We start from the raw sequence: 44,699 nt of genomic DNA, 5'->3' as shown, positions 1-44,699 counted from the left end.
GCTGAAAATGGGTAAAATCAGCCTGCTTTTCAAGCTTTTAACAAACTACGTCACGGATTCAGGATACCATAAAGAAAATGTATTTATCCAAAATTACCTAAGTAAATATGCCGAAGACGGGCGGATTCAGTGTGAAACTGGATGCTGGAATTTTTTATATTTGGAATTGGATAATAGTTCTTCCTTCTAAATATTACCATTCATTTGAGCCGCCATTGCCTTTTTTCGGAGCCTTTGATGATAAGATAATGAGCCTGCTATGATAAAGATGAGTCAATCACTTGAAAATAACACCGTCATAACTACAGCGTTGGATACTTGCTCTTGATCGCGGTACCACTTCTTAGTGATTGCTGAAAAGGGTCGGGGGGCATACCACCAAACTTACAATTGATTTCCGTGGTAATGTGTTTTTTCCCTTCCACCATCAACCAAGTGCGCGAACAAGATCAAGGGTGGTGGAAGTGTTGATCAAATAACTGGATCATTCTTTGGCGATGCTAGCTCAAAATTATGTCACAAGTAGTATTGTCTGATGTCTTTATTTACCCGTCCCAGTTTGAAGGAGCTACAAACTTCCAATTATTCAATTACTGCAGTTATTTGATCTCACGTAAGCTTTGAACCACTTTTGTGAAAGCTCTTTGATAAAGGTAGCCTTCCTAAATCTTTAGAACATGAAAGGTCTGGTATGATAGACGAATACTCCTTTCGACTAAACGATTTCCATACGAGTTAGTTGAGTGGATTAGCGGTTCACGGGGGTAGGACAATTGTCCATCTTAAAAAGTTCAATACGCAAATAACTTGATCAGTTAGGTCTAGCTCATAGTCTTAATGAATTCGTAGGAATCTGGTTAAATCAATATTTGACTCCCTTTATGTAATTTCCATGCAGGCCCTTTGGGTTGTAAAAACGCCAAATGTACATCGGAGACCAATCCATGGTATGGATAATGGTCTTATATTCCAAGCTAAAATCTATAAATTGCAGCATGCCAATCTCAAAACGGGCGGCTTTCCGGATCACTGGGACGAGTCTTGGCTTATCCTAGGAAGTGGGTATCGTTTTGCTTATGAACTAAGCCCGTGGCTGGCTGGATTAGTATAAACGGCTTTAGCCGGCCTGTCCATTTCAGTTTGCGTATGTATTCGATCTGTTTTCCTTACCCAATCCGTATAAGACTTCCCCGGCAAAGACTTTGTCAAAGCGAGTACCTGCGACCCTAAACTGTTGGATCAACACTACCAACGACAGTTAACAGAAGTGGAAAAGCCGATTGCAGGAATCCATCCAGCCAATGATCAAAACAGACAATGATTTTTCGAACGGAAACTCTGAAATTCCCTTCTAGATGGAATCAAAACAACGCAATGTGCCTTCGATCTGTTATAGGAACTTAAGAGATGGAAGCAATCTCGTAATAGTGATGAAATTTTTTAAATGAACCTAAACTTTAAATATAATAGGTTTGTAGTAAGCTTACCTTAAAGGTGCTCCTTTTTGGGATTGTAGTTCTCACAAACTCAGTTATAGCAAAGGCTGGAGACCTTTTATATTTAGGTACTAGATTTTGCTTTCCTAATTCCATGCGTATAAAAAACTTTTAAGTAATTTTTAGACTTCGAACAAATTTGGATATATTAAAGGAAGGAGAGTCATCTCTTTGAAAGGTATCATATTAGCTGGAGGTAGCGGAACACGATTATATCCACTAACAATGGTAACAAGTAAACAATTACTACCAGTATACGATAAACCTATGATTTATTACCCGTTATCTACTTTAATGCTTTCTGGAATTAGAGATATATTGATTATTTCAACCCCGGAAGATATTTCTCGGTTTGAATGTTTACTAGGGGATGGTATGCAATTTGGAATGAATTTCCATTATAAAATTCAACCGAGTCCTGACGGTTTAGCTCAGGCTTTTTTAATTGGTGAGGAATTCATCGGTGATGATTCTGTTGCAATGATACTAGGTGACAACATTTATTATGGGAGCGGCATGAGAAAGATTTTACAAAGGGCAGCTAGAAAAGAAGCAGGAGCAACTGTATTTGGATATCATGTACAGGATCCCCAGCGATTCGGTGTTGTGGAGTTTGATAAAAATGGTAAAGTTATCAGTGTTGAAGAGAAACCACAAATACCAAAATCTAATTATGCTATTACCGGGTTATATTTTTATGATAATCGTGTTGTTGAAATTGCTAAAAAAGTAAAGCCATCAACGCGAGGTGAACTTGAAATTACTTCTATAAATGATGCCTATTTACAATTAGGAGAATTGGATGTTGAACTATTAGGGCGGGGGTTTACTTGGTTAGATACTGGAACACACCAAAGTCTAGTAGAAGCAACTAACTTTGTAAAGACAGTAGAAGAGCATCAAGGAATTAAGATTGCAGCTCCTGAAGAAATTGCGTATATAAATGGATGGATCAATAAAGAAACATTATTAGAATGTAGTGATAAATTAGGGAAAACAGGATATGGCCAATATTTACGGAAAGTAGCCAATGGAGAAATACAATATTGAGCACTGAAAGAAGTGGACTAGATGAAAATTACTAAAACAAACTTAGAAGGAGTATTGATTATTGAACCAGCAATGTTTGGTGATCATCGTGGCTGGTTTATGGAAACATATAATGAAGGAAAGTTTATACAGGCAGGCTTAGATTTAAAATTTGTTCAAGATAACCACTCGTTTTCTGCTGTTAAGGGAACTCTAAGGGGCTTACATTATCAACTAAGCCCTAAAGCGCAAACAAAACTAGTACGATGTACAAGAGGAGCTATATTTGATGTAGCCGTTGATATTCGCAAAAACAGCCCAACTTTTGGTAAATGGTTAGGACTAGAATTAACTGCAGAAAACAAAAAGCAATTATTAATTCCTAAGGGATTTGCACACGGATTTATTACATTAACTGAGAATGTGGAAGTACAATACAAGGTTGATGAGCTGTATGCACCGGAATGTGACCGAGGGATTATATGGAATGATCCTACCATTGAGATTAATTGGCCTATTGATATTTCACCTATCTTATCAGAGAAAGATAAAAAAGCTCCGTTATTAAATGATGCCGATAATAACTTTGTTTATGGAGAATAAATCTATGAAAATCTTAGTTACAGGATACACCGGGCAACTTGGTTATGATGTTGTTAAGCATGGTTTAGAGTCGGGGTTTAATATGGTCGGTCTCGGTTCAAAAGATTTAGATATCACACAAGAAAGTGATGTTATTTCTTTTATAAGAAAACAAAGTCCGGATGCAATTATTCACTGTGCCGCTTATACAGCGGTAGATAACGCAGAAGATGATAAGCAGACATGCTGGGATATTAATGTTAAAGGTACAATTAATTTGGCAAGTGCTGGCAAAGAGGTAAATGCGAAGTTTATGTATATTAGTAGCGACTATGTATTTGATGGTAGTGGTGAAGTGCCATTTAAGGAATCGGATTCTACTAGACCAATTGGTTATTATGGACAAACAAAGCTTGAAGGTGAGACTGCAATCAAGCAATTATTAGATAAATTGTTCATTGTTCGAATTTCTTGGGTCTTTGGAATAAATGGGAAAAATTTTGTTAAAACCATGTTAGAATTATCTAATAGTCGAGATGAACTAAATGTGGTCGGAGATCAAGTCGGCTCTCCCACCTATACTTTTGATTTGGCCCGTCTATTAATAGAGATGATACAGACTGATAAATATGGAGTTTATCACGCTTCTAATGAAGGTTTCTGCAGCTGGGCGGAATTTGCAGAGGAGATATTTCGACAAGCAAATAAACAAGTTAAAGTTAATCCGATAACAACTGAGGAATATCCTACACGTGCCCCGCGACCCAAAAATTCAAGAATGTCCAAGCAAAAGTTAGTAGATAATGGGTTTCCTTTGTTACCTAGCTGGCAAGATGCTGTAAAACGTTACTTAAATGAACTGGCTAATGAGGTGAAATAATTGAGAAAGAAAATATTGGTCACTGGTGGAGCAGGCTTCATTGGCGGAAATTTTGTACACTATATGGTCAATAAATATCCACAATACGATATATATAATTTAGATTTGTTAACCTATGCGGGGGATTTGACAAAACATTGTGGTATTGAGTCAAAGCAAAACTACCAGTTTATAAAAGCTGATATTGCAGATAGAAAGGCGATCATTCCTCTTTTTGAGGAAGAAGATTTTGATTATGTAATTCATTTCGCTGCAGAAAGCCATGTTGATCGATCTATTACTGATCCGGAAATTTTTGTTCGCACAAACATACTGGGAACGCAAGTCTTGTTAGATGCTGCAAAACAAATTGGCGTCACTAAATTTATTCATGTATCAACTGATGAGGTATATGGCGAACTTGATTTTGATCCCAACACTTTTTTTACAGAGGATACTCCTTTACAGCCAAACAGCCCTTATAGTGCAAGTAAAGCATCTTCAGATTTGTTAGTACGTTCTTATCACGAAACGTTTGGGTTACCGGTAAATATAACCCGTTGTTCAAACAATTATGGACCGTACCATTTTCCCGAAAAATTGATTCCCCTTACCATATCCCGTGCATTAAACGATCAAAAGATACCTGTCTATGGTGATGGAAAGAATATACGTGATTGGCTGCATGTCATTGATCATTGCGCCGCAATTGATCTTGTAATGCATGAAGGTGGAAATGGTGAGGTATATAATGTAGGTGGTCATAATGAACGAACAAATTTGGAGGTTGTTAAAGCAATAATTAATACCTTAGGAAAATCTGAAGAGTTAATAGAATTTGTAGAGGATCGTTTGGGGCATGATAAACGTTATGCCATAGATCCCACCAAGTTGGAAAAACTCGGATGGAAGCCAACCTATAATTTTGAATCTGGAATAGCTCAAACCATCCAATGGTATTTGGAAAATAAAGAGTGGTGGGAACAAATTATCACTGGAGAATACCAACATTACTTTGAAAAGCAATATAGTCTATAAAGATTAATTCTAAATTTTATTTAAATGATTAATTCTCTTGACTCAGATTGAAGGAGTATCATATAAATGAAAATAACAGTAGCAGGGACCGGCTATGTAGGATTATCCAATGCTATACTATTGGCACAGCAAAATGAAGTTATAGCACTCGATATTCTTCAAGAAAAGGTAGATATGATCAATAATAGAAGGTCTCCAATTATCGATAATGAAATTGAAGAGTTTTTAGCAACAAAGGAGCTTAACATAACAGCTACGACTGATAATTATTTAGCATTTAAAGATGCCGAATATGTCATTATCTCTACACCAACCAATTATGATCCGGATAAAAATTATTTTAATACTAGAACAGTGGAAGCTGTTATTGCCAATGTATTGTCTATTAATCCTGATGCGGTGATGGTAATCAAATCTACTGTCCCAGTAGGATTTACAAAGCAAATAAGAGAGAAGTTTGAAACGGATAATATTATTTTCTCACCCGAGTTTCTAAGAGAAGGAAAAGCTTTGTATGATAATTTATATCCTTCCAGGGTCATTGTTGGGGAACAATCCGAAAGAGCAAAGGTATTTGCAGACCTTTTAGTGCAGGGAGCCATTAAGAAAGACATTCCTGTTTTATTTACAAATTCAACGGAAGCTGAAGCCATTAAGTTATTTGCCAACACATACTTGGCTATGAGAGTGGCCTTTTTTAATGAGCTAGATTCGTATGCGGAGATTAGAGGGCTGGATACAAAGCAAATTATTGAAGGTGTCGGGCTGGATCCCAGGATAGGCAACCATTATAATAACCCTTCTTTTGGATATGGCGGTTACTGTTTGCCGAAAGATACAAAACAGCTGTTGGCTAATTATGAAGATGTTCCGAACAATATTATGTCAGCCATTGTTGAAGCCAACAGAACACGCAAAGATCATATTGCGGATATGATCATTAAACGCCAGCCTAAAATTGTTGGCATTTACCGGCTGACCATGAAAACCGATTCCGATAACTTTAGACAGTCAGCGATCCAAGGGGTCATGAAGCGGATTAAGGGTAAGGGTATTGAAGTTGTCGTGTACGAGCCTGCACTTACCGAAGATCAATTTTATAACTCCAGGGTTATCAATGACTTTGAAGAATTTAAGAGGGTTTCTAATGTGATTGTTGCAAATCGCTTGTCCGATGACCTGAGAGATGTTAGGGAAAAGGTATATACGAGGGATTTGTTTAGCAGGGATTAATATTACAAATTAAAGTAAGATTATTTATTGAATTAAGGGGCGTGACCTCCATTGTGTTAAAGCGCTAAAGCGATTTCTCCGATTCCATGCAGACCGGCTGGGGATGTCCTGTCTTTGAAAGGTATTTGGGTAAGGGCGGAATGTTGGAGAAAATTGTCTAAGACTTCTATTTTTGTCATTCAAGGTGTCCTTTTTCACAAACCCCCTCTATATAAGAGATGAGATCAGCGGCCGATGCAAGGTTCAAGGTTGGCATGGTCAGCTGTTTAATATTTCAATAAGGGGGATATGACATGAGCAAGTTGTTGATTCAGGAGCATCCTTTGTTGATCATTCCGACGCTGGCCGTGAAGCTCGGATTGAATGAAGCGGTGGTGCTACAGCAAATGCATTATTGGCTGATGAAGAGCAGGCATACCCGGAACAAGCGCAAGTGGGTCTACAACACGTACAGGGAGTGGCAGGAGCAGCTTCCATTCTGGTCGGAGAGCACAGTAAAACGCACAATTAAGTCGCTGGAGAAGAAAGGTTTGGTCGTATCCGGCACGTTCAATCGGTCCAAGATGGATCAGACGAAATGGTACACGCTAGATTATGAAAAATTGGCAGAAATGGTTGCGGAAAATCAGATTGGGCTGACGCCTGTTCCAGATGATATGACGGACGGATCTTCCTGCCCGGAAGGAGAGGTCAGATTGACCAAACCAATACCAGAGACTACATCAAAGACTACAACAGAGAATATATATATTCCCCTTTTCAAGGTCGTTGATTATTTGAATGAGCAAACAGGTTCTTCCTATTATTGATTATCCACACGTATAGGAATGCCTAAATGTTTTCCTTGGGAAACATTCTCACTTGTAGTGATTAGAAATAGGGTGTATGGGGATAACGTAAGCATTTAGACTCTTTTATAAAGGAAAAGAATAACATATGACTCAACAACCTACAACCTTATATATTATTGGTAACGGTTTTGACTTGCTCCATGGAGTTAAGTCAAGCTATTTTTTGTTTAGGGAATATATCAGGAAGCGAGATAAAGCACTAAGCTTCGAAATGGATACTTATTTCGAATGTGAGAATTTCTGGGGTGATTTTGAAAATAACCTGGCTTTTCTTTCTCGTGAAATGGTCATGGAATCAGTGGATACAATGCTTGATACCTATATGGACACATTTGATGAAGATGATGATGACTTCTCTTATGCTGATTATTTTGCGGCTATTGAAATGGGGACTCAAGTCATTCCTGAGCTGCTCGATAATTTGCCTATGCGGTTTAAACAATGGATTAAAACATTATACCCTCAAGCTGGGATGAAAGAAGCCCTCGATATGCTATTTAACCATGATGCTTTGTATCTAAATTTTAATTATACGGAGTTTCTTGAAACGCTTTATGGAGTACCTAAAAATAATATCCTGTACATTCACGGTGATAGGAGAGATCAGAAAAAGAAATTGATTATAGGTCATGGCCGCGATCCAAGTAAGGATTTTGCTGACTGGTATGAAAGAAATAAAGGAGAGCGGCGATTCAACAGTTATCGCAGGGGTAGAAAAGGTAGGAGATACGGAAACGATAGTTTGACCTATCTTACTTATTTCAATAAGGACGAAGGTAAAGGTAATTGGAGAAATCCAATTCGCTACTATGCTGCAGACAATGCAGCAGGAACAATTGAAAGTTATTTTGAGAATTCTGCTAAGAATACGAAAGAAATAATAACTGACAACTTGGCATTCTTTCATTCGCTCAAAGGTATGAAAGAGATTGTCGTGATTGGGCATTCTTTATCGCCGGTTGATCACCCTTACTTTAGGAAAATTATCGAAGAAAATATAATGCCCGATAAGCTACATTGGAAAATCAGCTGGTACAGCGATGCTGATAAAGATAGGATTAGAAAATTTTCATCGATAATGGGAATAAATGAGCAGAATATCGAGATGTTTAATCTCAGGTAGGTCCGTTGTCATTCTTTTAAAATTTGTAGAGTTTTGTAGGATGATAGGCTACTTGAAAGTCATTGTTTAAATTACCCGCTAGGCTATAGGATTTGGCAGTTTAGCTCGAAGGCATTTGGTACTATATTGTTCTCACTGAGGAGCGGTTAAAGGTGCAGGATAGATTGAAGGAACATTTGCAATCTTAAGTGGTAGGCTCTTCATTGAAAGGTAGAGCGGTGAACAACTTTGCAAGAAGGGTGCTTTTGCAAAAACACCCTTCTCACATTGAGTAATATCCACCCTTTCCTTAATGCACAAACTCCTGCAAAAACGGATATTTCTCAACGAACTCTTTGAATGTCCCTTTGTCATGGATTAACTCATAGCTCCCTGTATAACAGGATGCATGGGTAATGGTATTGATAAAGTCTAACAATACAACGTCTGTCTCTTGAAAAACTTCTCTGCATTTTGGACAATGGATTTTTAACATTTAGATTCTCCTTACTTTACTGGAATTTAAAAAAGAGCAGTTCATTATAATATTCAATTTACAACTAATCAGTTCCTCTTTTAATATGAAGGATATCGCTTTCGATTTCTTTCATGAATTCGGATGGATCTAGTTCGAAAGCGGCTGCTAAAGAACTGATGGTACTAAGAAGCGGCTCTTGCTTGTTGGTTTCCAGTTTGTTTATCGTTTTTCTGTCAAAGTTTACTATACCATGCTAGATCTTCCTGGGAGAACTGGTTGCTCATTCCAGTCTCTTTAATGTGGGGCCGATATACATGAGTTTCCATTGATCTATGTGAATTCTCCTTTTTAAAGCCATTAGATACCAAGGAGAAAACTTGCAACACGGTGTGCAATGCCCAAAACTTTCCTAAGAGAAACTTTTATCTTTAGGGATTGAATAATGAAAGAAGGCATATAAAAGGAGTATTGGCGTTACTCAGTTAAGACGGAGTTTTTAAAGATGACATATCTCCTTGTTTTGTCGGCAATAGCGACATCAATGGAGTAAGAGCCTAACTGGAGGTGGAGTATTGACAACGTACGGTTTTGATTATTCAAAGGCCCTTTCGTTCTTTGATGAAGATAAAATGATCACCATGCAGCATGAAATTGAGAAAATACATCATTTACTGCACGACCCGATAGCAATGGAAAGCCAATACCTTGGCTGGGTAGGTCTACCGCAAAGAGAGCAGACGGAATTCCGGCAGATTCAAGAAGCTGCCGCCAGAATTAAAAATAATAGTGATGTTTTATTGGTGATTGGTGTTGGCGGGTCTTACCTAGGGGCTAGAGCAGCGATTGAAATGATTAATCATAGCTTCTATCATTCATTCGAGAACAGCTACCCCCATGTTATATTTGTCGGAAATAATTTCAGTTCGACATACATATCAGATGTGATGGACTTGCTTGAAGGAAAAGATTTTTCCATTAACGTGATTTCCAAGTCAGGTACGACGACAGAGCCGGCGATCGCCTTTCGGATATTCCGTAAGTTGCTTGAGGAACGCTACGGGAAGGAAGAAGCAAGAGTAAGAATATATGCAACAACTGACCGGGAAAAGGGAGCCTTGAAGGCTCTTGCAGATGAAGAAGGATATGAGACTTTTGTTGTCCCGGATGATATCGGAGGAAGATATTCGGTACTGACAGCTGTCGGCTTGCTGCCGATGGCAGTGAGCGGGATTGATATTGGGAGAGTCCTGGATGGAGCGAAACAAGCTTTCGAAGATATGAGTTCGCCTAATCTTAAGGACAATGCAGCGTATCAATATGCTGCGATCCGCAACATCCTGTACAACAAAGGAAAAACGATTGAAATGCTCGTCAACTATGAGCCGCGCATGAAATATTTTGCCGAGTGGTGGAAGCAACTGTTTGGGGAAAGTGAAGGAAAAGAAGGAAAAGGCATCTTCCCGGCTTCAGTCAAATTTTCCACAGACCTTCATTCCATGGGCCAATATATCCAGGATGGCAGAAGAGATTTATTTGAAACTGTTATCAAGGTGAAGGCGCCACGGCGAGACCTTGTCCTAGAGGCTGAAGAAAATGATTTGGATGGACTTAATTATCTGGCCGGCCAAACGCTTGATTATGTCAATACAAAAGCCTTTGAAGGTGCATTGATGGCCCATACGGATGGGGGCGTTCCGAATTTGGTGATTGAGGTCCCTTCAATGGATGCTCATGCTTTCGGGTATCTTGTGTACTTTTTCCAGAAAGCCTGTGCGATGAGCGGCTATTTATTGGGTGTGAACCCATTTGACCAGCCGGGCGTTGAGATGTATAAGAAAAACATGTTTGCTTTGCTTGGAAAGCCGGGGTATGAAGAGAGAAAAGCAGAGTTGGAACAGCGGCTCCATAAAGGTTTTAAGCAGACGGTGACGGAATAGGAGCTTGCTTTTTAAAACTCAAGTGAATGACTTGCGGCGTGTGATATGATGTAAATAGGAATATTGATAGTAGGGGTTTAGTTATTCAGCTCTTGTTTTTCAAGACTGGTGTTGGGAAAAATCTCTTCATTTAAAAATATGATCCAAAGTAGTTAAAATATGGTTGGAGGCTGTGAGGGTATGAGCCGAATCTAAGCGGATATGATCTGAGATTGCGCGATATGATCCGAAATAGCAGAAATATGATCCAGACTAGCGAAGATATGATCCATGGAAGATTATGATCCGAGACAAATGGCAAAGGAAAAATTGTAGGAGGGCTGAATAAAATGAAATGGCAAGAAGCCAGGGAACTATTTCCAAATCAATTTCTATTGGTTTCTATTCTTGATTATCACGAAGAAGGAGATAAGAAAATAGTCACCGAGGTAGCCCCGATACGAACCGTTTCTGATAAGAATGCAAACAAAGAGTTTTTTCAGGCCAAAGAAGGAACAATGGTTTATCATACATCTAACAAGGATTTTGTGATTCATATTCGAAGAGATCCATTAATAAAGGTGAGACGGCTTCAATGAAACTTTTATATGATGGACAACTTATTACGACAGCGCTTTTTGTTTCATTTCGCGGGAAATCTTTAAAAATTGAGGATGTAATAGTGGATACTGGTTCCTCCCATACCGTCATAAGCCCAGACGTTTTAGAATACATTGGAGTCTGTTATGAAAATGGCGATACGATCTATGAAGCTTATGGGATTGGAGGTACTGTTCCATTTTATACAAAAACAATGGATGAAGTACGAATTGATACATTTACAATAAAAGATTTTGAATTAGATGTACAATCATAATGGATTGTTAGGATTAGATATATTAAAAGGATATGGTTTTAAGATCGACCTGGAAAGGCTTGAATTATTTCCGCCAACAAAGTAAGGGCAGGATGGAACTGCAAAAGCCAAATCGTTCATACTTCAAACACTCAAGTGAAAATGACTTGGGTTTTATTTTTTATCGAAAGGATTTTATATATGGCATGGAGATCGAAATTGGATCATTGGTTAAAGACTTTGCCGGAAGGTGAACAACTAAGGGAAGAATTACATTCTCGTAAAGCCGATGAACAGTTTTTGGAAGACTGTTTTTACAAAGAGTTGGAATTCGGGACTGGTGGCATGCGCGGCGAGCTTGGACCCGGTACGAATCGAATGAATATTTTTACTGTAAGGAAGGCTGCTGCGGGGCTTGCGCGGTTTATCGTTGAGCAGGGCGAAGAAGCAATGAAGCGAGGCGTCGCCATTGCCTATGACTGCAGGCATATGTCCCCTGAATTCGCTTTGGAAGTGGCCAAGACGGTTGGACATTATGGGGTAAAGGCTTATTTATTTGATGAGCTGCGCCCAACACCGGTATTGTCATTTGCCGTCCGCTATTTGAGAGCTTATGCCGGAGTGGTCATCACTGCCAGTCACAATCCTCCTGAATATAACGGATTCAAGGTGTATGGGGAAGATGGGGGGCAGCTGCCACCTGAAGCTTCGGATGCATTGATAAAATATGTGCATGAGATAGAGGATGAACTGGCCATTGAGGTGGGGGATGAGCACCAACTGCTGAAGGAAGGCCTGCTCACATATATCGGTGACAAAGTGGACAGGGCTTATTTGGATGCTTTGATGTCCATCCAGCTGAATCGCGATGTGGTGGAGAAAACTGCGGATGATTTTTCAGTCGTATTCACCCCCTTGCATGGTACGGCCAACAAGCCGGTCAGAGCGGGTCTTGCCGCGTTTGGATTTAGCAATGTAACAGTTGTGGAGGAGCAGGAGCTCCCTGATGGCGATTTTTCAACTGTTTCTTCACCAAATCCGGAGGAGCATGCTGCCTTTGAGATAGCTATGCGGTATGGCAGGAAGCATGATGCGAATATTTTGCTGGCGACCGATCCGGACGCCGACCGGCTTGGTGTAGCGGTGAAAAATGATGCAGGCGAGTATGTTGTACTGACAGGCAACCAGACGGGAGCGTTGATGCTTCATTATTTGCTTGAGCAGAAAGCCGGAGACCTGCCGGAAAACGGAGTGGTCATCAAAACGATTGTAACGTCGGAATTTGGACGGGCGATTGCTTCTGCATTTGGAATGAAGACACTGGATACCCTGACTGGATTTAAATTCATTGGTGAAAAAATCAAGGAATTTGAACAAACAGGAGAACATACCTTCTTATTCGGATATGAAGAGAGCTATGGGTATCTGGTGGGTGACTTTGTCCGCGATAAGGATGCTGTGCAATCGGCAGTTTTTGCGGCGGAAGTGGCAGCATTTTATAAGAGCCGGGGCAAGTCTCTTTATGACGGGTTAATGGAACTTTATGAGCGATATGGATACTACCAGGAATCATTGCAGTCTTTGACATTGAAAGGGAAAGATGGGGCAGAGCAGATTGGCCGGATTTTAGAGGATTTCCGTGAAAACCCGCCTTCTAAGGTAAACGGTGTGATGGTTGTCGAAGCGGAGGACTATGCCAAAGGTGAGAGTTTGCATATTGATACTGGGATGAAAGCCCCTATCCATCTTCCAAAGTCCAATGTGCTAAAGTATAAGCTCGCTGATGGGTCCTGGTTCTGTGTAAGACCATCGGGCACTGAGCCGAAGTGTAAGTTTTACTTTGGGGTGAAAGGCGAGTCGATGGCTGACGCGCGAGAGAGGCTGAAGGCATTGGAAAATGCTGTGATGGGGCGAGTGAATGATTTTTTATCAGAAAAGTAAATGAGCAGACATTGGGGTGTCAAATCTTAAATCAAGAAGGAAAATGAATATGGGCAGAACAAAGAAAAAAAGAACTTGGTTAAAGGTTCTTCTTTTATTAATTCTAATTGGTATCGTCGGCACAGGGGCATACGGCTACTCCATCTATCATAACCTGCAAAAGACGGCGAAGGGTGTGCATACACCCCTTGACCGTGATCCGGTCGTCAAAAGGCCGTCTAAGCTTGATATGAAGAAAAAGGAACCTTTTTCCGTATTGATGCTTGGAGTTGACGAGAGGGAAGGAGACAAAGGCCGTTCGGACACGATGATCGTCATCACGGTTAATCCTGAGAAGAAATCAATGGACATGCTGAGCATACCCCGTGATACTCGTGTAGAGATTGTTGGAAAAGGGATTGACGATAAAATAAATCATGCCTATGCATTCGGCGGGATAGAAATGTCTATGAATACAGTTGAGAAATATCTTGATATTCCTATAGACTATTATATAAAAGTGAATATGGAAGGTTTTAAGGAAATTGTCGATGCTGTTGGCGGAATCACGGTCAATAATGATTTGGACTTTTCAGTGAGCGCCACGCATTTTCCGGAAGGAGAAATCTCCTTGAACGGTGAGGAAGCATTAAAGTACAGCCGTATGCGTAAAGAGGACCCTCGCGGTGACTTTGGCCGCCAAATGCGGCAGCGCCAAGTCATTCAAGGTGTCATCAAAAAAGGGGCAAACGTTTCTACCTTATGGAAATACGACGATATGCTTAAAGCTGTCGGCAACAATGTAGAGACAAACATTTCCTTTGATGAAATGAAGAGCATCCAGAAGAACTATGGTGAAGCCCGCAAGCATGTGGAACAGATACAAATTGATGGAAGCGGAACAAAGATTGACGGCATTTGGTATTATATCGTTCCTGAGGAAGAGCGTGCAAACATCCAAAACCGTTTGAAGGAGCATTTGGGGTTGGAATAGTAAGTTATCAAACTAAGCCAGGAATTTCCTTTGGGGAGGTCCTGGCTTAGTTCTTTATAATGGTTCATGTGAAAATATTCACATGGGTCATTTTAGATTAGCAGATACCTGACACCGCCTCGGATTTTGTCAAGAGGCCTTGTGTGAATTCATAGGAACAGGTGTTCCTTTCTGTGCTATAATATAAAAAGTACAGGATAGGGAGGGAGAGTTATCATGGATCGAACGACCATTTTCATTAGTTCTGTTGCTCAAGATTCTCTTACGTCTATAAGACAGGCTGTATTTGAGGAAATTAAGAGAATTGGACATGAACCTATACGATTTGAAGATACTATGAGATATATACATGAAGATTCTATCCAAACCTGTTTAGAATATGTTTCAAGGTGCGACATTTTTCTTTTATTTATTGCTGATAAAGCAGGTACAATGGTGGCTGATGAAGGTAAAACGGTGACGCATCTTGAATTCCTGCGAGCTTATTCTGAAAAAAAGCGATTAATTGTCTATGTGTTTGATCATATACTCGATATGTATTTTCGGGAAATTCGACCTAAAATCAGAAAAGCTTTGGATAAGCATATAGAGGAATATGAAAAAGAACCTGAGTCTATGGTCAACTTTATAAATGAATGCATTGATGTACAATCTATAGCAGTAGACCCTTATATTTGGTACTTCTTATATGATGCGGACCAAAAGGGGATATACTTTGAAAGATGCTCTATCGGGGCAGACATTACATCAAATATAACTTCCTACCTTTCTTCCTTATTTAAAGAAAGTTTACAGTATTTGAATATTCGTTCCGAAATAGAACAGAGTCTTGAATATGTGAATGTTTATGGGGATTATTATGAGAAATCTCTTGAAATTATCAGTTTGTTTCATAAAGGCAAAATTGAAAATTGGAGAAGCTTTCTCGCCATCCTGCGTTCGCAAATGAGCGGTTTTAATATCCTTTCTTTGCGGACTAAGTACCAACAAGAATCAGTAGGTGCAATTATGGAATCTAATGCAGTCACCGTATATGAAAAAATCGGCGACCAAATGATCTGTAAAGAATATGATGGGATAGCAACACCTGATAATTTTCCCTTTGATGATTTAACTTCTTATGTTGTCCAGACTTATCGTGACAATGAGAATAATGAAAAACTGTATTATTCTTTGGAAAAAAAGACATGTTATTTTTTGTTTAAGGCAGGTTCATATGTTTTTTGTTTTCATCTCCCATTATTAGGGGTATGGGATCATTATAAACTTCAGACTTATCAAGAGCATATATTTAATGCTATACTTGAATCAAAGGGCTACACATATTGTTACCTTGTGAAAACATTATTTGGAGGTCTGGTAAATGAGTAATAAAGAAAATGTTATTTTAATTGCCTCCGCCCCAAAGGGATATGGAAAGAAAGTCGTCACCAATCGAATGAATCAAATGAAGCAGGACCGCGCCAATTTAAAAAATAAACTTGCGCATATTAAAAGTTTATCACGAAATATTAAATAAACATCCCAAAAAATTGCCCCCTTTACTTTCCTGTAAAGTGGGTTTTTGCATGCTGAGGAGATTTCCGAAAGGTTATCCATACGACGATATGCTTGATGCCATTGGCAACAATGTAGAGACCAACATTTCCTTTGATGAAATGAAGAGCATCCAGAAGAACTACGCAGAGGCCTGCCATCATGTCGAACAGATACAAATAGATGGAAGCGGAACAAAGATTGATGGCATTTGGTATTATATCGTTCCTGAAGAGGAGCGTGCAAACATCCGAAACCGTTTGAAGAAGCATTTGGGGTTGGACTAGTAAGTTTTCAAACTAAGCCAGGAACTTCCTTTGGGAAGGTCCTGGCTTAGTTCTTTATATCGGTTCATGTGAAAAATTTCACATGAGTTATTTTAGATTAGTTGATGCCTGACACCTAAAGATATAAGCCGAAGAATCGGATATATGGTCCAAAGTTCTAGAAAAACTGAACCTTCTAGAATATATGCGATTCGTTCATGTAACTTTCATATTCTTGACAGTATATCCACCTATGGGTCCATGCTCTTTTTAAAAACATCGCTCTTGGTATACCTTAACCTCGAATAATCGGAAATCCCCCTGTGACCTACTCCTGGCATCCGTTAAGAAGCGCTTGGCAAGCCAATGAGTGTGCTTTCACGCAATATCATAGTGATTTGTATCCAATATGATCAAAAAGCACTTGATTATGTCATTAATAATCAAGTGCTTTTTATGTACCATTATTGTTATTATTATGCTCTTCTTTTATAAACTTCCAATAACGGTTCAACCGATTAACATTAAAATTAGGTTGTTGTCCGATCTCCTCTAAAAAAGATGACTTCTTCATTTCTTTAACCGCGAGCCATTCCGATTCTGTTAATGTTACATCTTCTGAAAAAGAATAATAAACCGGATGATTCGGCGTATTGATGATGCCAAGTAAATAGTCAACGGACACTTGGTAAAATTGGGCAATTTTATAAAGAGTCTCTAATGAAGGTTCATTCCGACCTTGTTCATAATAACCATAAGCACTAGTTGTTACATTAAGCTTTTTTGCAATCTCTTCTTGCTTGTATCCGTGTTCAATACGTAAATCTTTTAAACGCTCTTTAAAAATGTCCATGGCAATCCCCCTAGCTACAAGAAAATTATACAGCCAGGATAGAATTATGTGCCTAAATACAACTAAATGTCTAAATAATGTTTACAAACAACAATTTGTTGTATATACTGAATGAAACATGCAAATTTTTCTTAGTGGTTCCCAGAATTTTATTGGGATTTCACTTTCGGTAGGTGAATAGATTATCACTTGGGATAATAGATAATATCTCTTACTACTAGCTGTTTATCAATACTATCAGTGAGGTGAAAAAGGCTTTTAAACAAATGAAAGCGGATACGTAGAGATTAATATTTGTCGCCATTATGCAATGGATTTTTGTTTGGAGAGTTTTTTAATCAATGTGAAGTCTGTGTGGCATCATCTAGAATTCTTATCATGAATCAATATATCAGGAAGTTGTAGATTGCCTAAAAGAAAAAGCAAAACATATTAAGGTAGGAGGCCTTTGTCGAGTATAAACATCTTAATACTGTCAATTGATTGTCATCTTCAAATAGTTATTTAATAAAAATTCAGAAAAATTAATCTAAATATACGTTACCAATAAGTCGCAAAATATTAAAAATATAATTATTAGAAAAACAATACATTGAATGGCAGTATTCCAGGAGGTGAAATAAGAACATGCGAAAAAGGGATCCCCCTGAAATAAAAAAGAATGGTCCATAATTAGCTTTAATATTTTTATTATTACACTTAGGAGGCTTAGTTTTATGAGCAGAAAAATAGAAATAGAATTCCCTGATACAGAGATAAAAGTCCTGGCTACTTTATTGGATAATGATGAACCGGAATTATGTGATATGTTTTGGGATAGGTTGGAAACACCACAAAAAATGGCATGCGGGAATACATGGTCTACGGGTGATCTTTATGTTGCCGCTGCACGTCCTCCAAAGGAGCCTGTAAGTATCGGTTCGCAGGCTAACCCAATTGGAAGAAATCAGATTCCTCTTTGTGACCTAGAACCTGGAACTTTGGTTTACACAGGCCTAGAGGTTTGGGTTGCATATGGCAACAGTATAACGGAACCATTGGTACCTTCCGGTGCCGCAGTGGCTAAAGTTGATGAAGAATATTTAGATGATTTCTATAAAGCTGGAAGAAGTGTGTGGGAATCTAACTCAACACACCGTTTGGTTACTATGACAGTCAAAAGGAAGGTGGAGCAATATGTCTAAACATTGGAAGGAAGTAAAAGCAGAAATTGAACGTGAAATTGACCATATTTTTTGGGAGGAACCGGAAGAAGTAAAGATGAGCCGGTTAGGCATATTCCCTAGTGGAGCAGGCACGGATGGACAAGTTTTGGGGAATTTATTTTTCCTCGTCTGTGATACTCAGGCAATGGGCTGGTGGACTGTTGAGCCAGCAATACACTCAGCAATTGAAGATAAGGATTTTTCATTAGAACATTGTAAAAAAATGTGGAAGTATATGACGGTCCATATGGCTGCTCTGATGGGGGAAGTAATGGAACCGAATTGTCCAGCCCCATGGCTTAACTTACCAAAGTTATGGAAGTTTTGCCAAGACATTGTGGACTCGTTCGATACAGTAACAACTAAGGAAGAGTTTAAAAGTATAATTTGGAGTTGGGGAAACTATGTGAATTGCTTAAATCGGTGGTTTATGCTTATTTTCCCTATGGAACTTGGAAAAGCTTTTCCACGGGTAGAGCAGGATACAATTAAGGAGATGGCTCAATTATCCAATTTATTTACTAATGTGGCGGAAACTAGTATTTAAAAATTCATATTCTGTGGCAACCTCATCTAAATAAAAAAGTGGGGAAGCCACAGTCCTATTAAAGAAAAGGTAGTTTTAGAAAGCAGGACCTCCGCATGGTTACATTAATAGGATTAAAAATAAGGCTTTGGAAAAAGGGGTACTAATTCAACCAAATTGTTAAACACTGTTAATTTCTAAATTTGATTTATTTTAACTGAACATTGGTAATATTTGTGAAAATCAGTAAATATGCAGAAGAAGAGTCGAGTTTATTTGGGACCCAAATAGTTGTTATTTCCACTGTCACATCAATTTTTGAAGGGGAGGTATTTATTATGGAAACGGAAATACGTAAGCCTACTTTTTTGCAATCAATAATAGTGCTAGTAATTGTTCTCCTTATTGTTCTAGTCAGTGTAGTAGTGTTTAAAACTGATCCTCATATTCCGCTTTTTTTTGCATGTGCCGTTTGTGTGATTTTTGCGAAAACACTTAAGTTCAAATGGCAAGAGATTGAAAATACTCTTTTTGAGGGACTCAGGATTGGCCTTCTCCCTATATTAATCATGCTTCTCATCGGAATGACAATAGGGGCATGGATTGCTAGTGGTACTGTACCATATATAATTTATTTAGGCCTAAATTTTATTTCAGCAGAATGGTTTTTACCTGCTACACTGTTAAGTTGTATCTTAATGTCTGTATGTACAGGGAGTTCTTGGACAACTTTGGGGACAATTGGAATAGCTTCTATGGGAATAGGATTAGGATTAGGAATTGATCCAGGTTTAACAGCTGGCGCGGTAATTAGTGGTGCATACTTTGGTGATAAAATATCTCCTATGTCTGATGCTACAAATTTTGCTGCCACAGTTGCAGGGACAACACTATTTGAACATATTAACTCTACAATCTTTACTATTCTACCTGCTACTATAATTTCACTAATTTTATTTACTGTGTTTGGATTAAAGGATAATAGCGGCACTTTTGATCAAGGCACTATCACTCAAATGTCAAGTACACTAGAAGGCATGTTTTATTTTAATCCGGTATTGTTACTACCTCCACTTTTTTTGGTAGTAGTGGTTTTAAAAAAAATACCGGCTTTAGTAGGAATGAGCATTTCTGTATTTGCTGGCGGAGTATTTGCGATTGTTTTTCAAGGAGCTAATATCCCAGATATCATTAATTATTTGCACTATGGATATGTAGGTAATTCGGGTGTTGAGGTTATTGATGAACTAGTATCTAAAGGCGGCATGGAGTCCATGCTATGGACAATATCGCTAATATTAATAGCTTTGCCTTTAGGTGGACTATTGAATAAGATCGGGGTTCTTGAGGTAATTTTGTCAAAAATAACCGAGCTTAAATCTAGATTTAGCCTTATTATGGCCACTTTACTTACAAACGCTTCTCTTAATTTCGTGGTAGGAGATTCCTTCTTTGCCGCGTTATTAACAGCAAAAACATACACATCTGCTTATGATAAGAATAATATAGACCGAAAGGTATTGTCTAGAAGTATAGAAGACGGTGGGATGTTTGCATGGCCAACTGTTCCATGGGGTGTAAACGCGATTTTTATAGTATCTACATTAGGGGTAAGCGTATCAGCATATCTACCTTATTATTTCTTGGGGATGTTTACTCCAATTATATCAATGATATTAGCAATTACAGGAATTGGTGTGTTTTATACAGACAGAAATAATCAAAAGACAGATGAAGCTTTTACAGATCGGACAGGATAAATAATTTTCGCAACTGAATACTAGAGCTTCATAAATTGTACCTAGAAAAGGGATAAAAAAGAAAAGCATCATGGTAACTTATTACGGCCAGTCGCACAACATTCCTCCGGTTGAGGCTCTAAGCAATTTGAAATGTTACATTAGGGAATTCATGAGGTGAAATTGAGCGGATGATTAAAGATAACCCGCAACTCTGGTTAACGTGATAAGCAATTTTGTGTACTAATGCTTATTTATCCCATATTCGGCACCCGAAAGGCAGGCTGCTGCTCTTTTTCATGGTGCCTGTTTTTAAATTCGAGCCTATATTCCTTTTTTATATTCAAACGACTTATTATCTCTTTAATCAATCTTTTTCAACAGGCTTTGATCGCTCCAGTATCCTGCGAAAGTTAAAGTACCGTTTTTGCTGCTTTTTTCGTCACATAGATGGACGTATCCTATCCTTCCAGTTCAAGGATCCGTTTCGTTTGTTCCCCCAATAATTTCAGGTAGAAAGCGAATGAACTTCCCTGATTTTGCATATATTGTGCAACTAGCGAATGCCTATTACAGTTCTTCATAATAGGGACCCTATATGTCCAAGGGTCACCTACAAATACTCTTGGGATGGAAAATTATGGAAAACCAAACAATTTAGCTCCATTATTTGCCATCCTTCAATCATAGACAGGCTTGTTGACAGTCGTGCCCAAATAAAAACAATCAGGTGCTGCTTGTAAATTATTTAAGGCTTGCCGTCTTAGTTAATGTTGTAATCGATATATCTTGCTTTTCATTACGGAATAACCCGGCATAACTTAGTGCCCCAATAAACGGAAATAAAACTAAGAAAAGCAAGGCAATATTATAGTTTCCTCCGGTACTGTCCACTATATACCCCATGATGGTTGTTACAAATCCGCCTACAATATTCAGCACTCCCATAATTCCAGCAGCTTTACCTGTATCTTTTGGGTTAGAATATTTAACAATTAAAAGCTGGCTTACGAGCAACTGACTGGCAACACATGCCAATGCAATCCCAAGCATGACCGCAGCAATGATCGCATTTGATATTAATGAAGTGGTTAATATAGAGCATCCGCATATTACAAAAATAATCGCTCCGATTAATGCAGGGCGGCGTGTTTTATCTATTATGATTCCACATATAAATACAGCGACGATTGCCATAATCCATGACAAGGAGGTTAACGATCCCATTTCGGATGGGGAAAATCCACGGGCTTTTTCTAAATAGGTTGGCATCCAAAAGCTGATTCCATAAAACAATACTGTAATCATCAAAAAGGCAAGGCATACCAGCCAATAGCGTTTATCTTTTAGAAAATTACCTTTCGTTTTAAATTCTTTTGCCTTTGCTGCTTTTCCGCTTTCTATATATTCCAGCTCTAAACTGTTAACGGCATAGTGCTGTGCGGGTGTATCGCGTGTAAGGAAGATGATAAGAGGCAGGTTAATAAATAAGGAAAACCCAGCCAAAGCAAAGAAAGAGATTTCCCAACTTGATATAGAAATAAGCCATACAAGCATGGGAATTCCTAATGCAGGACCGAGATATTGACCGTATACCCAAGTGGACTGTGCTTTCCCTAATTCTTTTGGATGAAACCACTGCGCAATAAATTTATTTGTCATAGGGAACATGATTCCTTCCCCTAAGCCTAAAATGACCCTCGAAGCGATTAATGAACCATAACTTCCTGCCAATCCTCCCATAACTAAGCTAACGGTCCAAATAATCAATCCTATGATGGCTGTGAATCGCGGTCCAATCCGATCTACAACATAGCCCCAAAAAGCACTCGAAAGTCCATATAAAACCGTAAAGCCCGTCATTAAAAGGCCAATCTCGGTTGATTTCCCATTTAACCCCATACTTTGTAAAAAGTCATCGTTTGTTACAATGACCGAGATGCCGACCTTATCCAAATTTCCAACTGCCCATAGGAAAAAAATAGAGGGTGCTAAAAAGAACCACCTTGTTCGAGAACGTTTCATAATTCCTCTCTCCTTTGCAAAATAAGTAAAGAATAGGAATAACAACTTCCCATAAATGGATATTATTCCATCATCTTTTGACACGGAGAGAGAACCATAAATAGAACCTCAACGTACGATATCTGAATTTTTAACTTATTGAGATAATAGCATGGCAACTGAGAGTTTTCAACTAGTGGGTAAAGCGAAAAAGTAAAGACCCTTCTCGTTCTGCTTGTGTGCTATTTATTAAACAAGTTTTCAATGAAAATAGATAGGATTTTTGGTTATTTGACCGAGACATTTCAAGTATAGTTCACGATCAAAGAAGCCAGATATTCCAGGAATCTAGCTCTGCCGAAGAGCCTACCATGATCGCCACCATGTCAACTATATAGTGGATTATTATATTGTGCATTGTTTTTTTGTTTAATGTTGCATTGCACTGCACAGGTGTTTCGTAACAGGAATATGTGTAGATGGAACTTCCCATGTTTCTATTCAAAGGGCCGCCCTGTGCTATAATGGCGGAAAAGATATAAAAAACGCGGGAGTTGAATTCACAATGCTTATCCGATGTACGAAGAAGCTGCAGGATCAGTTGAAAATCAAGCCTGCCGGAGCTGAAGAGGCAGATCCGTTCTACTCCTGGCACGCGAATGTTCTTTTTATTGAGCGTAGAAAGACTGTTGTTCTGGTAAATGATAAAAATCGATATACTATCGTTTTGTATGGATTGAAAGCGAAAGATTTTGCCAAATTAGAGGAGCACATAATAGCTGCAATCCGCGCAACGTTTAAGGCAGACGGAATCAAAGAGGATGTGATTGAAAAGTATCTTGAGAAAGCTGGGGCTGTCAACTTTGCCAAGACAAAGGACCGGGCGTCTGTCGCACGGATGAACAAGAGCTGTGATAATGTGCAGTTTTTTGGTAGGGAGCTCCACCCTGAGGTTCTCTACAATACGGAAGTGAGTATGCGGATCAGCCGTTCTTTAGTAGGAAGCGGTAATGGTGACTACTCCTGTCCTAACGAGGAGTTATTTAATGACTTAGAGAAACTTGCTGGGGAAACTATTTTTCAATCAGAGGCAGCCGTTCTTAAGGTTAAGCTAGAGTTGGAGGGCCATCAAGTATGGCGAAGGCTGGTTGTACCGTTGAATTATACGTTTACCAAGCTGCATGAAATCTTGCAAATAGCTTTTAACTGGAAGGGATACCACCTCCATGAGTTTTATATTTATGATGATACAGAATCGATGAGGAGGCCGGTTGTGAATCTCGTCAGTGATGAGGAGGCTTTTGCTTACCCGGATGATATAGCGATGAAGCATGAGAAAGGTGTGAAACTGTCAGAGTACATCCCCTCCCATAGGTATTTAAAGTATATCTATGACTTTGGCGATGATTGGAGTCATAGTATTTTGGTGGAAGAAGTGATTGATAATTACGATAGGAATGTCCCCGTCTGCCTAGAAGGGGAAGGGAATGCGCCGCCGGAAGATTGTGGCGGTGAGAGCGGCTACGATGAATTCCTGGAAATAATGGCGGATGAACAGCATCCGGACCATGAGAGCATGTCCCAGTGGGGACGCGTGCAGGGCTATCGAAATTTTGACCTTTCGGTGATTAATCGGAGACTAAATTATTTGTGAGATAAGTTTTTGAGCGTTTGATTTCTAGTCTGCCGGTTTTGATATAGTGCTCGCGCAGTGACCTTGTCAGGTATTACAAGTGAATTGATCTCGGCATTGGAACTCCTTTTTAAGGGAGTTTCTTTTTCCGCAGACATAGCTTGAAAATACGCTTAACTTATTTTCAAATCGGAAATAAAGTGATCAAAACAGTAAACTATTTCAGGTTTATCATTTTGTAAAATTTGAAATCTGTGAAATAATGTGCTGATTTACAATCATAATAAATAAAGGTCAAAGGAATACACTAATACTGCAAAAGAATAACTATTGAAAGTTTGAAAGGGTTATGTTAAATTTGACAAAAAGGGAGGTGGCATAGTGGATAGAAAAAAAATTGAGCAAGTAGTAAATGATCTATTCTTTAGTAAAGAAGCTGCGGAATACTTAGGTATTAGCAGTCAACGTTTAAATCAACTCGTTCATGGAGGTCAGGTAAAGCCTATTAAAAAGACACCGGCGGGGTCACTATTTTTAAGACAGGATTTAGATGAACGTAAAAGAAATTTAAAAACAATTGCACCAGAGCTGGCAAAGGATAATCAGCACCAGAAAATGGACTTAAATACACCTTTTTTGTATGAAGTAATGAACTACTATACGATTCAGTCTTTCTATAATTATTCTGACAAGAAGACAGAACCAGTTTTTAAAGAACTATCGGAAATAATAGATATGCAACAAGAGTTCATGCAGATTGTGCAGAAGCTCAGTGAAGCATTAAGTATAGATAAATCAAAATTACAAAAAGCTTATAAGAAAGTTGAAAAGGGCTTCCAATCTTTAAATAAAGAGGACATGATCATCAAGAAGGGGATGAATGACTACCCCAAATTATTAGCTTTAACAAAAGAAGCACCTCCATATTTATTTCTTCGAGGCAATATTCATTTATTGAAGGAGAAAATCGTCTCGGTTGTAGGTAGTCGTGGAGCTTCAGAAGATGGGCTCAAAAAAGCGAACCGGTTGGCACGTCATTTAGGGAATGCAGGTATTGTGGTGGCTTCAGGGTTGGCCAGAGGGATTGACACAGCTGCACATAAAGCGGCAATTGAAAACCAATTTCCAACCATTGCTGTTTTAGGTACACCCATTACAAGAGCATATCCAAAGGAAAACGAGAAGTTGCAGCAAGTGATAAGTCGATATGGATTGGTTGTATCACAATTCCCGCCATCGAGCCAAGTGCAACGGTGGTTTTTCCCGATGCGAAACGCAGTAATGAGTGGTATTTCGCTTGCTACAGCGATCGTGGAAGCTGGTGAAACCAGTGGTGCTTTAAAACAAGCTGATTATGCTCTAAAACAGAAGAGACTAGTGTTTATTCCTCAGAGTGCTTTAGATAATGAGAATATTACATGGCCAAAGAAATACATCGAGCGAGAAGGTGCAGCAAAATTCACAAAAATTGAAGACCTATTTGCTGCCCTTGAGAAAGCCAAAATTATACCGGTTGCTGAGAAAGAACAGATGAGTTTACTTGATGAAGGGATGGAAAAGGTCTATGTTCGTCAGTTCAAATAGGTTGAATGGGCTGGTTATTGATCTAGATTCATTCCCGGAAGATTTTGATGATCACTGGACTCAAGTTGCCTCATCTGTGTCCATCCTGTTTTTAAGCCAAAGCGAACAAAGACTTACGGCTATTGAGCGAATAAGTTCAGTTTTTTTAACGCATAATGGAACATTCAGTGGCTTTTTAACAAAACGGAAAAGCCTTGTAGAAGTGCACAATTTATTAGGAATGGAATCTTATGAAGTAGCAGTGCTTTCCCGAAATCTCGATGTTCTAAAGTATATTCAAGGAATGAATGTCTCGACCGTTTACTTCTTTCGAGACAATTTTATTAAATATGAAGAGGTTGGAAACCTGCCTGATTTTTTAGTTGGGTCGATTGCAGAAATAAATCAAATTATTAATGGCGATTTAAAGGGGTATTTTTCAGAAGCTGCTGCAATTATCTATAATGGGAGTCAGCAGGAATTCAAACAAGGCCTTGTTATTGTTACGGATAAAGAGTATGAGGGAAGAACAACTACCATTGTGAGTGGGGGAAGATATTTCTCAACTATTGATATTCGCTATCCGATTCATCAACTTTCACAACGTATCATAAGAAATAAGGATTACCCCGATTCACAGGTTACATTATTTTCATCCATTTATAACGATTTGGTTCGCTTCATAGAAGAGCAGTTGGAACAAGTTGATATTTTGACTCGCATTCCACCAAGGCCATCGCAACAAAATGACCGTATGATCGAATGTGTCAATTATATATGTAGTCAAAAAGCTCATATACAAAACGCAACTAGGTTACTGACTTGTTCAAGAGATTATCAGAGTCAGAAGTCTTTAAATCAGGAGCAGAGGTTATCGAATATACAAGGTGTTTTCGAAGTGACCGGAAGTTTTGAAGGAAGGCATGTTGTGATTCTGGATGATGTAATTTCCACTGGTTCAACAGCATTAGAAGCAGCTAAGGAGTTTTATGAAGCCGGGGCAATGAGAGTGACCATTTTAGTTCTAGCAATCAATCAGTTTAGGAATTCTATGATTACAAATCCTTTAAAATGTCAATGTGGCAACGAATTAAAAATGCGTTTTAATAGAAATAATAATTCTGCCTTTTTTGGTTGCAGTAATTATCGTGTTTGTAATAATAGGCCTTTAGATTTTGTGGCAGGCGTGAAAGCATATAATCATTTAAATAAAGTAGATTTAAATAGTGAAGAATTTGAAGATACAGAATGGTTTTAATTTAGTATTTGAATTTCTGAATGCAATACGAGATGGAAAGATCCCAAAAAGATTAGATGAAGCAGATCTAGTCTTTTTTTATTTTATGCATGAATTTATTGATGGGCACGATCAAAAGGCAAAATTGAAAATTGGAGAAGCTTTCTCGCCATCCTGCGTTCGCAAATGAGTGGTTTTAATATCCTTTTTTTGCGGACTAAGTAGCAACAAGATCAGTAGGTGCAATTATGGAATCTAGTGCAGTCACCGTATATAAAAAATCGGCGACCAAATGATCTGTAAAGAATATGGTGGGATAGCAACACCTGATAATTTTCCCTTTGATGATTTGACTTCTTATGTTGTCCAGACTTATCGTGATAATGAGAATAATGAAAAACTGTATTATTCGTTGGAAAAAAGACATGTTATTTTTTGTTTAAGGCAGGTTCATATATTTTTGTTTTTATCTCCCATTATTAGGGATATGGGATCATTATAAACTTCAGACTTATCAAGAGCATATATTTAATGCGATACTTGAATCAAAGGGCTACACATATTGTTACCTTGTGAAAACATTTTTTTGGAGGTCTGGTAATTGAGTAATAAAGAAGATGTTATTTTAATTGCCTCCGCTCCAAAGGGATATGGAAAAAAAGTCGTCACCAATCGAATGAACCAAATGAAGCAGGACCGCGCCAATTTAAAAAATAAACTGGCACATATTAAAAGTTTATCACGAAATATTAAATAAACAGCCAAAAAATTGACCCCTTTATTTTCCTGTAAAGTGGGTTTTTGCAGCTGGGGAGATTTCCGAAAGGTTATCCATACGATGATATGCTTGATGCCATCGGCAACAATGTAGAGACCAACATTTCCTTTGATGAAATGAAAAGCATCCAGAAGAATTACACTGAGGCTCGCCATCATGTCGAACAAATACAAATCGATAAAGCGGCACAAAGATTGATGGAACTTGGTATTATATCGTTCCTGAGGAGGAGCGGATTAATATCCAAAACCGTTTGAAGGAGCATTTGGAGCTTTAAGGAGAATGGATTGTCTAAAAAGTTCCCAAAATAAATCAGGCGAGGAAAATTGAAACTCGCCTGATTTTGCATTTAAGGATAAACACCGCTTTGTCATACATTTTTTTGTATACAGCATTATAGTCAAGATATATTCTTTGCATTATTTTTACCAACATGTTGGAGAATTATGGATATCTTTAACGTTAGATAATTGGAGAATCAGGCTGTCGGATCCATTCATGCCATGAACCAATATAGTTTCTTATGTTTTGAAATCCTGCCCATTTTAAAGCTAATGCTGTATTTGCTGATCTCGCCCCGAGATGGCAATAAATAATCACATCACTATTTGGAAAGATACCTTTTTCTCCGGCAATCTGAATAATATTTTCCCTTGGCAAAAATTTACCCGATTTATCTATAAGCATTTCCCAGTTTAAATGAACAGCCCCTGGAATCCTTCCTTTTACATCGCAACATTTATCAACCGCTAATCCTTTATACTCTTCCAAACTTCTTGAATCAATAATCACCGTTTCCCTTTTGCCAATACTTTGAATAACATCCTCATAAGTCGCAAGGAGATTATAACAAGGATTTATCGGAAAAAAGCCTTCCTTTTTGATAGGGTAAAATTCATCTGAATCCGTCTTACCACCTGCATTTTTCCATGAATGTAATCCCCCGTTGAGAACGCTGCCACCTTTACCGCCTACAAAGTTAAAAAACCATAATGCTCTAGCAGAACGCATACCGGTATTTTCCTCATAAAAAGCGACTCTTTTGTTACAAAATGGTACTAATGGGGCGAAAGCTTCTTGTAAATAGTTTTGTAGTTTTATGATACCTTTGGGGGATGTTGATTCCAAAATAAAATCATAAACATTTATAGAAAGAGATCCAGGGATACGCTCTTTTAAGTATTGTTCCAAAGGTCTAGTATCAACCAATATGAATTGATCCTGATTTTCTAATATTTCTGTAGCTTCTATCAGCAAAGGAGCCACTCCGTTCATATGGTTATTCCATACCTAAAAACTGCCGTAGCATTTGGCCTCCACTCCATGTTGCAAGACCGGTAATCATCCCCAATTTATTGGTAACCATTAATAGACCAACCATTACAATTAATGTTCCGCCAAATTGTTGTATACGGCTGAAATGATTTCCCATTCGGCTAAACAAAAGGTGCAATGGTTCTGCAAACAGAAATGCAATAAGAAACATTATGCCAAACCCTAAGGAATAGGCAAGCATATGTAGGATATTTCCTATCAAACTGCCATTTACTGTTATAAATAGAAGAACACTGCCTAAGAAAATATTGCCCCATCCTGGTGCAATGACCATTCCTGTTACAAAAGATCGTAAAAAACCTGGTTTAATAGATTTAGTTGCAGCTATTTCCACATTTGCTTTATTTGATATATTTAATTTTAAAATTTTCATTTGAAGCAAACCTAAAATGATTAAAACGACTCCGGCAAGGACTTTTACTATGTCCAGGACAGAAGAAACAGCTTCCCCTATCCATGATGCAATGATTCCTAGTATCACCATCGTAAACGCAAATCCTAATATGAAATAAACAGCATTTAACAACAACTTTTTTCTAATACCTTTTTGATCCGTAGCCGAACCGGCCACTTCCCCACTCAGAAAACCTAAAATAGCAGGGAGCATTGGCAATAGTCAAGGCGCGCAAAAGGCTAATGATCCCACGCCAAATGTTAAAAGTAATGATAACTCATCCATATTCTCCTACCTCCCTATAGTTGTATTCACTGATATTTCATGATCACAATATTAAGAAAGTCTTATACTTTATATAAGTTATTCTTATAATAAAGGCAAAGTTTGGTAATCATGATTATAATGTAATTATAATATTGTTTTTTAAAAATCAATAATATATGGAAAATTTCATTAATGCTATTCATGGGGGCTTGGGGTTGATTTTGTGAATTGGGAAAACAAAAGACAGCTCTCTCGGTAAATGGATGAAGCTGTCTTCATTAGTTTGCAGCGAAAAACAATATATGTTTTTCACAAAAAAGGATACTGTTTAAAAACCTGCTGATTCAATTTTTCTGAAATTCTGCATGTGCATTCATTAAAGAGCTTAATGATAAGCTCCCTGAACTCCTTATCAGACAGGATTCCATGTTCGAAACAGCTTGATAATATCCCAATTGTACCTGTGTACTCAATGTTATATTCGTCACACGTTTCCTTAATTCTTCTTTCATTGGAGGTGCAAAGCACCGCTTGTTCAAAGGCTATGACAATAACTTCAACGTCGTAATCGGAAAGCTTCCTTTTTGAAGTAGAAATTTCAAGGAATAAACCAGAGTTTGATGTGGTAATTCCTTGGCACTTGTTGGTAAACTTTGTGGCGTTTGGTGGTAAAAACTATGTCATTGGTGGTACATTTCATTGGCGGTAATCACCAACGGGGAAGTATATCCTTTTTTGAAGCTCATTCACAGAACATTTAATTACTTCAACTGTATTCCAGGGAATTGCTATTTTGGCAGTACAGCTAAGCTTTGGTCAACTTTAAATTTAAAATAATAGCATTTAAAATAATAAGGTCCTTTTTGAACATCCTCTGTAAAGTGATATGGCCCGTTTTTTTTGCCTGGAAGTTGTTAAACGCCTTGGATGGGGCCATGTTATAATAGAAGATGCATATACCATGGATAGAGGGTGGACTTTATGGAAATTTCCACAGACCTGGCGCAAACGATTGTAACTGAAATGAAGGAAATTATTGGGCAGAATATTAACTATATTAATACGGATGGTTTTATTATTGCCAGTACAAACGAGGAACGAATTGGTACTTTACATGAAGGTGGAAAAAAAGTAATTGAAACAAAAAGAGATTTGGTTATTGAATATGATGGTGAATTTTCCGGTGCAAAAAAAGGGATTAACTTGCCTGTATATTTTGAAAGTAAAATAGTTGGGGTTATCGGCATTACGGGTAAACGGGAAGAAGTTGAGGGATATGGAAAGATTATTAAGCGTATGACCGAGTTATTGATCAAAGATGCGTATGCAAACAGGGTAATCAGCCAACAAAAGGAAACCCAGCGTATGATAGTGGAACAGCTTCTTACATTGACAAGTGATGAAGAGAGGCATGAATTATTTAAACGGCTTAACATATCTAATGTAGATACCAGTTTGCCAAGGATGGCAGTGGTGGCTAAAATAGATGATGATCGTATCAGAATGGATAGAACAGAGCAGATTTTCCAAATATTCAATGAGAGACTAGTCAAGTATTTTGATAATTTTATTGCTCAAATTAATAACAATATTGTCATACTACTTCGAGAACTGTCCCAAGAAGAATTGAATCAGATATTGTTCGATATTATAAATGAAGTAAAAAATAAGTTGAATCTAAATATAAAGGTTGGTGTAGGGACAGCAGTGCGAGATATATTACATGTGAAAAAATCATATGAAGAGGCTTGCATTGCTCAAAGTTGGGCAATCGTATCAAAAGATAAGAATACTATGTATTATAATGACTTGGGGATCGAGTTAATCCTTGAAGAGGTTTCGAAAAAAACTTCCGATAAATTTATCCATAAAGTGATCGGCTCCTTGGAACATAAAGATATAAAGGAGTACGAAGAAATAATTTCTTTATTTGATAAGTACAATGGTTCAATAAAAAGAATATCGGAGTTGCTTTTTATTCACAAAAACACATTGCAATACAAGTTGAATCGGTTGTATGAAAAGACGGGTTATGACATGAGAAATTACCGGGATCTTTTAATGCTGAAAATCGCATTTTTGTTATATAAAAGCCGTAAATGAAAGAAGAGAAATTTGTTACAGGTAACAAATTTCTCTTCTTTCATTTATTAAAAAATCGTTTTTTGAAACATAGATAGGACCATGATTACCCTATATAATTAGAATAACACCATAATTAGAAAACGTTTTCTTTTTTATAGCTTGAGAGGGTGCAATAAATGAAAATTGTTATAGCGACTGACTCTTTTAAGGGAAGCGCCTCTTCTTTGGAAGTTGCCGGTTTCATCGAAAAAGGGATAAGAAGAGTCATACCGGAAGCAGAGATAATCAAGCTCCCATTGGCGGATGGAGGGGAAGGAACTGTGGAGGCGCTCGTCTCCACATTGAGAGGCAGATATATAGAAAGAGAAGTAACTGGCCCTTTGGGAGGGAAAGTAAAAGCAAAATTCGGAATTATTGATGATCGCCTAGCCGTCATTGAAATGGCAGAAGCGTCAGGACTAACATTGATCAAGGAGGAAGACAAAAATCCTTTTATTACGACCACATATGGTACCGGAGAACTGATCAAGGCGGCCTTGGACTTCAATGTTAAGGAAATTTTAATCGGTATAGGGGGCAGTGCGACTAATGATGGCGGGACAGGAATGGCGCAAGCTTTGGGTGCATCATTTAGAGATGCTCATAACCGTGAAATTGGTTTTGGAGCCCAGGCATTAAAAAACATTCGATATATAGATGTATCCGGGCTGGATAAAAGGCTCGAACATACTAAAATTACCGTGCTGTCTGATGTGATTAATCCTTTGTGTGGGGAAACCGGTGCTTCCTATGTGTATGGTCCGCAGAAGGGTGCATCGGACAGTGATCTTCAAGAGCTGGATTCTCTTTTGCGCTCATACGGTGAAAAACTTGAAGTCAAATTGGGCAGAGACATTATTAACGTAAAAGGCGCTGGCGCTGCTGGTGGCCTTGGGGCAGGGTTGATGGCATTTTGCAATGCCGAATTGCATCCTGGCATTGACAGAATATTGGACTTCATCCGTTTAAGCGAATATGTGGAGAGTGCAGACCTAGTCATAACAGGGGAAGGAAAAATGGACTTCCAATCTATACAAGGTAAAGCGCCTATCGGAGTTGCAAAGATTGCAAATGCTTACCAAGTTCCTGTTGTAGCTGTTGTCGGGTCTGAGGGGGACAAGGCCAACCAGGTTTATAATCATGGGATTGATTTGGTCATGGATATTATTAATAAGCCAATGAATACACAAGAGGCAATGGAAAACGTTGCAAAATTGACCGAAAACGCCGGTGAAAAAGTTATGCGGGCTTATCTTTTAAAAGAAAGCTTTAGGAAGATGAAGGAGGAAAGAGTATGAGTAAAAAAGCCAAAGTTCTCTTTATTCTATTTAACGTTGCATATTTTACTTTCGACTGGATGCTGATTCCATACATGCCGAATCCATTATTATTCGGATGGATGCCTCTTCAAATGTTTTTGCTGTTTGGACTGCCTTTAGTGGCAGCGCTTGTATGGGCTCTGTATTATAATACTTTTTTCAAAACACAAGAACACGTGGATTATAACAAGTAAAAGAGAGTGAAGGAGGTACATGCATGAGTGCCAGCATGTGGATTATTATAGGAATTTTGATTTATGCAGGATTTATGATTATTCAGGGCTTTAGCTCTTTTAAAGAAACAAGTAAATCATCAGAAGCTTTTTTTACAGCTGACAGGGGAGTCAATCCATTTGTCTTGCTTGCCACAACGGCAATTTCAGTATTCTCGGCATTAGCCTTTTACGGAGTGCCGGCGGCTATCTACCGCGAAGGTATTGGATATTTCTCCAATACAGGTGGGATGATTGCAGGATTGCTTTTCGTTATCATCGGTTACCGTCTTTGGATTCTCGGTAAAGAGTACGGGTTTTTAACGCCTGTTGACTACCTGCGTTCCCGTTATGACTCAGAAATATATGGATTGTTGGTAGCAGTGGTTTTAATTCTATTTATTGTTCCCTATGTTGCGATGCAGTTGATTGCCATCGGAGACGCGATGGTTGTAACAACAAAAGGCCTTGTACCATACATTATTGCAGTCGCGCTAGCTACAATCGTTGTTTCACTGCATATTATAGGCGGCGGAATGAAGTCCGTAGCCTGGCTTGATACGTTTCACTTTATTTTGGGATCTGGAACATTAGTTATATTAACCGTTTATTTGACAATGGCTTATTTCCCTGATGGCGGTCTTGCCCAGGCGGTTGACAAGATGATGCAGCATCCGGAAACCGCAGCGATTTTGTCTCATCCGGGACCAAACGGCACGTTTAACTGGCAGGGAACGTTGTCTAACGTATTAACCGGCGCAGTGGCAACAGTGGTTTGGCCTCATATTTTCATGAGAACATACATTGCAGCAAACAAAGATACCTTTAGATTTATGTCATGGTCATTACCGGTTGCATATGTATTCGTTTATTTCTTTATCGTTTTGATTGGTGGAGTAATTGCTCCTGCGATTGTAGGTCCTGGCTTTGCCGATACAGATAACATTATTTCGATTTTGTCGACTGAGTATGCACCGCCTATTATTTCATTCATATCTTTGCTGTGTCTATTCGCATTTGGTGTTTCAACAGCAGACTCCATGCTTTTATCGGCAAGTGCGATCGGTTCCCGTGATGTTTATGTGCGCCATGCCTATGAATTAAAAGGAAAAACGGTGGATCCGAAGAGAGTTGTATACTTTGGACGCGTGCTTCTTGTCATCCTAATGCTCCTGACATTGATTGTGGTCGCTTTGCGCCCTGCTTATATCGTTGACTATGCTTATAAGCTGTCGTCTCCGTTCTTTGCGCAGATTCTCCCTGCTACGGTAGGTGGATTATTCTGGAAGAGAGGAACAAAAGAAGGCGCTTTTGCAGGGACCATTTTAGGATTGGTTGTTACAATAATTTTCACATTCTTTGTAACACCGCCATTGGGCTTCTCCGCCCTAGTATGGGCATTACTTGCCAATGCCGCCGCTTATATTGTAGTCAGCCTTTTGACAAAAGCTCCGGAAGAAATTATTAATAAATATATCGTCCGTGTAGATTCAATCATTAACTCAGGGACAGAGATTAACTCAGCTGTAGATGCTTCTTTATCATCATTAAACAATAGAAAGGTCGCTAAAAATGATTAACAGTGTACCGTTGAACATTTATGGCATCTGTATCAACCATCCGGCTGATTGGCAAGTATTTGTCAATCCAAACAGTAAGTTCACGTTCGATGAAGGATTGATCAAGATTGATAAAGTAAAAGGGACACAGAAAGCCAAAGCTTCTTTATCTATCCGCTGGGCGAAGATGGTGGATGATATTACGCTTAATGAATATGTGGAAGAACTGGAAAAACAGTTTAAATGGAAGGAAGAAAGAAGCCGCCGTAAAGATCGGTACAAAATAGTGAGCAAATCCAAAATTCAGATGAATGGAACCGAGGGCTGCTTATTGGAGAATGAGTTTGTTGCAAACCATAGCATTTACCGGATTTTTGGAAAAGACGAATTGGTAAAAGTACTGCAAGTATTTTTCTATTCCAAGGAAACCAAAAGGATGGTGGTCGCTTCAATGTCAATGTCGCCGGAGGAACTCAAAAGGAATAGAGACCAGTTTGTAGGGATTTTGACTACACTGCATGAGGATCTGAACACCGGCAGGACAGACTATCATCCATTACGGCTGGCATATTAGTTCTTGTAACGCTCCTGTCCAGAGGAGCGTTGCAAGATGCATCTATATTGCATGATAAAATATTGATTGGAGGTGGATGCGTTGATAAAGGGAAATGATTATTGGGGCAAAGGCTTAACTGATGAAATGATTGTTAGAAAATTGAATAACAGGGAATATAGTACGTTTAATGACATGAAAAGCAATATGTACCAAGTTCTCAAAGATAATGCCGAAGAATGCCCTAATAAAGTTGGAATCATTGATATCGATGGAAAATCGTACTCCTTTCAAGAATTGTTGGTTCTGACAGATCGATTGTCTGCTTACTTTGCAGAAAAGTATCACATACGAAAGGGAAGCCACATCGGATTACTCTTATACAATTCCATGGAATTTGTGATCTCATTTTTAGCGGCTCAAAAATTGGGGGCGGTCATCGTTCCATTTCCAACAAAATATAAAGAGTCGGCCATTGATTCTTTAATCTCCAAGAGTGATTGTGATCTGCTCATTGTTGATGAAGCATTTCAACCTTGGATGGAAAAGTTTAAAAATGAAGGCAAGCATGTCTTTGTTTTTGCCAAGCAATCATGGCGTGACATTCCATACCAATATACAGAAACAAGGGATTGCGGTTTATTGGAAGATACGGCGATTATAATGTTTACTTCCGGAACAACTTCATTTAGCAAAGGAGTTGTTATCAGGAATTTCAATTTACAACATGCCGTAATTGCATATAGGAAAATATTGAACTTGGGAGAAAGCGATTCTACAGTTCTATCCATTCCAATTTATAATATTACCGGGCTGGCAGCCACTTTGTGCTTGTTCCTGCAATGTAAAGGAACGGTTTATTTGCACAAGTTTTTTGATGCAGCCCGGCTATTGACGTATATCGAGAAATACAGCATTACTTTTTATCATGCATCACCTACGGTTTTTGCACTTTTATTAGAAAAGAAAAGTGCATTCCCGAAACTTCCGACTCTGAAAACCTTAGGATGCGGTAGTGGAAATATGCCTGGTGAAATGATCACAGAATTAAAGAAGTGGCTGCCTCAAATGTCATTCCGGACGATTTACGGATTATCAGAAACCACTTCTCCTGCCACTATATTTCCAGAAGATGCATCTGAAAGCGAGTATATTGGATCTTCAGGTATTCCCATTCCGGGTCTATGTTTAAAAATAGTGGATGAGACTGGTGAGGAAGTGAAAGATGGGGACATTGGAGAGATCTACTTAAAAGGAACCAATGTCGTTGAAGAATATTACAAGCGGGAGACTGATTTAATAACCGCGGATAAATGGCTGAAGACTGGCGATATCGGCTATGTGAACGAGGCTGGCTACCTTTATATTGTGGATAGAAAAAAAGATATGATCAATCGCGGCGGCGAAAAAATATTCAGTTATGACATCGAGAATGAAATTCGAAAGATTGACGGGATTCATGAAGTGGCAGTTGTCGGTAGGAAAGATCAAAAATACGGTGAGGTTCCGGTAGCGGTTGTTTCAGTAAAAGCCGGTTATCTTGTAGAGGAGGACTATATACGCTCTTGTTTAAAAAGCCGGTTGGCAAGTTATGAAATTCCTGTTGAGTTTTATTTTGTGGAGGAAGTCGATAAAACACCTAACGGTAAAATAGACAAAAAAGGTATAAGGGAATGCCTGACAAGGCTTAAAGGAGAGAAATGACTTGAAAGCACAGTTTATGAAGGCGGAAGAAGCTGCCGGTCTGATAAGAGATGGCGATACAGTCACGACGGTTGGAATGACGTTGGTAGGTGCCGCAGAGGCGGTCTTAAAGGCGGTTGAGACCAGATATCTGGAAACAGGACATCCAAAAGATATCACGCTTGTTCACTCCGCGGGGCAAAGTGATCGTAAAGATGGAATTCAGCATTTTGCCCATGAAGGATTGGTTAAGAGAATCATAGGCTCACATTGGGGGTTGCAGCCGAGATGGATGGACATGATTGCCAACAATAAAGTGGAAGCTTATTGCCTGCCGCAGGGGCAGATGGCTCAATTATACAGGTCAATGGCTTGCGGCCTTCCGGGAAAAATGAGCAAAGTGGGATTGGGAACCTTCATCGATCCGCGGGTCGAAGGCGGCAAGATGAATAACCGCACGGAGCCATTGGAAGATCTGTCCGAAATTATAGAATATGACAATGAAGAATATATGTTCTATAAAAAGATTCCATTGGATGTATGTGTCATTCGCGGTACAACGGCGGATGAAATGGGCAATATCACGATGGAAGAGGAAGCGATGAAGCTGGAGGTTTTGCCTGCTGTGCTGGCGACAAAAAGGTTTGGAGGAAAAGTGATTGCCCAAGTCAAAAGAGTCGCCCAGACAGGAACGCTGAATCCTAAAGATGTTGTGGTTCCGGGTGTGTTTGTGGATGTAGTGGTGGAATGTGAAAACCCTTATGAGGATCACAGACAAACGTCCTCCTGGTACTTTGACCCTTCTTATTCCGGAAGTTTGAGAGTTCCACAAACATCGATCAAGCCGCTGGAGTTGAACATCCGAAAATTCATTGGCAGAAGAGCAATGTACGAAATCAAAAAAGGAGACATCATCAATCTTGGAACCGGCATACCGAATGATGTCATTGGAAATATCGCAAATGAAGAAGGTATATCCGATGAGATGATGATTACCGTGGAGTCGGGGATTTACGGAGGAGTTCAAGCGGGCGGCATCGATTTTGGAATCGGACAAAATGTATACGCGATGATCAGCCACGACCAGCAAATGGATTACTATAATGGAACTGGCGTTGATGTTACTTTTATGGGTGCTGGCGAACTGGACGGGGAAGGGAATGTCAATGCGACTAAGATGGGCCCGTTATGTACGGGGTCAGGTGGATTCATTGACATTACACAAAATGCCAAAAAAGTTGTTTTTTGCGCTACATTCAGCACCCGTGGTGCCAAAATCAACTTAGAGAATAATCAAGTCAACATCGAGCAGGAAGGCTCAATCAAAAAAATGGTGTCAAAAGTCACTCAAATCTCCTTCAACGGAAAATTGGCCAGGGAGAAAGGGCAGCAAGTACTTTTTGTTACAGAGCGGGCTGTTTTCAAGCTGGTCAAAGAAGGAGTCATGTTAATCGAAATTGCTCCCGGGGTGGATTTGCAAAAAGATGTGCTTGATATGATGGACTTTGAGCCGATTGTCAGTCGGGATTTGAAAGTAATGGATGTCGAACTCTTTAAAGAGGGTCCATTCGGATTAAGAGATTTCATGACAAATGAGTAGCGTAATAAAGGAGGCAGAAGAAATGGGAAGATTAGAAAATAAAGTGGCGATTGTAACTGGTGCCGCCAGGGGGCTGGGAAAAGGTATTGCTGAGAAGCTTGGAAAAGAAGGCGCAAATATAATTGTGGTAGATATGAATGAGGATAGCTGCAAATCAGTTATACAAGAGTTTTCAGAACAAGGGTACAATGCTTCATACTATACTGCCAATATAGCAAAACAGGAAGAAGTACAGGAGTTGTTCAAGTATGCATTGGAAACTTTCGGAACGGTTGATATTCTAGTAAATAATGCCGGAATCAATAGAGATGTAACTCTCCATAAAATGACTGCCGAACAATGGCAGCAGGTTATTGATGTGAACTTGACGGGTACTTTCTTCTGTACACAGGAAGCAGCCAAAATTATGCGTGAAAAAGAATACGGAAGAATTATTTCCATTTCTTCAGCGAGCTGGCTTGGCAACTATGGACAAGCGAACTATGCTGCTTCAAAAGCTGGTGTTGTGGGTCTCATGAAAACGGCCGCACGTGAATTGGCGAAGAAAAATGTTACATGCAACGCCATCTGCCCAGGCTTTATTGATACCGACATGACAAGAGGAGTCCCTGAAAAAGTATGGGATATTATGGTATCTAAAATTCCAATGGGAAGAGCCGGAAGCCCTTCTGATGTAGCGAACATGATTGCTTTCTTGGCATCAGATGAAGCCTCTTATATTACTGGTGAAGTCATTAATGTTGGCGGAGGAATGGTTCTTTAATTAAAAGAAAGAAGGAGTGTTATACAATGAGCAACTTGAAAGAAGTGGTAATTGTATCTGGTGCAAGAACACCCATTGGAAGATTCGGCGGAAGTTTAAAGGATATTCATCCAACTGATTTGGCGGCATATGCTGTTAAAGAGGCAGTCAAAAGAGCGGGCATTGACTCACATGTGGTTGATGAGCTGATTGTTGGAAATGTTGGACAGATTGCAGAGAACGGATTTATTGGCAGGGTCGTGTCGTTGAAATCTGATTTACCCGAAGAAACAACTGCTTACTCCGTGAATAGACAATGCGGATCGGGATTGCAGGCAATTGTAGACGGAATGCTTGAAATCCAAACAGGAAATGCCGATGTCGTGATTGCGTGCGGGACCGAAAATATGTCTCAGCTTCCGTATTATGACAAGGGTTCCCGTTTTGGATATAAAATGGGGAATGGTGTATTGGAAGATGGGCTTTTAACGATTTTGACATGGCCTGGCGGACCTTATCATAACGGGATTACGGCTGAAAATGTTGCTGATAAGTATGAAGTGACAAGGGAGCAGCAAGATGAGTTTTCTTTAGTCAGCCAGGAAAAAGCCATAAGGGCCATCAAAGAAGGGTTATTCAAGGATGAAATCGTGCCTATCAAAGTGACAGATAGAAAAGGCAACGTAACCGTTGTGGATACGGACGAACATCCCAGAGAAGGCCTGACAATGGAAAAGCTGGCAAAAATGAAACCTGCCTTTAAAGAAGGCGGGTCTGTGACTGCGGCCAATTCTTCAGGGATCAATGATGGTGCGGCTGCCGTAGTATTGATGTCAAGAGAGAAGGCGGAAGAGCTTGGAGTTCAACCGATTTTGGCCATAAAAGGATATGCCGTAGCAGGAAATAGTCCGGATGTAATGGGGTATGCCCCAAAACTTTCGACAGAAAAGCTGGCCGAAAAGTTGAACTTGGATTTGAAATCAATCGATATTTTTGAGGTGAATGAAGCATTTGCTTCACAGGCGTGCGCAGTTGTAAGAGATTTGGATATTGATCCTGCCAAAGTCAACGTGAATGGCGGGGCCATTAGTTTGGGTCATCCTGTAGGTGCTACCGGTACCATTTTGACGGTAAAACTTTTGTATGAAATGCAGAGATCCAACTTGGATAAAGGAATCGTTACGATGTGCATTGGCGGTGGACAAGGAATTTCAGCTCTCTTTGAAAGAGTAAAATAACTGATTCAGCCCAGTGGCCCCTCCTTGTCCGCTCTTTATTAGGATGAGCTAGGGGCTGCTCTTCTTAGAAGAGGAGGCGGAAAGATGAAATGGTTTTATCTATTACTAACTTTAGCCGGCGGCCTTGCAGTTGGAATGCAGGCAGCTATTAACGGCGGTCTTGGAAAAAAGGTGGGATCAATTGAAGCCACCTTTATTTCTTTTTGTATCGGTACAGCTGCATTGTTTTTTATGGTTTTATTCTGGGGGAAAGGCAATATTCTAGCGGTATCCGGGGTACCCAAATACCAATTGACAGGCGGTATTTTAGGCGCATTTTATTTAGCCACTGTCGTAGTTGCTGTTCCAAGAATAGGTGTTTCAATGTCTTTCGTGGCGGTGATAACAGGCCAACTCTTGATCAGCTCTCTGATTGATCATTTTGGATTGTTCGGCGCTCCAAAAATTCCATTGGACATGAAAAAGGGAATAGCTCTATGTTTGATGTTGAGTGCGATTTATTTGTTTCATCATAAATAAAGGAGGATCTGTTTTAATGAAAACGGTCGCAGTGATTGGCGGAGGATTGATGGGATCTGGGATTGCACAAGTGATTGCGGAAGCTGGCAAAAAAGTATGTTTAGTGGAAGTGGATTCAGACAGGGTACATAACAGCCTTGAAATCATATCAAACAATTTAAGTAAAAAAGTCAAAAAAGGAAAGTGCACAAAAGAGTACATGGATGAAACGTTAGCCCGGATATCGGGGACGATAGATATGAAAGAAATTCGGGAGGTTCCATTCATTATAGAAGCTGTTCCGGAAAAATTGGAACTTAAGAAAAAAGTCTTTCGTAATATAGAAGTGCATTCAGCGAAGGATGCCATTATTGCTTCTAACACTTCCGGCCTTTCCATAGCTGCCATCGGGTCGGCTACCAAAAGGCCGGAAAAAGTGATAGGATTGCATTTTTTTTACCCAGCACCTGTAATGAAACTGGTAGAAGTGATACCCTCATTACTTACTGACAAAGAAACTTTTGAAACTGCTAGTCAATTTGTCAAGGAAATAAAAAAGGAGCCGGTTGAATGTAAAGATTATCCGGGATTTTTAGTTAACCGGATTCTTGTACCCATGATTAATGAAGCAATCTTCTGTTTGATGGAAGGCGTGAAACCTGAGGATGTGGACCAGGCCATGAAGCTGGGAGCTAACCATAGAATGGGTCCTATCGAATTGGCTGACTTTGTAGGATTGGACGTTCTGCTGGCCACTATGGAAGGTTTGTATGAAGGATTTAGTGATTCTAAGTATCGCCCTGCTCCTCTTTTGAAAAAGATGGTCGAATCCGGAAATCTTGGTAGGAAAACAGGAAGAGGATTTTATTTATACGACGAAGAAGGCAGCCCCCGACGGCTCAACGGCAGGGGGGAGTGAACGGACTTATCACTGTTCGCTGTATTTATATAACCCCTTAGTTCCTTGTAATGTTATAGTTCGCTTGTGAAACGGGATCAATGTCTCAATCAGCCAGAAACATGTTTGTACAAGTAGGAGGACGAATAGTTTTGCGGGCGGGGTCCAGTTCCCATGGGCGCTATCCTTGAACAAGGATAGCGCCTATTTTTAATGGTTTAGAAACCCCCCGGCTATGCCGGGGGTTCCAGAGAGCTTATAGCGTGGTAACAAAAAAACCTCACTTCATGGTAGGATAAAGTTGGTTTCCCGACCACTTCATCCCACCAAGAAGGAGGTATGCCCTTATGAAGGACATGAACAGTTTAGCACACACAACATGGAATTGTAAGTATCACATAGTCTTTGCCCCAAAATACAGAAGGCAGATTATTTATGGAAAATACAAAAACAGTATTGGACAAATAATAAGAGAATTATGTGAAAGGAAAGGTGTAATCATTCATGAAGCAAATGCCTGCCCGGATCATATCCACATGTTAGTTAGTATCCCACCCAAATTAAGTGTATCTCAATTCATGGGTTACCTAAAAGGGAAAAGCAGCCTGATGATATTTGATCGACATGCAAATTTGAAATATCGATATGGAAATCGGAAATTCTGGTGTCGAGGTTTCTACGTCGATACAGTGGGCAGAAATAAGAAGCAAATACAAGAATATATTAGAAATCAGCACTAGATTTGCAAAGGGATTCCAAAATGTTCCATTTTAGAACTAAGAACTCAAAAACGGGTTTAAGAACACAAAAATACTCCTAAAGAAGAAGTATAGGCGCAAAAAGCGGTTACCACCACCAACTTCAACTTTAGGAGGGAACAAAATGGTTGTTCAACAACCTTTACCCAATTCTACCGTAGTTGAAAACTGTTTACGCCTATTAAACCTGGAAAATTATCGCCATCCCTTTTTGGACCACTGTGCCAAAAAGCTTTTATCCGGTAAAGCTACTCTGATGTTTGTTGAAGCTTTTCTACATCAGCGGCTCTCCCTTTGGAATGCACAGGAGAACCTTAGAGCTAATGACGAGCTCCAAAAGCTGATTGACTTGGAAGACATTCACGCATCAACAATGTACCGAAAACTGGAAAAGCTTCCTATTGGCCTTCTTCAGGAACTGTCCGTAAGTCTTTTCGGTTGTATTGACGCCCATCATCGGGGAGTGCAGAACGTCATGGATATTGGTCCGCTTGCCGTAGTGGACTCAAGTGAAATCACCCTGCCTCAAAAAGCCGGGGAATGGGCCTGCGCTTCCAAGGATAAGAACGGGGTGAAAATTCACCTTCGCCTGGCTGTCTTGAATGAGGATACAAGCTATCCCCAAGGGATTATTGCTTCCACCACGGCAGTATCTGACCAGGAAGTTGTTGTCGATCTTGTTGTTGATAAGGACGCCACCTATGTGTTTGACAGGGGGTACATCAACTATTCCCACTACTGGCAGTGGCTTCAGGATGATGTGAAGTTTGTGGCCCGGATTAAAAAAGGTTCTAGGACAAAGGTGTTGAAAGAGCGTGAAGTCGATCCGGACAGCCATATCCTGAAAGATGTGGATGTGGAAATCAGGGATCTCAAAAACGACCGCTCATTTGTCCTCCGCCTGGTAGAGTACCAGGATAAGGAAAATAACATCTATCGTGTGGTGACCAGCCGTTGGGACCTCTCGCCCGGACAGGTCGCTGACATCTATCGGATGCGCTGGAAAATCGAGCTCTTTTTCAAATGGGTCAAGCAGCATCTTAAATTGGTTAAGCTCTTCAACCATAAGCCGGAGGCAGTTTGGAGCCAGCTATGGATGGCGGTAATCGCCTATGCACTGTGTGGGATTATCAAGATCCTGACAGGAGCTGACAAAACAGTTTGGCAGGTACTGCAGCTAATGCGCCTTTATTGGTTCGATGCATGGGAAGAGTTTCTCAAAGCCCTTCACCGCGAGCCAACAAGAACCTCTAAAGGAAGGCGCAAAAAAGGGAAACCGGGAAGGCCAAGGAAGTATCCGAAAAAACACAAGCCGGTAAAACAGATTGTAGGCTAATTGACCGACGGCTAAGTAAATAACTCGGTAACCGTATGCGTCTTAGTTTCGTGCGGGCCTTTTTTAAGCTGCAGACCGCTAACTGGCTAACTCCGCTCGAATAATTACCATATTTTGGGTGTTATTTGCAAATCTAGTGTAACTATGTCCAAAATTCGGAGGTTAATCCGGGTACAGTTTTGTTTTCGGATGATCGGAGAAAATGTATGGCAGGAACTCGGGCGCTTGAGTATTGAAAATAAAGGGGTTGGTTAATTTTCTGGATGAAAAATTTACACCAACAAAAGGAAACCAGAGAGTCCCTATGTCTCCCTGGTTTTAGATTTAGAACCATTGTCAATTTTGCCATTTTACCTAGCCAGTTCCTTCAATGGTTATTAGGTGTCAATTCGATTCCATATTTCGTTGTCCAAAGTTATGATTATATGTATATGGTAATCTAAAAATGAACCACAATCGCACTTGAAAATTGAACCACTTCAATAGAAA

At 39.4% G+C, this 44,699-nt stretch carries 41 protein-coding genes and 1 pseudogene; 36 read left to right on the top strand and 6 right to left on the bottom strand.

Features of this window, described 5'->3' with window-relative positions:
- The 8 genes from FS666_RS20030 to FS666_RS10235 all read left to right on the top strand — a co-directional run.
- A partial coding sequence (locus FS666_RS20030; RefSeq protein WP_222119508.1) for a hypothetical protein occupies positions 1 to 190 on the top strand: 190 nt, incomplete at its 5' end.
- Positions 191 to 1,667: 1,477 nt separating this feature from the next.
- On the top strand, positions 1,668 to 2,546 hold the full coding sequence (rfbA, locus tag FS666_RS10265; protein WP_144461934.1) for a glucose-1-phosphate thymidylyltransferase RfbA: 879 nt from the start codon (positions 1,668 to 1,670) through the stop codon (positions 2,544 to 2,546).
- 21 nt (positions 2,547 to 2,567) lie between these two features.
- A complete protein-coding gene (gene rfbC / locus FS666_RS10260; protein WP_144461936.1) occupies positions 2,568 to 3,128 on the top strand; it encodes a dTDP-4-dehydrorhamnose 3,5-epimerase in 561 nt (186 codons plus the stop codon).
- 4 nt (positions 3,129 to 3,132) lie between these two features.
- Positions 3,133 to 3,987 carry a dTDP-4-dehydrorhamnose reductase gene (rfbD, locus tag FS666_RS10255; protein WP_144461938.1) on the top strand — a complete coding sequence of 285 codons (855 nt, stop codon included), beginning with the start codon at positions 3,133 to 3,135 and terminating at the stop codon, positions 3,985 to 3,987.
- Positions 3,988 to 5,004, top strand: a complete 1,017-nt coding sequence (gene rfbB, locus FS666_RS10250) for a dTDP-glucose 4,6-dehydratase (RefSeq protein ID WP_144461940.1) — start codon at positions 3,988 to 3,990, stop codon at positions 5,002 to 5,004.
- 66 nt (positions 5,005 to 5,070) lie between these two features.
- Positions 5,071 to 6,237 (top strand): nucleotide sugar dehydrogenase, encoded by a 1,167-nt coding sequence (locus FS666_RS10245; RefSeq protein WP_144461941.1) that lies wholly within the window; start codon positions 5,071 to 5,073, stop codon positions 6,235 to 6,237.
- Positions 6,238 to 6,530: 293 nt separating this feature from the next.
- The gene (locus tag FS666_RS10240; protein WP_144461942.1) at positions 6,531 to 7,046 is read left to right on the top strand and encodes a hypothetical protein; all 516 of its coding nucleotides are present in this window, start codon (positions 6,531 to 6,533) and stop codon (positions 7,044 to 7,046) included.
- A gap of 127 nt (positions 7,047 to 7,173) precedes the next feature.
- Complete coding sequence (locus tag FS666_RS10235) at positions 7,174 to 8,211, top strand: bacteriophage abortive infection AbiH family protein (RefSeq protein WP_144461943.1); 1,038 nt, start codon at positions 7,174 to 7,176, stop codon at positions 8,209 to 8,211.
- Between the two features lie 289 nt (positions 8,212 to 8,500).
- On the opposite strand, the gene FS666_RS10230 is transcribed toward FS666_RS10235, so the two are convergent.
- Positions 8,501 to 8,686, bottom strand: coding sequence for a hypothetical protein (locus FS666_RS10230; protein ID WP_144461945.1), 186 nt, complete (start codon positions 8,684 to 8,686; stop codon positions 8,501 to 8,503).
- Positions 8,687 to 9,240: 554 nt separating this feature from the next.
- Between FS666_RS10230 and FS666_RS10225 the strand changes: the two genes are divergently transcribed.
- The 8 genes from FS666_RS10225 to FS666_RS10195 all read left to right on the top strand — a co-directional run bounded on the left by FS666_RS10225 (position 9,241) and on the right by FS666_RS10195 (position 16,177).
- The gene (locus FS666_RS10225; protein WP_144461947.1) at positions 9,241 to 10,605 is read left to right on the top strand and encodes a glucose-6-phosphate isomerase; all 1,365 of its coding nucleotides are present in this window, start codon (positions 9,241 to 9,243) and stop codon (positions 10,603 to 10,605) included.
- Positions 10,606 to 10,934: 329 nt separating this feature from the next.
- Positions 10,935 to 11,183, top strand: coding sequence for a hypothetical protein (locus FS666_RS10220; protein WP_144461949.1), 249 nt, complete (start codon positions 10,935 to 10,937; stop codon positions 11,181 to 11,183).
- The gene (locus tag FS666_RS10215) at positions 11,180 to 11,461 is read left to right on the top strand and encodes a retropepsin-like aspartic protease (protein WP_244943895.1); all 282 of its coding nucleotides are present in this window, start codon (positions 11,180 to 11,182) and stop codon (positions 11,459 to 11,461) included. Before FS666_RS10220 ends, FS666_RS10215 begins: the two co-directional genes overlap by 4 nt.
- Positions 11,462 to 11,641: 180 nt before the next feature.
- Positions 11,642 to 13,381 (top strand): phospho-sugar mutase, encoded by a 1,740-nt coding sequence (locus tag FS666_RS10210; RefSeq protein ID WP_144461951.1) that lies wholly within the window; start codon positions 11,642 to 11,644, stop codon positions 13,379 to 13,381.
- A 43-nt stretch (positions 13,382 to 13,424) separates the two neighbouring features.
- Positions 13,425 to 14,354 (top strand): polyisoprenyl-teichoic acid--peptidoglycan teichoic acid transferase TagU, encoded by a 930-nt coding sequence (gene tagU, locus FS666_RS10205; RefSeq protein ID WP_144461996.1) that lies wholly within the window; start codon positions 13,425 to 13,427, stop codon positions 14,352 to 14,354.
- Positions 14,355 to 14,570: 216 nt separating this feature from the next.
- Positions 14,571 to 15,725, top strand: coding sequence for a DUF4062 domain-containing protein (locus FS666_RS10200; protein ID WP_144461953.1), 1,155 nt, complete (start codon positions 14,571 to 14,573; stop codon positions 15,723 to 15,725).
- A complete protein-coding gene (locus FS666_RS19805) occupies positions 15,718 to 15,873 on the top strand; it encodes a hypothetical protein (RefSeq protein ID WP_018709017.1) in 156 nt (51 codons plus the stop codon). Before FS666_RS10200 ends, FS666_RS19805 begins: the two co-directional genes overlap by 8 nt.
- Positions 15,874 to 15,922: 49 nt before the next feature.
- Complete coding sequence (locus tag FS666_RS10195; protein ID WP_186306536.1) at positions 15,923 to 16,177, top strand: LCP family glycopolymer transferase; 255 nt, start codon at positions 15,923 to 15,925, stop codon at positions 16,175 to 16,177.
- Positions 16,178 to 16,610: 433 nt separating this feature from the next.
- Here the strand turns inward: FS666_RS10195 and FS666_RS10190 are convergent, their stop codons facing one another.
- Positions 16,611 to 17,009 carry a helix-turn-helix domain-containing protein gene (locus tag FS666_RS10190; protein WP_144461955.1) on the bottom strand — a complete coding sequence of 133 codons (399 nt, stop codon included), beginning with the start codon at positions 17,007 to 17,009 and terminating at the stop codon, positions 16,611 to 16,613.
- Positions 17,010 to 17,725: 716 nt separating this feature from the next.
- On the opposite strand from FS666_RS10190, the gene FS666_RS10185 reads away from it, so the two are divergent.
- The 3 genes from FS666_RS10185 (at position 17,726) to nhaC (ending at position 20,500) form a co-directional block, all read left to right on the top strand.
- Positions 17,726 to 18,193 (top strand): hypothetical protein, encoded by a 468-nt coding sequence (locus FS666_RS10185; RefSeq protein ID WP_144461957.1) that lies wholly within the window; start codon positions 17,726 to 17,728, stop codon positions 18,191 to 18,193.
- Positions 18,186 to 18,761 carry a cucumopine synthase-related protein gene (locus FS666_RS10180; RefSeq protein WP_144461959.1) on the top strand — a complete coding sequence of 192 codons (576 nt, stop codon included), beginning with the start codon at positions 18,186 to 18,188 and terminating at the stop codon, positions 18,759 to 18,761. The genes FS666_RS10185 and FS666_RS10180 overlap by 8 nt, the downstream gene beginning before the upstream one ends.
- A gap of 317 nt (positions 18,762 to 19,078) precedes the next feature.
- Positions 19,079 to 20,500 carry a Na+/H+ antiporter NhaC gene (gene nhaC / locus FS666_RS10175; protein ID WP_144461961.1) on the top strand — a complete coding sequence of 474 codons (1,422 nt, stop codon included), beginning with the start codon at positions 19,079 to 19,081 and terminating at the stop codon, positions 20,498 to 20,500.
- 723 nt (positions 20,501 to 21,223) lie between these two features.
- On the opposite strand, the gene FS666_RS10170 is transcribed toward nhaC, so the two are convergent.
- Positions 21,224 to 22,504: an MFS transporter gene (locus tag FS666_RS10170; protein ID WP_144461963.1), complete on the bottom strand. Its 1,281-nt coding sequence runs from the start codon at positions 22,502 to 22,504 to the stop codon at positions 21,224 to 21,226.
- Positions 22,505 to 23,048: 544 nt separating this feature from the next.
- Between FS666_RS10170 and FS666_RS10165 the strand changes: the two genes are divergently transcribed.
- The 4 genes from FS666_RS10165 (at position 23,049) to FS666_RS19800 (ending at position 27,673) form a co-directional block, all read left to right on the top strand.
- A complete protein-coding gene (locus tag FS666_RS10165) occupies positions 23,049 to 24,137 on the top strand; it encodes a plasmid pRiA4b ORF-3 family protein (RefSeq protein WP_144461965.1) in 1,089 nt (362 codons plus the stop codon).
- Between the two features lie 360 nt (positions 24,138 to 24,497).
- Positions 24,498 to 25,700 (top strand): DNA-processing protein DprA, encoded by a 1,203-nt coding sequence (locus FS666_RS10160; protein WP_244943894.1) that lies wholly within the window; start codon positions 24,498 to 24,500, stop codon positions 25,698 to 25,700.
- On the top strand, positions 25,681 to 26,937 hold the full coding sequence (locus tag FS666_RS10155) for a ComF family protein (protein WP_186306535.1): 1,257 nt from the start codon (positions 25,681 to 25,683) through the stop codon (positions 26,935 to 26,937). Before FS666_RS10160 ends, FS666_RS10155 begins: the two co-directional genes overlap by 20 nt.
- Positions 26,938 to 27,517: 580 nt before the next feature.
- Entirely contained in the window at positions 27,518 to 27,673 is a 156-nt protein-coding gene (locus tag FS666_RS19800; RefSeq protein WP_186306534.1) for a hypothetical protein, read from the top strand.
- Positions 27,674 to 28,156: 483 nt separating this feature from the next.
- Here the strand turns inward: FS666_RS19800 and FS666_RS10145 are convergent, their stop codons facing one another.
- The 3 genes from FS666_RS10145 to FS666_RS20725 all read right to left on the bottom strand — a co-directional run bounded on the left by FS666_RS10145 (position 28,157) and on the right by FS666_RS20725 (position 30,287).
- Positions 28,157 to 28,951, bottom strand: a complete 795-nt coding sequence (locus FS666_RS10145) for a sulfurtransferase (protein WP_186306532.1) — start codon at positions 28,949 to 28,951, stop codon at positions 28,157 to 28,159.
- Positions 28,952 to 28,973: 22 nt separating this feature from the next.
- Positions 28,974 to 29,636, bottom strand: a complete 663-nt coding sequence (locus FS666_RS10140; RefSeq protein WP_144461972.1) for a cytochrome c biogenesis CcdA family protein — start codon at positions 29,634 to 29,636, stop codon at positions 28,974 to 28,976.
- Positions 29,637 to 29,999: 363 nt separating this feature from the next.
- Positions 30,000 to 30,287 carry a PIN domain-containing protein gene (locus tag FS666_RS20725; RefSeq protein ID WP_483409536.1) on the bottom strand — a complete coding sequence of 96 codons (288 nt, stop codon included), beginning with the start codon at positions 30,285 to 30,287 and terminating at the stop codon, positions 30,000 to 30,002.
- Between the two features lie 384 nt (positions 30,288 to 30,671).
- Here FS666_RS20725 and FS666_RS10135 point away from each other — a divergent pair, with 384 nt between their 5' ends.
- The 13 genes and pseudogenes from FS666_RS10135 (at position 30,672) to FS666_RS10075 (ending at position 44,210) form a co-directional block, all read left to right on the top strand.
- The gene (locus tag FS666_RS10135; protein WP_144461974.1) at positions 30,672 to 31,793 is read left to right on the top strand and encodes a CdaR family transcriptional regulator; all 1,122 of its coding nucleotides are present in this window, start codon (positions 30,672 to 30,674) and stop codon (positions 31,791 to 31,793) included.
- A gap of 158 nt (positions 31,794 to 31,951) precedes the next feature.
- Entirely contained in the window at positions 31,952 to 33,112 is a 1,161-nt protein-coding gene (locus FS666_RS10130; protein WP_144461976.1) for a glycerate kinase, read from the top strand.
- Positions 33,109 to 33,327, top strand: coding sequence for a hypothetical protein (locus tag FS666_RS10125; RefSeq protein ID WP_144461978.1), 219 nt, complete (start codon positions 33,109 to 33,111; stop codon positions 33,325 to 33,327). The genes FS666_RS10130 and FS666_RS10125 overlap by 4 nt, the downstream gene beginning before the upstream one ends.
- Positions 33,328 to 33,350: 23 nt before the next feature.
- Entirely contained in the window at positions 33,351 to 34,925 is a 1,575-nt protein-coding gene (locus tag FS666_RS10120) for a sodium:solute symporter family protein (RefSeq protein ID WP_144461980.1), read from the top strand.
- On the top strand, positions 34,918 to 35,478 hold the full coding sequence (locus FS666_RS10115; protein ID WP_144461982.1) for a hypothetical protein: 561 nt from the start codon (positions 34,918 to 34,920) through the stop codon (positions 35,476 to 35,478). Before FS666_RS10120 ends, FS666_RS10115 begins: the two co-directional genes overlap by 8 nt.
- Before the next feature lie 81 nt (positions 35,479 to 35,559).
- Positions 35,560 to 37,161, top strand: a complete 1,602-nt coding sequence (locus FS666_RS10110; protein ID WP_144461984.1) for a class I adenylate-forming enzyme family protein — start codon at positions 35,560 to 35,562, stop codon at positions 37,159 to 37,161.
- 1 nt (position 37,162) lies between these two features.
- On the top strand, positions 37,163 to 38,740 hold the full coding sequence (locus tag FS666_RS10105) for an acyl CoA:acetate/3-ketoacid CoA transferase (protein ID WP_222119364.1): 1,578 nt from the start codon (positions 37,163 to 37,165) through the stop codon (positions 38,738 to 38,740).
- A 22-nt stretch (positions 38,741 to 38,762) separates the two neighbouring features.
- Entirely contained in the window at positions 38,763 to 39,503 is a 741-nt protein-coding gene (fabG, locus tag FS666_RS10100) for a 3-oxoacyl-ACP reductase FabG (RefSeq protein ID WP_144461986.1), read from the top strand.
- A gap of 26 nt (positions 39,504 to 39,529) precedes the next feature.
- Entirely contained in the window at positions 39,530 to 40,720 is a 1,191-nt protein-coding gene (locus FS666_RS10095; RefSeq protein ID WP_144461988.1) for a thiolase family protein, read from the top strand.
- An 84-nt stretch (positions 40,721 to 40,804) separates the two neighbouring features.
- A complete protein-coding gene (locus FS666_RS10090) occupies positions 40,805 to 41,239 on the top strand; it encodes a DMT family transporter (protein WP_144461990.1) in 435 nt (144 codons plus the stop codon).
- A 16-nt stretch (positions 41,240 to 41,255) separates the two neighbouring features.
- The gene (locus FS666_RS10085) at positions 41,256 to 42,137 is read left to right on the top strand and encodes a 3-hydroxyacyl-CoA dehydrogenase family protein (protein ID WP_144461992.1); all 882 of its coding nucleotides are present in this window, start codon (positions 41,256 to 41,258) and stop codon (positions 42,135 to 42,137) included.
- 326 nt (positions 42,138 to 42,463) lie between these two features.
- A pseudogene (gene tnpA, locus FS666_RS10080) lies at positions 42,464 to 42,850 on the top strand (IS200/IS605 family transposase); the annotation flags it as partial.
- Between the two features lie 148 nt (positions 42,851 to 42,998).
- Positions 42,999 to 44,210, top strand: a complete 1,212-nt coding sequence (locus FS666_RS10075) for an IS4 family transposase (protein ID WP_144461994.1) — start codon at positions 42,999 to 43,001, stop codon at positions 44,208 to 44,210.
- The last annotated feature ends 489 nt before the right edge of the window (positions 44,211 to 44,699 follow it).

The organism is Siminovitchia fortis (genome assembly GCF_007681465.1).
GTDB lineage: Bacteria > Bacillota > Bacilli > Bacillales > Bacillaceae_C > Siminovitchia > Siminovitchia fortis.
The sequence above is the reverse complement of the archived record's forward strand: the minus strand, read 5'-3'. Positions and strand labels throughout refer to the sequence as shown.

Coding starts and splice junctions, on each gene's coding strand:
- rfbC (WP_144461936.1), top strand. CDS start 2,568: ATGAAAATTACTAAAACAAACTTAGAAGGAGTATTGATTATTGAACCA.
- rfbD (WP_144461938.1), top strand. CDS start 3,133: ATGAAAATCTTAGTTACAGGATACACCGGGCAACTTGGTTATGATGTT.
- FS666_RS10245 (WP_144461941.1), top strand. CDS start 5,071: ATGAAAATAACAGTAGCAGGGACCGGCTATGTAGGATTATCCAATGCT.
- FS666_RS10240 (WP_144461942.1), top strand. CDS start 6,531: ATGAGCAAGTTGTTGATTCAGGAGCATCCTTTGTTGATCATTCCGACG.
- FS666_RS10235 (WP_144461943.1), top strand. CDS start 7,174: ATGACTCAACAACCTACAACCTTATATATTATTGGTAACGGTTTTGAC.
- FS666_RS10230 (WP_144461945.1), bottom strand. CDS start 8,686: ATGTTAAAAATCCATTGTCCAAAATGCAGAGAAGTTTTTCAAGAGACA.
- FS666_RS10220 (WP_144461949.1), top strand. CDS start 10,935: ATGAAATGGCAAGAAGCCAGGGAACTATTTCCAAATCAATTTCTATTG.
- FS666_RS10215 (WP_244943895.1), top strand. CDS start 11,180: ATGAAACTTTTATATGATGGACAACTTATTACGACAGCGCTTTTTGTT.
- FS666_RS10210 (WP_144461951.1), top strand. CDS start 11,642: ATGGCATGGAGATCGAAATTGGATCATTGGTTAAAGACTTTGCCGGAA.
- tagU (WP_144461996.1), top strand. CDS start 13,425: ATGAATATGGGCAGAACAAAGAAAAAAAGAACTTGGTTAAAGGTTCTT.
- FS666_RS10200 (WP_144461953.1), top strand. CDS start 14,571: ATGGATCGAACGACCATTTTCATTAGTTCTGTTGCTCAAGATTCTCTT.
- FS666_RS19805 (WP_018709017.1), top strand. CDS start 15,718: ATGAGTAATAAAGAAAATGTTATTTTAATTGCCTCCGCCCCAAAGGGA.
- FS666_RS10195 (WP_186306536.1), top strand. CDS start 15,923: ATGCTGAGGAGATTTCCGAAAGGTTATCCATACGACGATATGCTTGAT.
- FS666_RS10190 (WP_144461955.1), bottom strand. CDS start 17,009: ATGGACATTTTTAAAGAGCGTTTAAAAGATTTACGTATTGAACACGGA.
- FS666_RS10185 (WP_144461957.1), top strand. CDS start 17,726: ATGAGCAGAAAAATAGAAATAGAATTCCCTGATACAGAGATAAAAGTC.
- FS666_RS10180 (WP_144461959.1), top strand. CDS start 18,186: ATGTCTAAACATTGGAAGGAAGTAAAAGCAGAAATTGAACGTGAAATT.
- nhaC (WP_144461961.1), top strand. CDS start 19,079: ATGGAAACGGAAATACGTAAGCCTACTTTTTTGCAATCAATAATAGTG.
- FS666_RS10170 (WP_144461963.1), bottom strand. CDS start 22,504: ATGAAACGTTCTCGAACAAGGTGGTTCTTTTTAGCACCCTCTATTTTT.
- FS666_RS10165 (WP_144461965.1), top strand. CDS start 23,049: ATGCTTATCCGATGTACGAAGAAGCTGCAGGATCAGTTGAAAATCAAG.
- FS666_RS10155 (WP_186306535.1), top strand. CDS start 25,681: ATGTTCGTCAGTTCAAATAGGTTGAATGGGCTGGTTATTGATCTAGAT.
- FS666_RS10140 (WP_144461972.1), bottom strand. CDS start 29,636: ATGCTCCCTGCTATTTTAGGTTTTCTGAGTGGGGAAGTGGCCGGTTCG.
- FS666_RS10135 (WP_144461974.1), top strand. CDS start 30,672: ATGGAAATTTCCACAGACCTGGCGCAAACGATTGTAACTGAAATGAAG.
- FS666_RS10130 (WP_144461976.1), top strand. CDS start 31,952: ATGAAAATTGTTATAGCGACTGACTCTTTTAAGGGAAGCGCCTCTTCT.
- FS666_RS10125 (WP_144461978.1), top strand. CDS start 33,109: ATGAGTAAAAAAGCCAAAGTTCTCTTTATTCTATTTAACGTTGCATAT.
- FS666_RS10120 (WP_144461980.1), top strand. CDS start 33,351: ATGAGTGCCAGCATGTGGATTATTATAGGAATTTTGATTTATGCAGGA.
- FS666_RS10115 (WP_144461982.1), top strand. CDS start 34,918: ATGATTAACAGTGTACCGTTGAACATTTATGGCATCTGTATCAACCAT.
- fabG (WP_144461986.1), top strand. CDS start 38,763: ATGGGAAGATTAGAAAATAAAGTGGCGATTGTAACTGGTGCCGCCAGG.
- FS666_RS10095 (WP_144461988.1), top strand. CDS start 39,530: ATGAGCAACTTGAAAGAAGTGGTAATTGTATCTGGTGCAAGAACACCC.
- FS666_RS10090 (WP_144461990.1), top strand. CDS start 40,805: ATGAAATGGTTTTATCTATTACTAACTTTAGCCGGCGGCCTTGCAGTT.
- FS666_RS10085 (WP_144461992.1), top strand. CDS start 41,256: ATGAAAACGGTCGCAGTGATTGGCGGAGGATTGATGGGATCTGGGATT.
- FS666_RS10075 (WP_144461994.1), top strand. CDS start 42,999: ATGGTTGTTCAACAACCTTTACCCAATTCTACCGTAGTTGAAAACTGT.